Genomic DNA, 57,671 nt, shown 5'->3' on the forward strand with positions numbered 1-57,671 from the left:
GCAGCTGATTGAGTCCGATATGGACGGTGGGATTCGTCAGGCGACCGACCCGCATCTCATCCGAATGGGATGGATCTCCGGTGCCCGGCATGATGTGTCGCTCCAGCGCCACGCCATAATAAGGGAGTTGCGGGCACCCTTCTTTATCCTCGAAAATTTCGCCGGTGCGCCGGTCGCTATGATGGCCAAGGTCCGCCGCGATCACGGCGTCGCTATAGACGAGCACGCGCCCGTCCTTTTCGCCATCTCGCAGCGCATCGATCAGCCGCCGGGTCGCGACCTCGCCGAAACGGCCATAGCCCGGCGGCAAAGGCGCATTGGCGACGGCGCGGGCCTGTTCCGGGGTCAGCGCATAGGTGTCACCCAGCCATGCGCGAAAAGCGGCATCCTGCGCATCGCTTTCGACATCTCCCAGTCGCGCGATGATATCCCATTGGTCTTCGATCGACAGATGGACCCAGCGATTGTCGAAGCGCGTCTTGGCACCCATTGCCGCCGCGACCTCATCCCCTTTCAGGTCGGTGCGGTTCTCGCTTTCCTTGTTGAAGCGAGCATCGGGATCCAGTTTGAGCGTCTTGCGCAAGCTTGTGAAACTTACCTTGCCCTTGTCCTTGAGCTTCAGGAACAGCGTGTCGCGTTCCTCGCGCGTCAGCCGCTGCGCGACTTCGCCGGGCCGCACGATCATCAGGGCGTTGAGTTCCTCCAAAAGGCGGCGGCGCTGGAATAACGGATGCGCCTTGGGCAAGCGCGGATGGCCCCCGATCAGCGTGCACATGCCGATTTGCGGGGCCTTCAATGGCCGCTGGTAAAAGATGATCTCACGCAGCCGGTCATGGGCGTCATTGGTCAGCACGTCAGGGTGATGCGGCGCCTGCGCTCCCCAGATGGCGTCGAACTCTTCCTCCATCAGGTCGCGACCGGGATAGAAGTCATAGCCGCGCTCTTTTCCTGCTTCATCCTTTTCGGTGTCCAAGCGGGTACGAACGCGCGGGATTTTATTGGCATCCACGGCTCCGATGCGGCGCATGTGCATCCATTTGCCATAGGTCCAGCTGCCCGGTTCGGCACCGGCCTCCTGCTCATCCTCGGCGATCGCCTCGCGCGTACGGTCGATGCCCTCCACAATCTTGCCTGGATCGTCATCCGCCTTGCGGTCGGCCTTGCGGTTCGACTTGAAGCCGCGCCGCTGGTTGAGGTGGAAGAGCGCGCGGCCCAGTTCCGGCAGCGTCAACACCTCGTCCAGCGCGCGTGCGCGCACAGCATAGGGATCGATCGCGGCCATCGCCTTGCGCGCCGCCTCATCGGCCGGAAACAGCCCGTCGGCGATCAGATATTTGATTAGTGCCCTTTGCCGTTGCTGGAACCGGTCCCGCCTCCGCCGCATCGCTCGTGCGTCACGCCGGTCCACAGCAAGTGAAGCGCCGGACTTGGGATCACGGCCGTCACTGAAAATGCGGGAGCCGGCGGCGAGGATGCCGATCGGCTCGTATCGATCATCGATCTTCTGCAATTCGATTGCTGCCCAACCTAACGAATTTGCGCCAAGGTCGGCACCCAGGCGCCAGATTCGGCTTTTCTTTTCCACCCGCTTTCCCTCATCCGATACAAGAGTTTAAATGGGGCAGGCTCTTTCATTTTGGTCAAGTTTAATCGCGACCGAAATGAGTCACCGGTCGCAGCAGGCCTTGACCAAGTCGTTGCAATCGGTCATCGTCGTCACTCAGAGATCGCGGTCTGGCAGTTAACAAGTGTCAGTACGCACCAGATAAGGGCGACGCTCCGGCGTCGCCTTTTTTGTGTTTGCGCAATCGGACAAGTCTCCGGGCAATCTCGCAGTTCTGGCCTTCGTGTTTTGCCGATAGCCTGCCGATAGACATGGTATCGATAGTGTGACCGGTGATTGGCGCGATCACCCTGGTCTAATCCATGCAGCGGGCCGACGCCGATGAAACCCATCGCCTATTAAAGTTGTGGTCATTCATTCAGTTTTCGGGACAGTTATGACGAAAATGATTGCCATAATTCCCAAAAACACGATGTTTTATCGAAAAATGCGACAAAAAGATAATGACGTATTTACCGATTGACGCTGCTGCCAGCATGTAGTTACGTATCGATAATACGCAAAAATATACGAAGATGATGATGCGGCTAACGGAGAGGACCAGGAATGATCGCATCGGCATCGGACATTCGTCCGTTCATCCCTGACGATGTCGCGAAGATCGTGCTCTCGCCCAAGTCCTATGCCGACGATGCCGTCATTTATGGCGCGTTCAAGTGGCTGCGCGAGAATATGCCGCTGGGCGTCGCACAAGTTCCCGGTTTCGATCCGATCTGGATCGTCACCAAACATGCCGACATCAAGGAAGTCGAGCGCAACGGCAAGCTATACCATAATGCCGACCATAACCCGATCCTGAACGACCAGGCGTCCGACGCTTTCACGCGGGACATCAATGACGGGTCACTGCGTATCATCTCCTCGCTTACCTTCATGGACCCGCCTGAACATGCGGCCTATCGATCGGTGACGTCCAACTGGTTCCTTCCGGGCAAGATCGGCAAGCTGGAGGAACAGATTCGGGCGCTGGCGAAGAAGTCGGTCGAGCATCTGCTCAGCTTCGACGGTGAATGCGATTTCGTGCGCGACTTCGCGCTGCATTACCCTCTTCGCGTCATCATGACGCTGTTCGGCGTGCCGGCCGAGGATGAACCGCGCATGTTGAAGCTGACGCAGGAATTTTTCGGCGTCCACGATCCAGAGGAACAGCGGCCCGAAATGGTCGCCGACCCGGTGGCGGGCGCCAAGATGTGGGCGGCTGCATTGGAGGATTTCTATCGCTATTTCGACGATCTGAGCGCGAGGCGTAAGGACGTACCGACAGACGATCTGCTGTCACTGATCGCCAATTCGCGAGTCAACGGCCTGCCCATCCCGCGCGACGAAGCCAATGGCTATTACGTCGCGATCGCGACCGCCGGGCACGACACGACATCCTCGTCCACGGCGGGCGGCCTGCACGGCATGATGCTGTACCCGGAAAACTGGGCGAAGGTGAAGGCCGATCCGGGGCTGATTCCCGGCCTGGTGGACGAAGCGATCCGCTGGACCAGTCCGGTCAAGCATTTCATGCGCAACGCGACCGCCGATACGGTACTGCGCGGCCAGACCATCCAGGCAATGGACCGGCTGATGATGTGCTATCCGTCCGGTTGCCGGGACGAGGACGTGTTCGCCGATCCCGACCGCTTCGACATCACCCGTTCGCCCAACCCGCACATCGCCTTCGGCTTCGGGCCGCATATGTGCCTGGGTCAGCATCTCGCCAAGCTGGAGATGCGGGTGCTGTTCGAGGAGTTGCTGCCACATCTGAAGTCAGTCGAACTGGCCGGGACACCGCGCATGGTCGAAACCAATTTCGTCGGCGGCTACAAGACGCTGCCGATCCGTTTCACGCGGTGTTGACGCGGATGCCGCGCACCTCTTCCCCATCCAACCGGACCCAGTCCATGAGCCCATATCGAGCCCCCCTTTGAAGTCGCGTCTGCAATGGCGGCTGCGGCTCTGCCTTTCCCCTTTCGGAGATCCTGTATGAATGCTTCCGCTACCATTGCCGCCGCTCTCCATGGCGAGGCTGGCCACGAAGTCCGTCTGCCGCCGCAAAAGATGCTGATCGGCGGGTCGTGGGACGGGGCCGGAGACGGTCGCACCATCGATGTGGAAGACCCGGCGACGGGACAGGTGTTCGCCAGCGTTCCGGCGGGCAGCGCAGCGGATGTGGACCGGGCCGTGACCAAGGCGCGCGCCGCGTTCGAGTCCGCCGCATGGGCGCGGATGCGGCCGCTCGACCGCGGCAAGATCATTGAGGCGATCGCGCGCAAGATTGAGGATAATGCCCAGGAACTCGCGCTGCTGGAAAGCTATGACAATGGCAAGGCAGTGCATCATGCGCTGGCGGTGGATGTACCTGCTGCCGTCGATATTTTCCGCTACATGGCCGGCTGGGCGTCGAAAATCTATGGTCAGGTGAACCCGATTTCGGGGGATGGCCGCCAATATCACAGCTATTCGGTGCGCGAACCGATCGGCGTCGTCGGCCAGATCGTGCCGTGGAATTATCCGCTGGCCATGGCGGCGTGGAAGATCGCGTCGGCGCTGGCGGCGGGCTGCACCATCGTCCTCAAACCCTCGGAAGTCACGCCGTTGACTGCGCTGCGCCTCGCCGAACTGGCGCTGGAGGCGGGGTTGCCCGAAGGCGTGCTGAACATCGTCACCGGCTATGGCCATGAAGCGGGGCAGGCGCTGGTCGAACATCCCGGTATCGACAAGATCGCCTTCACTGGATCGACCCGTGTTGGAAAGCAGATCGTCCAGACCGCGGCAAAGGATCTGAAGCGCGTGACGCTGGAACTGGGTGGCAAGTCGCCCTCGCTGATCTTCGCCGACGCCGATCTCGACAAGGCGGCGATCGGTGCGGCGCTCGCCATCTTCTTCAACAGCGGGCAGGTATGCCTTGCCGCCTCACGCCTCTATGTCGAACGCTCGGTATTCGACAAGGTCGTGGATGGCGTCGCGCAGGTGGCCAAGAGCTTCAAGCTCGGCCATGGCCGCGATCCCGACACGATGCTGGGGCCGTTGGTGTCGAAGGTGCAGCAGGGCCGCGTGCTGGACTTCATCGCACAGGGCAAGGCGAGCGGCGCGGACCTTGTCACCGGCGGCGGGACGGGGGACCGGGACGGCTATTTCGTCGAACCGACCATCTTCGCCAATCCCGATGCCGACGCCAGCATCGTGCGGGAGGAGATTTTCGGCCCGGTGCTGGTGGCGACCCCGTTCGACGATGTGGACGATGTAATCCGGCAAGCCAACGATACCCGTTATGGCCTGGCCGCCAATATCTGGACCCGCGACCTGTCGCGCGCTCACCTGACCGCGCGCAAGCTGCAAGCCGGGACGGTGTGGATCAATACCCACGGCATGAACGATCCGTCCGCGCCCTTTGGCGGCGTGAAGGAATCCGGCTGGGGGCGCGAAGTCGGTGAAGAGGGTGTGTTGCACTATACCGAAACGAAGACGGTGACGGCGCTGCTGGACGATTGAGGCCAATAAAAACAAGAATCGAGGAGGGAAGATGGCAATGGAAAGGATGCGCATGACGGCACTCACCACAGCCTACATGACCGAAAATTGCGAGCGCCATATTCCCAATCCGGCCATCCCCAAATGGAACCAGAGCTACTATTTCAACTTCTATGACCGGCAGGCGAAACTGGGCGGCTTCATCCGCTTCGGTTTCATGGAGAATGTCGGCGAAACCAATGGCTTCGCGATCTTCTTCATGGACGGAAAGCCGCTGTTCACCCGCGTCAACATGAACCTTCCCTACACCCAGGATCGTCCCGACGGTGGGGTGACCGTCGCGGGTGTGCGCCTTGAGGCGGTGCGGCCGTTACAGACGTGCCGGATTACCATCGATACCGAGGATTTTGGCGTCGACCTCAGCTGGGATCAGCGCTTTGCGATGGGCGACAGCATCGTTCCGGGCAATCAGGACGATGCGATCGCGCGGGAACTGGCCTATATCCATCTGGAGGGCGCGTGCGACGTCACCGGCACGGTGCGCCTGCGCACTGGACAGACCATCGCGATCAAGGACGCGGGTTTTCGCGACGTCAGCTGCGGTCCGCGCAACTGGGCGGGGGTTCAGCATTATCGGCTGGCATGGCCGATCTTCGACAATGGCATGTCCTGCGTGGCGGTCCACGCCATCACCGAACAGGGCGAGGGCTATCAGAAAATCCTGCACGACGGGAAGCGTTGGCATCATATCGGTCGGGTCGAAGAAGTCATCGATTATGAAGCCGACGAAATGGGCTTCCGCCATGTCCATTGGAAGGTGTGGGACGAGGATGATCGCTTGTGGGAATTTACCGCCAAGCCGTTGTTCCGCTGGCAATTCCCCTTCGACAGTTTCGTGATGGTCGAACAGATGATGGAATATCGTCTGAGCGACGGGACGATTGGCTATGGCATGGGTGAAGGCGGTTTCCGCTTCCCCTGGGAAGGCAATGGCAATTGACATGAGCGATATCATCGACGCGCCACCGATTGACAGGATCGACATCTGGAATCGCGACGACATGGAGCCGCGCATTCGGGAGATATTGGACCGGACCGTGCGGGACCGGGTGAAAGGCCCCTATGCAGCGAAGACCGACGAAGAGGTCATCGCCATGCTGACCCGCTATTTTGCCGCCGAAGGACTGGCGGATGTGGCCATATCCGATGTGTCACGCATGGCCGGCGGCGCGTCGAAGGAACAGTTCGCCTTTCTGCTGCGGCACGGCGCGGATCAACGGGGCGAGCGGCTGGTGCTGCGCATGGACCCGCTGGAAGCCATTTCGCAAACCTGCCGCGGGCGTGAGGCGCAGGTGCACCGTGCCTTCGCCGACATATTGCCGGTGGCGTCGGTGCGCAGCATCGATGCAGATGGCGACATCATCGGCCAGCCAGCGATCATCCTGGGCTTCGTCCAGGGCGTCACAGAACCCAGCCAGGGCAGCGGCCATGGCGTATCGGGGATTGGCACGCGCTATGACGACTGGGCGGACAAGCTGGCCCCGCAGTTCATTGATGCACTGGCAAAGGTGCATCGGTTCGACTGGCGCACCGCAGATCTCTCCTATTTCGCGGCGCCCGATCCGGGTACGCGGCAGGCGGCGATCTGGCAGGTCAACTGGTGGTCGCAGGTCTGGTGGGACGGGGTGGTGCAACCTGTCGCGATGGTGACCTATGCCGAACGTTGGCTACGTGAAAATGCGCCGGTCTGCGACGCGCCCGTCATGTGCCACAGCGATTTGCGGCTGGGCAATTTCATGTTTGAGGAACCTAGCGGCAAATTTACCGCCGTGCTGGACTGGGAACTTGCGCATATTGGGGACTTTCACGAAGATATCGCCTGGGCGACCCAACGCCTGTTCGGGACATGGACCGATGACGGCATCTTCCTGGTCTGCGGCCTGATCCCGCGCGACGCATTCCTCAGTGGCTATGAGGCGGCATCGGGTAACCGGATCGATCCGGCCAAGCTGCGCTATTATGAGGTTCTCAACGCTTATAAATGCGCGGTGATCGACCTGGGCCAGGCGATGCGCGCTGCGACCGAGAGCAACAATCATCAGGACATCATCCTGACATGGCTTGGTTCGGCGGGGGCCGTGTTCCTCGAACAACTCGTCACGCTGATCCGGGAGACCTGAATCATGCTGCCCAATATCGATCTGCGCATCGCGAACATGGTGAAGGCGCTTGAACAGGTCATCCTGCCCGCGTTGCCGCGCGACCAGCGTCTGGCGCGCGACCAGGCCATGCTGGTGGCCGGCCATCTGCGCATGCTGGGTGATCAGTGGAAGGCGGCCTTGCGCTACGAGCAGATATCTCTGGATGCCCTGGCCGGGCTTGCCCTCGACTTGATCCCTGCTGCGCCGGCTGCGCTCGGCCACAGGCTGGCGGAGGCTCTGACGGCGGCGCAGGGATGCGACCGCGAGAGCGTCACCGCGCTGGAGCAGGCCAATATCGCGCTGGGCCATGCCGTCGATGCGGTGATCCTGGTGGGGGAGGCGCATACGCCGCTGCCGCAGTCGTCGATCGACGCGATCCTCGATTATGCGCTGCGTCATGCCCGGCGCGAACGGACATGGTTCAAAGCCAATAGCCTTGACCCCGATCAGGGTGAACTGCCCGATATCGCCGAAATGATCGATGCCGCATCGCACGCATGAAAGAGGAGATCTGAGGAATGCCCGACATGACCAAGCAGGTTGCGGACTATCCCGTGAAGAACGCCTTTCGACACAAGATGGCGGAGGATGGCCGGGAGTCCGCGACACACCAGTTCGTCCTGCCGCAATATGGCATTGCAGGCTTCTATTATCCCACGGTGCGCGCCAACGGCCATGCCAAAGGCCGGCTGCACCTGTTCGGGCCAGCGCTCGACGCGCCGATCGAGGAGGAAGTCGAGCAGGTCGTGTCCGACGACATGGACTTTGACGACTGGCGTTTTGGCCCACTGCTGATGGCGGTACGCGAGCCGTTCAAGACCATTGATCTGGGCTGGGCGGGCGACCGCGTTCAGTTCGAAGGACAGTGGACCGCGATCCATCCGCCCTATGCTTTCAGCATGCATCCTAAGGGCAACCCGCCTTATTATGGCGACGATCGCACCGAACAGCATGGCGTCATCCGCGGCAATCTGCGTGTGGATGGTAAGGATTATCCACTCAACGACTTCATGATCCGTGATCACAGTTGGGGACCGCGCGTCTGGGGTCTTAACCAGCACTATAAATGGTTTCACGCCACCACGAAGAAGGTATCGGTGCACTTTTTCGAAATGATGTCCTTCGGCCAGGTGGAGACACGGGGTTATCTGTTCAAGGACGGTGTGATGAACCATGTTGCCTCCATCGACTATGCCATCGAATATGACGAAGACATGATGCAGGACCGTTTCCAGGTCACCGTCACTGATATGCAGGGGCGATCGGTATTTATCGATTGCAAGGCCTTCGCCAAATATTCCCTCGACCTCGATCCTATCGTGCTGCTGAACGAAGCCGTAGTGACCGCCACCATTGACGGCGAAGCCGGCACCGGCTGGTGCGAATTTTGCTGGAACCGGGACTATCTCCAATTCGCCAGACCCTATGTCCGGCGCTTCGCATGGTGAAGGATTCCGTGATGGACGATAGTCCGCTTCTGGCGACCTGCGATGATGTGGACGTGTGGGACCGCTCGGAGATGGAGCCGCGCATCCGCCATGTTCTGGAACGCACGGTACGCCTGCGCGATACCGGCCCCTACAGGCCCAAGTCGGACGGTCAAGTGACGGACATGCTGACCCGTTTCTTCGTGGCGAAGGGTCTGGAAGACATAGCCATAACCGATGTGGAGCGCATGTCCGGCGGCGCTTCGAAGGAGCAGTTCGCCTTCACCCTGGTCCATCGGGCGGATGGCGGGGGCGAGCGGCTGGTGCTGCGCATGGACCCGCTGGAAGCGATCGCCCAGACATGCCGTGGGCGGGAGGGCGAGATCCAGGCGATCATGGGTGACCATATGCCTGTCGCGCCAGTGCGTTGGTTCGATGCCGATGGCGACTTGCTGGGCCAGCCCGCGGTCATATTGGGCTTCGTCAGCGGCGTTACCCAGCCGAGCGACGGAGGCGGGCAGGGCGTGTCGGGTATGGGCGGGCAGCTGGGCGCCCTGATCGACCAGCTGGCACCGCAATATATCGACGCGCTCGCCACCACCCATCGCTTCGACTGGGCGCGTGCGCATCTGGAATTTTTCGACGCGCCACGCGCGAACAGCAACCAGGCGGCGATCTGGCAGGTCAACTGGTGGTCGCAGGTGTGGTGGGACTGCCTGGTGGAACCGGTGCCGGTCGTGACGTTGGCCGAACGCTGGTTGCGGGAGAATGCGCCGGTGTGCGACCGGCCGATGCTGGTGCATGGCGACCTGCGCATGGGCAATTTCATGTTTGAGGAATCGAGCGGGCAATTTACCGCCGTCCTCGACTGGGAACTCGCCCATATCGGCGATTTCCATGAGGATATCGCCTGGACCATGCAGAAGCTGTTCGGGGCCTGGGGCGCGGACGGCGTCTTCCTGGTCAGCGGGCTGTTGCCGCGCAACGATTTCATCGCGCAATATCAGGCGGCGTCGGGCAATGCGATCGACCCGGCGAGGCTGCATTATTACGAGGTTCTCAACGCCTATAAATGCGCGGTCATGGATCTGGGCCAGGCGATGCGTGCGTCCGTCGCCAGCAACAATCACCAGGAAGTCGTTCTGACCTGGCTTGGCTCTGCCGGCGCTGTTTTCCTGAGCCATATCGTCCAACTCATTCGGAAGGGCTGACCCATGCTGCCGAGCATCGACCTGCGCATCGCGAATATCGTCAAGGCGCTGGAGCAGGTGGTCCTGCCCGCCCTGACCGGGCGCGAGCGGCTCGCCAAGGATCAGGTCAATCTGTGCATCGGTCATTTGCAGATGATCGCCCAGCAATGGCGATGGGCGGCGGCGTTCGAGGCTGGCTCTTTCCACGCCATGATCGCTCTGGCGGAACAGATGCTGCCCTCGGTTGATCCAGGCTATGCCGAAGAACTGGCGCAGGCGATCGCATCGGCCAAGGCGGTGGAAGGCCAGGGTTTGGCAGCGGTCGAACATGCCATCGTCGCGTTGGGCGGCCTGATCGACCGCATCATCCTAGGCGAAGATGGCAAGGTGGCGCTGGCGCCAGCCGTCTGGGAAGCGGTGCTGGACTATGGCGAGAAGCAGGCGTTGCGCGAACGCACATGGTTTGCGGCCACCGGTCTGGACCCCGATCGGCAGGAACTGCCGAGTATCGCGGCGATGATGACAGCATGAAGCACGAAAATCCCGTTCTGCCCGAGCATGATCCCGCCGGCGCGCTGGCGCACATGGTCGCGGATACGCGCTACGCGGACCTGCCGGCTGGCGTGATCGATCTCGCCAAGCGGGCGATCCTCGACACGCTGGCGGTGACGATCGCAGGGTCGGGCTGGGAGATCAGCCCCGCCATCGCCGATCAGGTGGCGGAATGGGGCGGGGCGCCGCAGGCGACCGTGCTGATCCATGGGCATAGGGTGCCGGCGCCCATGGCGGCTTTCGCCAACGGCGTGATGGCCCGCGCCATCGACATGGGCGACGTGCATGAGACGGGCGGCCATGTCACCGAATGGAATGTGCCAGCCATGCTATCCGTGCTTGGGATCGCCGATAGGCCGGTCAGCGGCCGCGATTTCCTGACCGCCTATGTCACCGGCGCGGAAGTGGGCGTGCGCGCCAGCGCGGCGCTCAATCTGGTGCGTTATCACACGACCTGGGGTATGCCGGGCGAATGGAACGGGCCGCTCTGCGCCGCCGCATCGGTTGCGCGCATCCTGGGCCTGAACGCCGACGAGATATGGAATGCGATGGGCATGGCCTATACGGTCCATGGTATGTCGGAATATAATAAATATTCCGAAGGCACGCAGATGGCCCGCGTGCAGCACAGCTTTGCGGGCGACACGGCGGTCAAGGCGGCGCTGCTGACGCGGCGCGGCGTGACGGCACCGCGCGGCATATTTCAGGGCGTGCCAAGCGGCATTTTGCGGCATGTCGCCTGGGACGATGTGCGCCCCGAATTGCTGACCGAGGATTTGGGCATCCGCTGGCAACTGGCCGAAGGGTTATCGATGAAGCCCTATTCCGCGTGCAAATTCACCCACAGCTTCATCGCCAGCACGGTCGCCATCATGCAGGGCGAAGGGCTGGACTGGCGCGACATCGACCGGATCGATTGCATCGGCAGCAACAGCGCGCGCATGACATTCGAGCCGGCGGCGGCGAAATGGAACCCGCGCAGCGTTCCTGAAGCGATGTTCAGTGCCCCCTATACGATCGCGACGGCGGCGATCACCGGCGGCTTTTTCCTGCAAGATTTGCATATCGACCGGATTATGGACGAGGAACGGCGCGCAGTGATGCAGCGCGTCCACATCATCGCCGACCCCGATCATGCCGACCAGTTTGAGGGGTTTTCCGTCAAGATCATGCTGACGGACGGACGGCGCTTCACCCATGTCACGCCTTATGTGAAGGGCCATAGCCGCAATCCCATGGACTGGGACGATCTGGCCGAGAAGCTGCGTCGCTGCGCGCCCTTCGCCGCCGTCGCGCTGCCGCAGGGGAAGCTGGACCAGCTGGTCGCGCTGTGCCGCGCCATGGAGGAGGTGGAGGATATGCGTGACGTCCTCACCCTCATGACCGCCTGACATTCCGACTTTTTGCAACCTTGGAGAACATCATGAAGGCCGCCATTCTCAACAGCCTCGACGGCACATTCCAGATCGAGGAGATCGACATCGACGCGCCGCGCGGCCGCGAGGTGCTGGTGGAGGTGAAGGCGTCAGGCCTCTGCCATTCCGACCTGCATTTCGCCGAGCAGGATTTCGGCGTGCCGCTGCCCGCCGTTCTGGGGCATGAACTGGCGGGCGTCGTCCTGGCGATTGGCCCGGAAGTGCGCGAATTCGTGGTGGGCGACCATGTCGTTGGATCTTTGATCCAGTTTTGCGGCCATTGTCGCGCCTGCATCGGTGGGCGAACCTATCAATGCACCCATCCTGAAGAGACGCTGCGCGACGATCCTGACCATGCGCATCGCCTGACCCGCAATGGCGAGGGGGTGGCGCAAGTGTTCGGCACGGGTGCCTTTGCGGAGCGTGCGCTGGTGCATGAAAACCAGCTTGCCAAGGTGCCCAAGGAACTGCCTTTTGCCCAGGCATCCTTGCTGGGGTGCGGGACGATTACCGGCGCCGGCGCGGCGATCAACACCGCCTCTGTGCGGCCGGGCGACACGGTTGCGGTGATCGGCATTGGCGGGGTCGGGCTGAACGTGATTTCCGGGGCGCAACTGGCGGGCGCGGCGCGGATCGTCGCGATCGACATGCAGCCGAAGAAAGAGGCGTTGGCGCGCAAGTTCGGTGCTACCGACTTCATCGACGCATCCGCAGGGGACAGCGTAGCCGCGGTGCAGGCGCTTATCGAGGGTGGCGTCGATCACGCATTCGAGGTGGTGGGTATCAAGGCGACGTCGGAACAGGCGATCAAGATGGTCCGAAAGGGCGGTGGCGCCTATCTGATCGGGGTACATGCGCCAACCAGTACGATCGACGTCAATGTCACGGTCGACCTGCTGACCAATCAGGTCGACCTGCGGGGCGTCTATATGGGGTCGTCCAATATCAAGCATGACATCCCGATGTATGCCCGGATGTATCTGGAGGGTAAGCTCAATCTGGACGACCTGATTTCGCGCGAGATCAACCTGGCCGACATCAACGACGCTTATAAGGAATTGAAGGGCGGCGCGATCGCGCGAAGCGTCATCACGTCCTTCTAGGGACGTTCGAGCGGGGCGGCGGCGTCATCCTGTTGGCCGGAGCGGGTGGCGACGCCATGTCGGGCGCGGCCCCGTTCGCTCATCCGATCGATGTCACCCGGCCAGAAGGGCGCATCGAAGCCAGCGATCAGCCGCTCGATGCGCCACACGCCATCTTCCAGCCGATAGTCGGTGCGGTAGAAGCCGGTCGTTTCCAGCTTCGCCGCCCGGCCGTCCGACGACATCAAAAGCAGATAGCTGAGCGTCGTCGCCTTTTCCCGTGTCTGCCGTTCGACGATAGTGTTGAGGATCATGTGGCGGCGCTGGTCATGCTGGTGGGGCCAGAATTCGGTCAGCCAGCGCACCACCCGATCGCGGCCGACAAAAGGCCCGATCGGAATGCGCCCCAGCACATTGCCTTCCCACACAGCATCCTGAGTGAAACAGTCGGACAGGGCTTCCGTGCGCCGCTCGTCATAGGCCCAGCAATAGCGCGCGATGCGCTCGCAAATCACTTGCCTATCCCCGGCCCCGTCCGGTCCTTCATCGCCACGCGCCTCGCCCAGTGGGAGCATCCCGGCCTTGTGCGCCCAGCCGGGCAGGACGAACGCATCGTTCGATGGATCAGTCATGACGCGCCGTTCGCAGCGGAAACGCCGAACAATTTCGGGATGAGGAGAAGTTCGTCCAGCGTGCTGCGCGGATCAAGCGCCCCGTCGAGCGAGCGGAGGGTATCGACATTGTCGCGCAAATCCTCCGGTCCATGGTCGGGATTGAAATAGCCTTCGCCCACGACGAAGCCGACACGGGCGACCTTGCCCGACGATACGCTGAAAATGTCGCCGTTCAGCATGGTGGAGCGATGGGCGAGCCATAGAACGGTCGGCGAAACGATGGCGGGCGGTCCCATCGGCACCTTGCCCGCGCGAATATCCGCCTGCCAATCGTCGCTGCCGGAATCGGCCCCGCCAAAAAAGGCGTCGCGGTTCATGCGGGTGACCGCCATGGGCGCGATAGCGTTGACGGCGATGCCGCTGTCGCCGACCTCGTTCGCCAGCGCTTTGGTGAAGCCCGCTACGCCGAGCTTCGCCGCGCCATAATGGACGAGCTGCGCATTGCCCGCGAAGCCTGCATTCGACGTGGTGTTGACGATGCGGCCGTGGCGCCGGGCGACGAAATGCGGCCAGACCGCCTTCGACATCTGGAAGGTGCCGTCCAGCGTCACGGCGATCATCCGCCGCCAGCTGTCGTCGCCGATATGCTCCAGCGTTGCGAAGTCGATGATGCCGGCATTATTGACCAATATGCTGACCGTGCCGAAGGCGTCGAGCGCAGTCTGCACCACGGCGGCCGCCCCGTCCGCCGTGGTGACGCTATGACCGTTGGCGACCGCCCGGCCGCCGGCGGCGACGATTTCGTCCACCACCGACTGCGCGACCTGTGCCGATCCGCCCAGGCCATCAGGTTCGACACCGATGTCGTTGACCACGACCGCCGCGCCGCGCGCCGCAAACGCCAACGCATGTTCGCGGCCCAGACCCCGGCCGGCGCCAGTGATGATGACGACGTCGTCGTCGAAGCGCATCTGGTTCATCTTCATACGCCTCAGCCCGGAATCTCGAACAGGCCGGCCGACCCCATGCCGCCCGCCACGCACATGGACACGACCGCCCAGCGCACCCCGCGCCGCCGCGCCTCGATCAGCGCATGGCCCGCGATGCGGCTGCCGGTCATGCCAAAGGGATGGCCGAGCGCGATGCCGCCGCCATTGACGTTGATCTTTTCGGGATCGATACCCAGAAAATCGCGGCAATAGAGATATTGACTGGCGAAGGCTTCGTTGATTTCCCACAGACCGATATCCTCGACCTTCAGGCCGGCGCGATCCAGCAGCTTGGGAATGGCGAAGATCGGGCCGATGCCCATTTCTTCGGGCGGGCAGCCGGCCGACTGGAAGCCGCGATAAAGGCCGAGTATCTCGCGCCCCTCCGCTTTCGCCGTCGCGTGATCCATCACTATCTGGGCGGAAGCGCCGTCGGACAGCTGGCTGGCGTTGCCGGCGGTCACGAACTTGCCTTCCTTGACGATCTGGCCATCGCGCCAGACCGGCTTCAGCCGGGCCAGTCCCTCCGCCGTGGTACCGGCGCGGATGCCTTCATCGACCGAGAGCGTCAGCGTCTCGGTGCCCGATATGCTGCCATCCTTTTCCACGATATTCTTGGTGACGGTGATCGGTGCGATCTCGTCCGTGAAGCGGCCGGCCGCGACAGCGGCGGCGGCGCGCTGATGGCTGATGGCGGCAATCTCGTCCTGTGCCTCGCGGCTGATGCCATAGCGCTCGGCGACGATCTCCGCCGTTTCGATCATCGCCATATAGGCGTGGGGCTTGCGGTCCAGCACGGCGGCAGGGCGGGCGCGATGGGTGGGGGCATAGTCGCGCGTGTGGCTGATCGATTCGACGCCGCCAGCGACCGCGACATCCATGTCGCCCGCGATGATGCCGCGTGCGGCGAAGGCGAGCGCGGTGAGGCCGCCAGCGCATTTGCGGTCGACCGAGGCGCCCGGAATCGTATCGGGCAGGCCGGCGGCGAAGACGGTGGTGCGGCCGATATTGAAGCCCTGATCGCCCCATTGCGATCCCGCGCCGAAAATGACGTCCTCGATCCGGGCTGGATCGATGCCGGCGCGGGCGATGGCCGCGTTGACGGCATGGCCGGCCAGCGCCGGGGCGTCGGTATCGTTAAAGGCGCCGCGCATCGCCTTGGCGACGGGAGTGCGGGCGGTGGAGACGATGGCAGCTTCGCGCATGGATATTCTCTTTTCAGCGGACGGTTTCGAAGAAATCGGTGAGCGCGGCCAGGAAGGCGGCGCGCGACTGATGGTGCAGCCAGTGGCTGGCACCCGGAAAGCGGACCAGCCGGTGGTCGGCGATGCGGGCGAGCCGGTCGGCCGCGGGTTCGGGAATCCAGCTGTCCCCGCCATAGGCCAGCAGGGTGGGGCAGGCGATGGCCGCCAATATCTCGTTCAGGTCGACGCCATGGGCATCTTCCGGCGCGCGATTGCGGCAGGCGTCGTCATATTTCCAGCGCCAGCCGCCATCGGCGGTTCGGGTGACGCCATGTTGGGCGAGATGGGCGATGGTTTCTGCGTCCACACCCGGATTATGCTGCGCCATGCGGGCTGCGGCCTCTGCGACATTGGCGTAGATACGCGGCGTGCGCTGCCGGTCGCGGCGCTGGCCGTCGATCCATTGGCGCAGGCGGACGGGGTAGGGTTTGGGCGCCTTCGCCTGATCGCGCATGATCGGCAATTCGACTCCCTCGATGCTGCACAGAGATCGCACCTGTTCGGGGAAGGTCGCCGCGAAGCGCAGGGCGATATGGCCGCCCATCGAATGGCCGACGAGATGGAGACGATCGAGGCCAAGCGTATGGACACAATCGGCCAAGTCTATCACATGGTTGGACAAGGCGTAGGAGCCGCGCCCGGTCCAGTCGCTGTCGCCATGGCCGCGCAGGTCGATGGCGACGACATGATGGCGGTCAGCCAGGGCGCTGGCGATCCAGTCCCAATTATGGGCATGATCCAGCAGGCCATGCACCATCAGCACCGGGGCCGCCGCAGGATCGCCCCATGTCAGGACATGGCGGCGCGATCCGCGGATGTCGATGAAGGCGGAATGGGGTGCGATCATGGATCAGCCGACGACCGACTGGGGACGCAGCGCGCGGCGCAGGATCTTACCAGTCGGTCCCTTGGGCAGTTCGTCCAGCACGGTGATCGTCGCGGGGATCTTGTAGGCGGCGAGGTGGGAGCGGCAATGCGCCAGCATCTGATCGGGTGTCGGGTGGCGGCCGGGTTGGAACGCCACGAAGGCGATCGGGACTTCGCCCAGCATCGCGTCCTCGCGTGCGATCACGGCCGCTTCCGCCACGCCGGACACCTGGTAGAGAATTTCTTCGATGTCGGCGGGGTAGATATTCTGGCCGCCGCGGATGATGACATCCTTCTTGCGATCGACGATATAGGCATATCCGTCCGCGTCCAGATGGCCGATGTCGCCGGTCCGCAGCCAGCCGTCGCGCAGCGCCATCGCACTGTCGAGCGGTGCGCGATAATAGCCCGCCATGAGGTTCGGCCCGCGCACGACGATCTCGCCATTGACGCCGGGGGCACAAGGCGCACCGTCATCGTCAACGATGGCCAGGTCCATGCCGTTCAGTACGCGGCCGATGGTGCGTTCTCGCTCCATCGCGCCATTATCGCCGAGGCGGACCTGCGTCAGGGTAACGAGCGCGGTGGCTTCGGTGAGGCCATAGCCGGTGAGCAACCGGACGTCCGGCGCGACGGTCAGCAGCCGTCGCAGCAGCGCGGACGGCACCGGCGCGCCGCCAGTCATGATGGTCCGCAAAGAGCCGAGCGAATCGCGGCTGGCGGACGGATGATCGAGAATCTTCTGGAGCATCGTCGGTACGGCAGGCAGGAAAGTGCAGCGATGCGCCGCGATGGCGTGGATACAGGCGGCCGCGTCGAAGCGCGCGTGCAGGACCAGCGTGCAGCCGGTCACCAGCATAGCATTGATGCACTGGTTAAGGCCGAAGGTGTTGTAGAGCGGCAGGGCGCACAGGATGACGCTATCGTCGTTCAGCCCCAGCCAGCCCGGCGTGCTGTCATAATTGGCGGCGAGATTGGCGGCCGACAGCATGACGCCCTTCGCCTTGCCCGTCGTGGCGCTGGTGAGAAGGAGCATGGCCATGTCCTCCGGCTGGAGCGGGACGGGCGCGGGCAGGGGCGCAGCGTGGTCGATCGCGCGCGGCAGCGACCGGCTGTTCGCGCCATCCGCCGGTGCGTCTAGCAGGATCAGCGGGCAGCCCATATCCGCGTCCAGCGCGTCGACGATATCGCGGGTGGTGACGATATGGCCGATCGCGCAACAAGTGACGGCATGGCGGATTTCGCCCGCCCGATAGAGTGTGTTGATGGGCGTTACGACCGCGCCGAGCGCGAACAGCGCCTGTTGCACCAGAATGAAGTCGGGCGAAGCGCGCAACAGCAAGCCGACATGGTCGCCATGGCCGATACCCAGCGCGGCGAGGCCGCCGGCCATGGCCTGCGCATCCTGCGCCAGCCGGGCGAAGCTGTGCGTTGCGCCCGCGAAGACCAGTGCCGCCCGGTCGGGCGACTCGGCGGCGAGGTGAAATAGGTGGGTGGCGCGATTAGCCATGCGTCGCCTCGGCCAAGGCGGGCAGGGAGAGGCCGTAGCTGGCGGTCGCCGTGCCGGCGAACAGGGCGTGCTTTTCCGTGTCGCTGGCGCCGACGGTCAGCCGTTTGAAGGCGTTCCAGAGCGTGCCGTAGGAATACATAGCCTTGTCGACCGGAAAATTGCTTTCGAACATACAGCGGTCCGCGCCGAACACGTCGATGCAGCGTTCGACATAGGGACGCCATGCGTCGGCCAGTTCGATCGAGGAGGGCGGCATGTCGCGCTCGTGCCATAGCGCGCCGCAGATGATCATACCGAAGCCGCCGATCTTGACCCGCACATTAGGGCAGCGGGCAAGGTCGGCCATGTCCTGCGACCAGCGCTGGAAATTCTCCTCCGCGCGCCCTTCATAGGGGCCGACGCCGATGATGCAGCCGATATGGTCGAGGATGATGGGCAGGTCGGGCATGGCACGCGCCAGCGCGGTCAGTTCGGGGATCTGCCGGTGATAAAGCATCGCGTCATAGACGAGGCCCGCCGCCTGCACCCGCGCGAGTCCGGCGCGATAGGCCGGGTCGGCCAGCATCCCGGTGGGAGCGGGGCGCAGCACGATGCCGTCGGGAAACAACTCGTCGCGGGAGACGGAATGGCGGATGCCGCGCAGCCGACCATCGGCGGCGTCCGCATGGGCGGCCAGCACGTCCTCCACTGCATCGCCCAGCATCAGGTCGGCATGGGCGACGATGCCCGCGGCGACTGCGGTGGCCGCGCCGCGTCGCGCCGCTTCTGCGGCGATCGCGGCGATCGCTTCAGTCTCGCCCACCGGCGCGAGGTGGGCCGGCCCCCCGGCGCGATAGGCATAATGCGCCTGGACGAAGACGGTCGCATCGATCCGGTGGCCTTCGCCCAGGTCGGCCAGCAATTCTTCGAGCAAATAGGGGACGCCCGCTTCCACCCACAGGTGATGATGCGGGTCGATGATCGGCAGGTGGGCATCGATAGCTTCTTCGCGGGCGCGGGCCAGCCATGCCGGATTCGGCGCCGGATAGCGATAACGGCCCGTTACGTCCAAACCCATATCCTGCCTCTCCATTCTGCTTTGCCCGATAATGTTTCGGATAAAAGCAAAAAGCAATCTCCTTATTCCACCCTCATAATCGCCAATTTCGCTGGGGAATAGGCCATTTCCAATCCCTTCATCAAAATCCGACTAATCGTCGATTTATCTTGACTAGGGCGTGGAGGGCGGCATAACCAAGGCTACAACGCCGCTCACCGCTTCAAGCATGGGAATGGTGCTGGGATGAGGAATGCACTGATGGCACTAAGCAAGGTGGGGGTCGTTGCGACCGCCCAGACAGAATTTCGACCTGCCTGGAACAATGCCCAGCATATCGATCTGATCTCTTCGGTGGTCACGTCGGTATTCAAGGGTTCAGGCCTGACGATCGATGATGTGGACTTCATCATCGATTCCGGCAGCGACGTGCTCGACGGCCGGTCCATTTCCAACTGTGGATTCCTCGGCGCGCTCGGCGCGCATCACAAAGAAGAGGCGCGCGTCGAGGAAGACGGCCTTTGGGCGGCGCTCTATGGCGTGAACAAGATCCGCGCTGGCTCGTCCTCGGTCGGCCTGATCGTTGCCTATTCCAAGCCGTCGGAATCCAATGTCGATCTTTACTGGAACGCGCAGGTGGAGCCTTTCTATCAGCGCCCGGTCGGCTTCGGCCAGCGTGCCGCCAACGGCATCATGGCGCAGCGTTATCTGGCCGACAGCGGCCTTTCGAGTCGCGACCTGGCCGATCTGGTCGCAGACCGCTGGGCCGCCGCCGCGGCGTCTGGTAAGGTGTCGATCGACGCGCTGCCCGATGCCGATGCTGTTCTGGCCGCAAAGGAAGGCGCCGCGCCGCTAACCGAACTGATGTTCGCCCGGCCGGTCGATGGTGCCGTGGCCGTGCTGATCGCGCGGGAAGACATCGCCCGGCGGGTCAGCCGCAATCCGGCCTTCATTACCGGCATGGGCACGTCGATGGACACCCACAGCGTCGCCGCGCGGGAAGCCGGCCGGCTGTCATCCGCCGCCACGGCCGCCGCCATGGCCTACCGCAATGCCGGCTGGACGTCGGCGGATGCGGACATTGCCGAAATCAGCGGGTCGTCGGTCATCGGCGAATTGCTGGCGATCGAGGCTCTGGGTCTGGCGGCAGCGGGCAAGGGCCTGTCGGCCACACGCGATGGGAAGGTCGCGATCAACCGTTCGGGCGGCGCCCTGCCGGCTGATCCGATCATGGCGACCGGCCTCGTCCGACTGGCGGAAGCCAGTCGGCAACTGAGCCAGCCTGAAACGTCCAGCGGCGGCGCTCCCAGCCGCGCCATCGTCCACGGCGCCGGCGGCGTCGGCATGCAGAACAACTGCGTCTTCACTCTCGAGGTTTGATCATGGGCCGTCATGTTGGAATAGTAGGGGTCGGACAGACCCATCATGCCCGTCGCCGGACCGATGTCAGCCAGGCGGGACTTGTGCGCGAAGCGGTGGACCGCGCGCTCGCGGACGCCAAGCTGAGCATGGAGGATATCGACACCGTCGTCGTCGCCACCGGCCCGGTCTTGTTCGCCGCGGTGAATCAGCCGGAAAAATGGGTGGTCGATGCGATTGGCGCACAGGGCAAGTCGGTGGTCCGCCTGACCAGCGGCGGCGGCGCGGGCTTCGCCGGAGCGCTGGCCGGTTATTATCAGGTCGCGGGCGGCTTTTCCGAACGCACTTTGGTCGTCGCCTATGACAAGCTGTCCGAAGGGCAGCTGCAATATTCGATCTCCACCCTCTACGATCCCTTCTGGGGCCGTGAGTTTGCGGTCGGCATCATGGGCTTTTCCGCCGCTTACTGGCGCGCGCGCATGGATGTGCTCGGCCATACAGAGGAAGCGGCGGCCATGGTCGCGGCCAAGAACCGCAAGAATGCGATCGCCAACCCCTATGCGCATGTGAAGAAGGAAGTGTCGGTCGAGGACGTCCTCAATTCCAAGCCGCTCTGCTGGCCGATCAAGCTGCTCGACGTTCCGCCCATTTCGGACGGCGCCGCCGCGATCGTTCTATCTTCGGAGAAGATGGCGCATCATTCGACCAGCCGTCCCGCCTGGATCAGGGGCATGGCCTATTGCTGCGAAGCGGACAATGCGCCCGAACGGTCGCTGATGCTGTCCGAACCGCTGGCGATCGCCAGCCGCCAGGTCTATCGCGCCGCCGGCATCACCAATCCGCGCCGCCAGTTCGACGTGGTGGAGGTGCAGGAGCCCTATAGCTGCTTCGAGCTGAACTATTATGAAAGCCTGGGGCTATGCCCACCGGGACAGGCGGCCGACCTGATCGCGTCCGGCGCGACCCAACTGGATGGCGACATTCCGGTGAACCCGTCGGGCGGCTGCATGGGGGCAAATCCCATCGGCGCGGTCGGCGTCATTCGCCTGATCGAGGCGGCGACGCAGGTCATGGGCAGGAATGAAACTCACCAGATCAAGGACGCCAAGACCGCCCTCGTCCAATCGGGCGGCGGTTGGGCCAATCTGCGCGGTTGCGCCGTTCTGAGCGCATAAGGAGAGACACGATGTTTTCCGCACCGGATAGCTATCCGATCGACCTGCCGACTTTCCACAGCGAGATCAACCTGCCCTACACGCTGACGCCCGGCCGGGCGGCGGGCATTTTCCTGGCGGAAGTCAAAAACCGTCGGATCGTCGCGTCGCGCTTCGCGTCGGGGCAGGTCGTCGCACCTGCGCAGGATTTCTCTTCCACCAATGGCGAGGAACCTGAAGCCTTTGTCGAAGCGCCACAGACTGGCGTGTTGACGGCCTTCACCCGCGTCGATGGCCACGTCATCGGCTTCATCCGCCTGGATGGTTGCGACAATGACTTCGCGCACCGCATCCTGGCCGAACTGGACGATATTGCGATCGGTCAGCGGGTTGAGGCGGAATGGGACGACAGCGTCGAACAGTCGGTGCTGGCTATCAAGGGCTTCCGGATCGCGCCCGACGCGCCGGTCGGCACGGTCAAGCCGCTGGAGACGATGGAAGAGCCGCTGGGCGTCATCCCCTATGCGATGAAGCTCGACTATGAACATGCCTATGGCCCCTATTATGGCCGCATGTTCGATGAAATCCGCGAAAATGGCCGCTTCATGGGCGTGCGATCGCCCGGCAGCGACATCGCGTTGCTGCCGCCGCGCGAGATTGATGATGTCACCCACGGCCGCACCGGTACGTGGAAGGCGTGCGCCGACACCGGGACCATCCGGGGCTGTTCCATCATCAACATGGAAGTCTATGGCCAGACCCGCAAGGTGCCCTATGTCTATGCGGAGATCGTGCTGGACGGCGCATCGACCCGCATGATCCACGTGATTGAGATCGACAGCCTGGAAGAGGCCAAGGAGAGGATCAAGCCGGGCACCCGCGTCCGCGCCGTATGGACGCAGGGCGAGCGCCAGGGCCGGGTGTCCGACATTGAACGCTTCGAGGTTATCGAAGGGTGAGCCACTATCGCATTACCTCCCTCCGGCTGGGCGAGCTGTATCTGCCGCATGGCGGGTCGGTCATGCGCGATCCGGTGCATTGCTGGCTGGTCCGGGGGGATGGCCGCAATATTCTGGTGGATAGCGGGATGGCCGACATCCCGACCATCCATAAGCGGCTGCGGGTGCAGGGCACAGGCGGCGGTCATCCGGCGCTGGTCGCGGCGCTCGCCGGGGAAGGGCTGACGCCGGCCGATATCAGCCATGTCGTCCTGACCCATATGCATTTCGACCATGCCGACAATCTCGACCTGTTTCCCGACGCTTGTGTCGTCGTACAGCGGGCCGAGTTGCTGGCGGGGGTCGATCCGGTGCCCTCGCAACGGGTCTTCTACTGGAAATCGACACTCGACAATCTGATGGCGCGCAAGCGGCCCGCACAATTGATGCTGCTGGACGGCGACCATCAGCTGTTTCCCGGTATCCGCCTGCTGTCCGTCCCCAGTCATACCGAGGGGATGCAGGTTGTTATCGTGGACACCGCGAAGGGCAAGGCGGCGATCGTGTCCGACCTGGGCGACCATTATCGCTACTGGTTCCCGGCCGACGCGCGCGCCACCAGCCACCCTCAAAGGTCGCTGACCGGTGCCTATCTGACCGGGAACATCCGCAGCGAGAGCGAGCGCGACTGGCAGCGGGCGATGCGCCGCGTGCAGGACAATAGCGACATCGTCATCCCCGCCCACGATTTCCGTATCCCACGCAACATTCCCGACGAATGGTTTGCGATCCCCGATTCCACCGACGGCGACCTGGCGCATGAACCGCCTGAGCCTGCCGCTTCCGCATGAGGATGGTCCATGGCCTATAATACATTGCTCTACGACGTCAGTGACCGGATCGCGACGATCACGCTGAACCGGCCCGACGCGATGAACGCGACGACCGATGAACTGTATCAGGAATTGCAGGATCTACTGGGCAAGGTCGCTGCCGATCGTGACGTCAGCTGCATAATCCTGACCGGTGCCGGGCGTGGTTTCTGCGCCGGCGCGGACCTTAAGGCGCGCAAGGACGATATGACGCCGCTGCAACGCCGTGCGCGGCATCGCTGGATATTGAAGGATATATTGGAGCCGTTGTTCCGCATCGAAAAGCCGGTGATCGCCGCCGTGAATGGCGCGGCCGCCGGCGCTGGGTTCAACATTGCGCTTGCCTGCGACTTCATCGTGGCGAGCGAGAATGCCAGCTTCATCCAGGCCTTCGCCCGCGTCGGACTGGTTCCGGACCTGGGCGGCCTCTATTTGCTCGGCCGGGTGATCGGCATCAACAAGGCCAAGGAGCTTTGCTACACCGCGCGCAAGGTGTCGGCGCAGGAGGCGGCGGACCTTGGCATCGTCAACCATGTGGTGCCGCATGACGCACTGCTGGAGCGCGCCCGCGCCATCGCGGCGAAGATCACCGCCGGATCGCCGACCGCGATCGGCATGACAAAGACGCTGCTAAACAAGGCCAGCAATTCCACGCTCGATCAGATGCTGGAATATGAAAGCTTTGCCCAGACCGTCGCCTATCTGACCCCGGAATATGAGGAGGGCGTGCAGGCATTCCGTGAAAAGCGCGCCCCCGATTTCGCCGCGGCCGCAGCAAGAGGGTAAAATCATGGATTTCAGCTACAGCCCGCAGGAAGAGGGGTTTCGCACAGACCTGCGCGCCTGGCTGGCCGACGCTCTGCCGCCGGGCTGGGGCGAGACGGTGTTCGAACCGGAGGATGAGGACGAACGGGCGATGTTCCGCCTCGCCTGGGAGAAAAAGCTGCATGCGGGCGGCTGGAGCGGGATCAACTGGCCGGTCGAATATGGCGGGCGGGGCGCCACGCTGGTCGAACGCGCGATCTTTGCCGAGGAGATGGCGCGGGTTGGCGCGCCTGAGGGGCTGAACATCATCGGCCATAACCTGGCCGGGTCGACCATTCTGCGCCACGGGACCGAGGCGCAGAAGCAATATTTCCTGCCCCGCATCCTGTCGTCGGAAGATGTGTGGTGCCAAGGGTTTTCGGAGCCGAACGCCGGGTCCGATCTGGCGTCGGTGCGCACGCGGGCCGAGCGGCGGGGCGACACATTCATCGTCAACGGCCAGAAGATCTGGACCAGCTTCGCGCAATATTCGCAATGGTGCTTCGCGCTAGTGCGCACGGACCCCGACGCGCCCAAGCATAAGGGCCTCAGCTTCCTGCTGATCGACATGAAGAGCCCCGGCATATCGATCCGCCCGCTGCGGCAGATATCGGGCGAGTGCGAATTTAACGAAACCTTCTTCGATGATGTCGAGGTGCCGGTGGACAATATCGTCGGCGACATCAACGATGGCTGGCGGATCGCAATGACGACGTTGGCTTATGAGCGGGGGCCGGAAGATGCGCTGGGCCGCCAGATTCGTTTCAGCCAGGAACTGGAAAAGCTGATCGACACGGTCGCGGCGACTCCGCGGGGCGACGCCATGCTGATCGAAGACCCGATCGTGCGGCAGAAGTTGGCGCGGTCCGTCACCGAAGTCGAGGTCATGCGGCTGAATGCGGTGCGGACTTTCAGCAAATATCTGAACGGCGACGACCGGGGACCGGATGCGTCTGTCATCAAGCTCTACTGGAGCCATGCGGCGCAGAATATGTATGAGGCGGCGATGGACATATTGGGGCCGACGGCGCCGATCGCCGCGCCCGATCCGCTCAGCGCAGGCGGGGGGCGGTTCCAACTGAGCTACCTCCAATCCAAGGCCTTCACCATTTATTCCGGCTCTTCGGAAATCCAGCGTAACATCATCGGCGAGCGTATGCTCGGCCTGCCGCGTTAGGGGGACGGCGCCATGAATTTCGGTTTCAATGAAGAACAGAAGAGCCTGGGGGATACGGTCGCCGCGTTGCTGGCCGACTTCCCCGCGCTGACCGGGCCGGACCCGGCGCAGGCACGCGATCCTGCGGTCTGGCAGGCGCTGGCCGACCTTGGCCTTTTCGCCTTGCTGGTGCCAGAGGCGCATGGCGGCGTGGGATTGACGCTCGTCGATGTCGCGCTGGCGATCGAGGCGCTGGGTGCCGGGCTTGCGCCGCCGATCGCCGCGTCCACCATGATAGCGACCGACATCATCGTGCGCGAAGGCACGGCGGCGCAGCAGGCATCGCTGTTACCCCGTATCGCCACGGGCGAGTTGCGCATTGCGCTGGCGATGCTGGAAAATGGCCAGGGCTATGACCCCGATGCGGTGCAAACCGTGATGGGTGGCAATGGCGTGACTGGATCGAAGATATTGGTGCCCGATGCGGATATCGCCGACCTGCTCCTGGTGCTGTCGCGCGTCGATGGCGGTGTTGGCCTAGTCCTGGTCGCCCGCGATGCGCGGGGCGTGTCGATCCGCCATCATGCCGACATCGATCCGTCGAGCGGACTGTGCGAAGTGACGCTGGACGGTGCTGCTTTGATGGACGATGCGCTTGTCGGCCATGCGGGATCGGGCGATGTCGTGCCCCGCCTGATGGATGCGGCGGCGATCGTCTATGCCGGGATGGCGATGGGCATGGCCGCGAGGATGCTCGATGCGGCGGTCGACTATGCCAAGACGCGGGTGCAGTTCGGCCAGCCGATCGGCGCGTTCCAGTCGATCAAGCATCGCTGCGCCGACATGGCCGTGGCGGTCGAGGCGGGGCGTTCGGCCGCCTATTACGCCTTTTGGACCGCGGCGGAAAATGACCCCGATCGCAGCCGCTCAGCATCCATGGCCAAGGCTTATTGCGGCGAAGTCGCGCGCGATGTCTGCAACGAAACGGTGCAGATCCATGGCGGCATGGGCTTCACCTGGGAATTGGGGCTGCACCGCTTTTTACGCCGGGCCAAGGTGCTGGAGCATGGCTTTGGCAATCATGTCTGGCATTATGAGCGGATCATGGCGGAGACGCTGGCGGCGCAGGCCGCCGGCGACAAAGCCCAGGCGGCCTGACGATCAGGCCCTTCATCATATGGTATGGACGCGATGAGCGAACAATTACTGCGTGACATCGAGATATTGGCTGACCTGTTCAAGGCCGGTGGCTGGACCGAGTTGCGGATCGAAAGCGGCGCGATCAGCCTCCTGCTGTCGAAGGACAAGGCGACATTGTCGCTGGGCGGGGCACAACAGGCGCTGGTGCCGGTTGCGGCTTTGTCACCTGTTGTCGCTGCGCCAAAGGTCGCCCCGGAACCCGTCGATGCAGGTGCCAGCGCCGGGTCGATCGATCCCGCCTGGACTGCTGTGAAAGCGCCCAATCTTGGCACCTTTTACCGTTCGCCTAAGCCCGGCTCCCCGCCCTTCGTGGAGGTCGGGCAGCGGGTTGAGCCGCGCACCGAACTTTGTCTGATCGAGGTGATGAAGCTCTTTACATCGGTCAAGGCGGGCATCGCTGGAACCGTCAGACACGTCGCCGTGGCCGACGCCGATCTGGTCGAGGGCGGACAGCCGCTCTTCTACATCGCGTGCGACTAGGTCTGCACCCAAACATCCTGAAAGACGCGCCGGACGGCCGCGGGAGAGTATAAGCGAATGGCTCATATCGAATTTCTGGACGAAACGATGCGCGACGGGCAGCAGAGCCTGTGGGGCCTGCGGATGCGCGCTGGCATGGCGCTGCCTGTATCGCCGCTGATCGACAAGACCGGGTTCAAGACGATCGATCTGACCGGCGGCGGCATGCTCGACGTGCTGACGCGCTATTGTCAGGAAAATTACTGGGAAGGGTTGGACCTGCTGGTCGCCTCCATGCCCAATACGCCGCTGCGTGCGGGGCTGCGCTCCAATGCCAACGTCACTTTCAGTGTCAGCCCGCGCGCGTTGATGGACCTGTGGGTCCGTCGCCTGTGCGCGCATGGCGTGCGGTCCTTCTGGATCTACGACGTCTTGTTCGGCTTCGACAATATGCTGCGCCTGGCCAAGGTCGCCAAGGAAAGCGACGCCTATGTGGCCGCCGCCGTCATGTTTGCCCTCTCGCCCGTCCATACCGACGCCTATTATGCGGAAAAGGTGCGGGTGCTGGCGGCCAGCCCGGACGTGGACAGCATCCTGCTCTACGACACGGCCGGCGTGCTGGAAAAGGAACGGCTGCAAACACTGATGCCCGGCATCGTCGCCGCCGCCAATGGCAAGCCGATCGAGTTCCACGCCAACAATCTCCTGGGCCAGACCGCCAAAGCCTATCTGGACGCGGTGGAACTGGGCGTGTCCGTCCTCCACACCGCCAGCAAGCCGATGGCGAACGGCCCGTCCGTGCCCGCGACCGAGACGATGGTGCGCAATATCGAGCTGAAGGGGCATAGTCATAATCTGGATACCAGCCTGTTCCAGCCGGTGGCCGATCATTTCCGCTCCGTCGGCAAGGCGGCGGGCTTCCTGGTCGATCAATATGCCGAATATGACATCTTCTCGATCGAGCATCAGATCCCCGGCGGGATGATGGGCACGTTCAAGGCGCAACTGGCCATGCACAATATGACCGACCGGATCGGCGACGTGCTGGCGGAGGTCGCGGCGGTGCGTCGGGAACTGGGCTATCCCGGCATGGCGACGCCGTTCAGCCAACTGGTCGGCATCCAGGCCGTCCTCAACATTGTCACCGGCCAGCGCTATGGCACGGTGCCGGACGAGGTCGTGCAATATGCCGCCGGTTTCTATGGCGATACGGTCGCGCCGATCGACGCCAATGTGCTGGACCGCATCATGGGCAGCGCGCGGGCGAAGGAAGTGGTGGACAATCCCCCGCCCGACCCGGACCTGGCTGAACTGATGAAGCAATATGGCACGCAGGATGAAGACGAACTGATCCTGCGCGCCACCGTGCCGCAGGCGGATATCGACAAGATGCGCGCGGCGGGACCAGTGCGCCGCGACTATCCGTTGCTATCCTCGCCCGAACTGGAACAGATGCGCAAGCTGATGCAGGTCGCCAGCATGCCAGTCGTGGAACTGAAGTCGGCGGGCCTCAACCTCAGCTTGCGGAGAGACTGAAAGCCGCCGAAACCGAAAATTCATGTGCGAACCGCCTTTGCCGGTGCCACTCATTCATCAAGGAGCGTCAGATGCATTCGGAAAAAATGGATGCGATCCGTGATAAGGATTTGGCGAGGGATGAATTTAAGGATCTGCCTAATCTGGTAAAGGATGAGCTGGAAAAGCACCGGCAACTCTATTTGTCCGATCCGGTGACGGCGCATTTTTGGGACCCCGTGGTCATCGGCACGCCGGGTGGTCCCGTGGCTTGCCTTTTGCTCCATCATCTAGGCCATAAAAGCGGCACCTGGCGCAGTACGGCGCTGCAATATTATCGGTTCAACGGCGACATCCTGATCGTCGCATCGCGTGGTGGGACGGAGGAGCCGCCGGTCTGGTATCTCAATCTCATGGCCCATGCGGAGTGCCGCATTCAGGTCGGCGCGAACGGTTCGCCCGCTATGGCCCGCGTCATTGCGGGGGATGCGCGGGCGTCCTATTGGGACCATATCACACGCGAACAGCCCGCCCAGATCGAGTATCAACAGCGCTGCCGACGGAAAATACCCATCATCGCGCTCGACCTTCCCCAGGGCGTGACCCTGTAGGATTGCCCGTCGAGGCTGGCGGTCACCGCGCCAGATAGCCGCCGTCGACGGGATAATAGGTGCCGGTCATGAAACTGGCGAGCGGGGAGACGAGGAAGCAGACGGCAGCGGCAATCTCCTCCGGTTGCGCGATGCGGCCGAGCGCGTGCAGGGCCGCAATCTCCCCCATCTTCTCGCGCGTCGCCTGCTGGAGCAGCGGCGTTTCGACGTAGCCCGGCCCCACCGCATTGACACGGATGCCCATCGGTGCGCCCTCCAGCGCGGCCGCCTTGGTCAGGCCGACAATGGCATGTTTGCAGGTGGTATAGGCAGACGCGCCGGCCGCCGCGACGGCGGACATGACCGATCCGATATTAACCACCGCGCCGCCCCCGGCATCGCGCATGGCCGGGATCTCTGCTTTCAGGCTCAGGAACACCCCGTCCATATTGACCGACGCCACGCGCCGCCATTCTGCGAAAGACAGTTCGCTGATCGGCGTGTGCGTGCTGGTGACGCCGGCATTGTTGACCGCAATATGGAGTGCACCGAACTGCGCCTTTGCAAAGTCCACCATGGCGAAGCAGGACGCCTCGTCCGCCGTGTCGGCCGCCGTGCCTGCCGCATTCGGGCCGAGCGTGGCGGCCAGCGCCCGCGCCGAATGGCCATTAAGGTCGGCGATAACGACCTTGGCTCCGGCGGAGAGCAGCGCCTCCACGCAGGCCTTGCCGATACCCGATGCCCCGCCCGTGACCAGGGCGACCTTGTCCGTCAGATCTATTGCGATCATGCTATCTGCCTTATCGTTGGATCTTCGCTTGCCAGTTCGAGGATGAAGTCCTCGATCGCCCGGTTCACCCGCCGCGGATTGCTGAGGTTTACCGCATGCGGCCCGCCCGGCACCAGCGTCACCACGCGCGGATCGGGAACCCCCTGCGCCGTCAGCAGCCCCAGTTCGTGCGACGTGGCAAGGTCGGCAAGGCCATGGATGACCGCGACGGGCATGGTGACCTCATGCAGTCGATAAAACAGCGGATCGATCGAAGCGAGCGCGCCGGTGGCGTCGCGCACCTGCGCCTTCGTCACGCGCGACCAGGCGTCGTGCCAGTGGCTGTGGTCGACCCCAGGCCCAAGAATGAAGCCGCTGAGGAAGGCCAGCTTTTCCGGGTCGGGGCCGTTGGCGATCCAATCGCCGATGTGGCGGGGGAAACTGTCATCGTCGCTCTTGGGCGCTTCGCCCGCCTGGGTCGAAAGTTGCACCAAACCATGGAAACGCTCCGGCGCGAGCAGGGCGGCGCGCATGCCGACCAGGCCCCCCTGGCTCATGCCGACATGGATCACCTTCTCCAGGCCCAGCGCGTCCATCATCGCCAGCATGTCGCGCGCCGAATCCCAATAGTCGAACGGGCCTTCCCAGATCGTGTCGCCATGCGCCCGCGCGTCCCAGGCGATGCAGCGCCAGCGGCTGGCGAAATGATCCAATTGCGGGGCGAACATCGACCGGTTCATCATATAGCCGTGGCTAAACAGGACCGCGGTGCCCCCGCTGCCCCCGTTGCCGCCGGTATCGTCCAGCGCGACGGTGGCACCTGTGGGTAGGGATAGTTTCTGCACGTCGCTTTCTCCCGATCGCATCATATCGCCGATATGCCGCCATCCACCATATGGCAGGCGCCGTTGACGTAAGTGGAGGCGTCGGACAGCAGATAGGCGGCGGCCTGCGCGACCTCCGCCATGGCACCGAAGCGGCGACTGGGGATTGCCGCCATGCGCGCCTTGGCGCGGTCGGACGGCGCGCCCGGTTTGCTGCCCATGATCGCGTCGATCATACGCCCGTCAAGCGGACCGGGGCAGAGCGCATTGACGCGCAGTCCCACCGGGCCATAATCGATCGCGGCGCAACGGGTCAGGCCGATGACGGCATGTTTGCTGGCGACATAGGCGCTCATGCCGGCCGCGCCCTTGACGCCCGCCGTGCTGGCGATGTTGACGATCGATCCGCCGGGCGTCCGCATCCGGGGCACGCCATATTTCATGCCCAGGAACACGCCCGTCACGTTGACGTCGATCACCTTGCGGAACAGCACGGTGTCGAGCGCGTCGATCGGGGTCGCTACATTCTCTATCCCCGCGCCATTGACCAAGCCGTCGAGTGGAGCCTCCAGCGTCTCGAACGCGCGGATCATCGCGGCCTCGTCCACGACGTCGGCGACGATCGTGCGCAGGCGCGGCGGGCCGGTCATGGCGTCGAGCGCGGCAGCGTCACGGTCGATCGCCAGCACATGCGCGCCGAGATCCAGCAACAGCGCGGTCATGGTAGCACCCAGTTCGCCAGCCGCGCCGACAAGGGCGATATGGCGACCGTCTAGGTCGATAAGCGGGCGGCCCATCATGACGCGAAAGTCGCGAGATAGCGTTGGGTCAGCGCCGCATCATAAGCGGTATGCTGATCCAGTTGCGCTTGCCAGTCGATGTCCGTTTCGATCGGGTCGCCGGTCGCCAGACGGCGGATCTGGTTGAAATAATAGGCTATGGTCGCCTGCGCCGCCGTCCCCGGCTGATCGTCCGGGGAGGGAAGGCGATCGATGCGACCTTCCAGCAGCGCGTCGATGAGGCTGGCGTCGAGGCAGAGCGGGCGGGCAATACCGACGGCGTCGAGCGCGGCCGTTTCCAACGCCTGCGCCATGGCGGCGCGGCTGCGAAAACCGCCGGTGACCGCGAGGGGGACGGAGACATGCGGCCGCAGGCGCGCGGCGAAATCGAGAAAATAGGCTTCGCGCGCGATGGTAGAGGCTTTTTTGAGCAGCGTGCCGTCCTGTTCGCGCCCCACCATGACCTGCGATTCATAGCTGCCGCCGGAAATCTCCAGCAGGTCGATGCCCGCCGCGCAGAGCCAGTGGACGATCTGGATCGATTCTTCCTCGGTCAGGCCGCCCTTCTGGAAATCGGCGCTGTTGAGCTTGACCGAAACCGGGAAGTCGGGGCCGGTCGCTGCGCGGATGGCGCTGACGATGTCGAGCAGCAGACGCGCCCGATTTTCCAGGCTACCCCCCCAATCGTCGTCGCGCTTGTTGGTCAGCGGGCTGAGGAACTGGGACAGGAGATAGCCATGCGCGGCATGGACCTGCACGCCGGTAAAGCCGGTGTCGCGGGCGGTGAGCGCGACATGCACGAAGCGACGCTGGATGTCGTGGATTTCCCCGACGTTCAGCGCGCGGCACATGCCCGCGCCGCCGACCAGCGGCATGGCGGAGGGCGCGACGAACGTGTCGGGCGACGTGCCCGCCTGGCGGCCGGGATGGTTGATCTGCATCCAGATATGGGCGCCATTCTCGCGCCCGGCCGCGGCATAGGCGGCAAGTTGCTCCAGGCCGCCATTGCCGTCGATCGCGACATTGCCGGGTCGCTCGACGAAGCGCCGGTCGATCTGGACGTTGCCGGTCAGCAGCAGCCCCGCGCCGCCCCGCGCCCAGCGGCCGTATAGCGCGGCATGATCGTCGGTCGCGCGATTGTCCGGCGTGCCCATGCCTTCCGTCATCGCGCCTTTGACGATGCGGTTCTTGAGCACGGTGCCGCAAGGCAGCGTCAACGGATCTGTCAGGGCGGGGGGCATGATCTTTTCTTCCTAGCGGATGTAACGGCGGACATAGTCGCGGCCCAGGCCGACTTTCTCGAAATGGGCGGCGCTTTGTTCGATGCGGGTGAAGACGTTGGACTGGCCGACGGGCCGGTCATCATCGTCCAGCTCGATCAGCGACCCGGCGATCCAGAACAGCGTTTCCGATCCGCCGGGCAGCCCGATCAGCGTATGCGTGTCACCCGCCGGTTCCAGCAGATAGTGGCCGGCGGTGGCGATCCAGTCGCGCTCGCGATACCGCCACTGGCCCGACAGGACATAGGCCTGGACCGGGCAGGCATGGGCGTGGCGGCTGATCTTGCCCTCCGCCCGGATGCGGGTGACATTGGCCCAGGCACCCGAGACGGTGTCGAACATCAACGGGCGCATCCACACGCCATCCATGGCGGCGGGCACCCATAAGCGGTCGTCCTGGCTGCTGGTTTCCAGCAGCAATTCGCTGTGCCGAAAATCTCCGGCGGGATGGTCCTGCGTCATTTTGCCTCCTGTGGCAGCGCATAGGCGTGGAAGGTGCGGCCGAGCGGGAAGGATTGCGACGTGACATGGCCGGTGGCGGCGATGACCACGAACTGCCGTCCGCTGCGGGGGCCGATATAGGTCATCGGATTGGCATTGCCGCTGGCGGGCATCCGCACCGACCACAGTTCTTCGCCCGTGTCCGTCGCAAAGGCGCGGAAGGCGCGTTCCTTTACGCCCCCGAAGAAGGTGAGGCCGCTGCGCGTCACCAGCGTTCCGCCGAAACCGGGCATCCCCATGCGGATCGGCAGGCCGACCTCCAGCCCCAACGGGCCGCTGTCGCGCACGGTGCCGACGGGGCGCTGCCAGGCGATCTTCCGGGTCGTCATGTCGATCGCGGTCATGCGACCATAGGGCGGCGCCAGACAGAGCGTGCCGAGCGGGCTGGTGAAGCCGCGCAGACGCGCGCCATAGGGGGTGCCCGCCATGGGCAGGGGCGCGGCGAAATCGGTGGCGTTATGGCTCGCCCCCGGTCCGGCACCGCCGCCTGCTGCGGCGCGCGGGACCAGCTGCATCAGCGTGGGATAATAGATGCTGTTTACCATCAGCAGCCGCCGTTCGGGATCATAGGACACTCCGCTCCAGTTCATGCCCCCGCCCAGGCTGGGGTAGAGCAGGGATTCGGTCAGCCCAGGCGGCGTGTTGGGACCGTCGTAGCGCAGTTTGCGGAAATGGATGCGGCACCACAGCTGGTCGATCGGGGTGATGCCCCACATGTCGCGCTCGCTGATCCGATCGCCCGCGATCGAAGGCATGCCGACGGAGAAGGGCTGGGTGGGGGAGAGGCGTTCTTCGGGCACTTTCCCTGCCTGTGGCGCCGGCCGTTCGCGGACTGCGGCCAAGGGCTTGCCGGTGCGACGGTCGAGCAGGAACAATTCGCCGCGTTTGGTCGGCTGGACAAGCGCAGGGATCGTGCCGCCGGGGGCGGGCAAGTCGATCAGGGTCGGTTGCGATGCGACGTCATAGTCCCACAGGTCGTGATGCGCGGTCTGGAACGACCAGCGCACCGCGCCGGTCGCCGCATCCAGCGCGACGATGGAACTGCTATATTTTTCGCTCTGCGCGGATCGATAGGCGCCGAAATGATCGGGCGTCGCATTGCCGGTTGGAACGAACACCAGGCCCAGTTTCGCGTCGGCGCTCATCGGCGCCCAGCTATTGGGCGTGGAGCGGGTATAGGCTTCGCCTGGCGCTGGCCCATGCGCATTGTTCGGATTGCCCATGTCCCAGGCCCAGCGCAGCGCGCCGGTGATGACGTCATAGCCGCGCACCACGCCCGACGGTTCGTCCGTGCTGACATTGTCCGCGACCCAACCGCCCAGTACGATAACGTCGCCGATGATCACCGGCGCCGAACTGATATAATAGAGGCCGGGCGCGGTGCGGCCCATGCCCTGGTTGAGATCGACGAAGCCACCCTCGCCAAAGCCGGGGCAGGGACGGCCGGTGGCGCTGTCGAGCGCGATCAGCTGCGCGCCATAGGTTGCGGTAATGACGCGGCGCGGGCATGGGGCGGGCACTGCTGCGCCGCCATCATGATAGGCGACGCCGCGACAGGTGCGCACCGCCGAACCGCCCTTGGGGTCGACCTTCGGGTCGAACCGCCAGAGCGGCTTGCCCGTTTCGGGGTCGAGAGCGAAGACGATATTGGTCTGGGTGCAGAACAGCAGCTTGCCGTCCACCATCAGCGGCGTGGATTGCAGCGGGCTGGGGACGGGCGCGCGCATCGGGTCGTGACCGGTGTCGAAGGTCCAGGCCAGTTGCAGCGTCTCGACATTAGTCGGCGTGATCTGCGTCAGCGGCGAAAAGCGGGTGCCGGCGTCGTCGCGGCCCCAACTGGGCCATAGACCGGGATCGCCGGGGATGGCGACTGGGGTGCCGCTCCGGCCGGACAGGGCCGCGATCTCCATGGGCGACTGGAGCGCGCAGCCCAGGATCAACAGGAAACCTACAAGGCTGGCCAGCCCCGCCGCAACCGCACCTTTGCCCACCCGGCGGCGGATGAAGGGCAACAGAAAGGGGAGGCCGAACAGCGCCGGGCCGACGATCCGGGCGGTCAGCTGCCAGCCGCCCAAACCGACTTCGCATAGCGCCCAGACGATCGTGATGGCCAGGAACAGCGCATAGAGCCAGCCCGCCCGGCGGTCGCCGCGCCATAGCCAGTAACCGCTCAGCGCCACGGCGATACCGCCCGGCAGATAATAAGGCGATCCGCCCAGCCAAATCAGATACGCCCCGCCCGCGGCCACGATCAGCCCGACGAGCAGCAGCAGCGCGGCGAGAAGGCGGGTTAGCCAGATCATGGACGGATCGATTGCCCCGAAACGGCCGTCACCGCCGTCATGCGTTGAAGCACTTCTGCAATATCTCCATGAAGGGCGCGAGGTCGGGGAAGCCGGATGTTGCGGTGATGCCGCCATCGACCGGGATCACTGTGCCGGTCATATAGGACGCCTTGTCCGACGCCAGAAAGGCGACGACTTCGGCGATTTCCTCGGCCTGGCCGATCCGCGCCATCGGGACGGCGCGGATGAAATTGTCGAATACGCTTTGCGCGGCCTTCAGCCCCGCAAACAGGGGCGTATCGACGCAACCGGGGCAGACGGCGTTCACGCGGATGCCCGATTTGGCCATGTCCATCGCCAGCGCGCGGGTATAGTTGACCACGCCGCCCTTGGCCGTGTTGTAGGCGGTCATGCCGAAATCGCCCAGCATCCCGGCGATGGAGGCATTGTTGACGATCGCCCCCGATCCGTTGCGCAACATGTGCGGCAGCGCGGCCTTGCAACCGTAGAAGACCGAAAATAGATCGACCTCTATCACCCGCCGGAACGTCGCGGCGTCCAGGTCCAGCGTGGTGCCCATGCCACCGATGCCGGCATTGTTGAACAATATGTCGATCCGCCCGAAATGCGCTGCGGCACCGTCGACAAAGGCGATGACATCATCCTGCTGCGATACGTCGGTGCGGGTGAAGCTGGCCTTGTCGGTGCCCAACTCGGCGACCAGCGCCAGCCCCATATCCTCGTTGAGATCGGCGATCGCGATCCGGCCGCCATCGCGCACGATGGTACGGGCGAAGGCGGCGCCGATGCCGGAAGCGCCGCCGGTCACAAGCGCGACTTTACCCTCGAACTGCTGGGTCAATATCCCCTCCCTTCCGAAATGCGTATTGCTGTCGCTATTATCCGAATCATTGTCGGGAAATAATGGAAAAAAGACAAGTGCCTTTTTGACCGTGCGTTCGGCGAGGTGGCGTGCGACTTTCAGGGGAAATTCAGATAAAGAGCCAGCAAGCTACATCGGCAATATGGCGCAGGCCAGTCATGGCCCGGCGCTTGGGGAAGGGAAGACCTGCTACTTATCGCTAATAATCCGAATCAAGATCGATGTTATCTCGCATGAAATGCAAGCTCTAGCTATGCTGGCCGCATAAATGGGGAGGATCCTGCCATGACCAGTACGCAGCGCATATTCGTTCGTTCGGGCGATGCCACTCTGTTCGTGACCGTCGCGGGGAGCGGGCCGCTCGTCATCCTGATCCATGGCTGGCCAGACCTGGGGCTGGGCTATCGTCACCAGATCGGTCCGCTGGCGTACGCGGGATATCGCGTCGCGGTTCCCGACATGCGCGGCTATGGCGCATCATCCGCCCCGGAAGACCCGCACGTCTACAGCATCGATCATGCCGCCGATGACATCGCCGCCATCGCCGATGCGCTGGGCGAACGGACGTGGGTCTCCGTCGGCCATGACTGGGGATCGCCGGTGGCGTGGCGCACGGCGCAGCGCTTTCCCGATCGGGTTCGCGCCGTCTTCTCCCTGGGTGTGCCGCATCGCCTGCCCAGCCCGGTGAGCGCGCATGAATGGTTCGACTCCGCCTATCCCGACCGCTTTTATTACATGCGCTATTTCGAGCCGATCGGGCCGGCCGAGCAGGAGCTGGGGCGCGACGCCAGGGATAGTCTGAAACGGATATTCCATGCCCTGTCTGGCGATGCACCCTTCGGGGAATGGTTGAAGCCCCGTCCTCTGGACGCACCGCTATTGCCCGGCCTCATGACGCCGCCGCCAGGGCCATTATCCTTCATGAGCGACGCGGAACTGGACGCCCATGCCGAACCCTTTGCGCGCAGCGGCTTTTATGGATCGCTGTGCTGGTATAGGAACTGGGACGCGAATGAAGCGCAGGCCCGCGCCTATGGCGACCAGACGATCAGGCAACCCACCGGCTTCCTGTGCGGTGACCGGGAGATCGTGCTGCTGATGTTCGACCGTGGGCTGGAAACGCAGCGCACGCTTTGTCCCGATCTGCGGATGGAGCGTATGCTGCCGGGTTGCGGGCACTGGACGCCGGCCGAACGCCCGGCCGAAGTGACGGCGGCGCTGCTGGAATTCCTGTCGGACGTCGCGGACCGGCCGGGCGACGGCCCTAATATCTGAAGGAAACGCCCATGCAAAAGATCGCGCCGCCCAGCCAGGCGAGCTTGGTGGGGGAAGGGCTGTCGCCATAGACGCTGATGCCGACAATCACCGATCCGACGATGATGGCCAGGGTGATGATCGGAATCAGCAGGCTGAGGTTAACGCCTGACACGACCAGCCGCGCCATGCAGACCAGGCCGACCGCATAGCAGGCAAAGACGGCGGCGCTAGGCCAGGGAGCCGTCATGCCGCGCGTCATTGGCAACAGTGAAGCGCCGACTAGCTGGAACAGCGTGGCGGCCAGAAACAGCCCCAGGGCCGCGCCGGTCAATTCTCCCATGAATATCCTCCCATTTGTGATGAACGCCGCCCTTAGGCGTTTTGGATCGGCCTTATGGTGATGCCCAGCCCTTCCTCCGCCGTGCGCAGGTCCAGATAGTCGCGCCAGGCGACGATCTTGCCATCGCGCACTTCCATGACGCCGGTGACCGGCAGCGGGACGACGACGGACGGGTCGGCATTGGATTGCAGATAATCCACCCGTTCGGTGAAGATGACAGAGTCGCGCGACGCGATGTTGAGCGTTTCGATCCGCACCGCAAAGGCGGAAAATACGTTATCCAGATACATGCGGATCTGGTCCTTTCCGTGGCGCGGCGGCAGGGGCATGTCGATATAGCTGGCACCTTCCGCGAAATAGCCGAGCAGAACGTCGATGTTACCGCCTTCCCAATGGTCCAGAAACTCCAGCACCATGGTTTCGTCGTCGCTATAGGCTATCGGCATGTCGCTCATCCTCTCCTGCGTGCCGTGCCGATCGTGCGGCCAGCATCTCAATTTGGTCTGCGCCGCGCCGTCGTTTAGACCGATCCGCGCTTATATTTCTCGATCATGGAGGCTTGCGCTGCGGCAGTCAGCTGCGCCCCGGCATAGCCCGTCGCCATGACCTCCTCGAAGCTTTTGCGCAGCGGATCGCCCAGGCCGTTGAAATAGGGCATGACCTCCTCGGCGAACAACTGGTGGCTGCGCACCGTCGCGGGATAACGCGCCCAATCGACGCCCATCAGCAGATAGGTGCCGAAGCCGCCGGACTTTTCGATCAGGCGGTTGATCTGCGCGCGCGCCATCTCCGGCGTGCCGATGACGGCCGCGCCGCTCTCGTTCAGCATGTCCACTATCTTGTCGATGTCCCACCAATCGATGTCGGGCGCCGGGTTGATGTGGGCGCGATAATCCTCCAGCATAGACAGGCCGTAGCGGACATCTTCCTTGGCCTGCTCCATGGTTTCAGCCAGGTGCATCGGCCCCATCAGGCGCCAATCCTTGCGCAACGGCTTGGGCTGGCCATGGCTGGCGGCTTCCTGCTCCATGATCTGCCAATGGCCTAGCAACTTTTCGATCCCGTCCGGGTCGGTGGCCGCGACCGACAGCATCCCCATGCCGTGGCGCCCGGCGAGCAGCGGGCCGGACGGGGACAGGACGCTGACCGTGGCCATGTCGAAATTGGAATAGGGCAGCATTTGCAGCCGCGCGTCCTGAAGGTCGAACCAGTCGGTCTTGCGCGTCACCCGCTCGCCCTTGAACAGCGGGATGATGACCTCCAGCGCTTCCTGCAACCGCTGTCGGTTTTGCGAGGGGTGCAGGCCCATCATCTGCGCGTCCTGCACCAGTTGGCCCGGCGCGACGCCGAACATCATCCGGCCGCGCGTCTGATAGTCGAGCTGTACGATCCGGTCGGCGACCCATAAAGGGTTGTGATAGGGCAGGGTGATCGCGCCGGTGCCCAGCTTGATGCGCTTGGTCCGCTCGGCCGCCGCAGCGATGAACAGTTCGGGGCTGCCGATCGTTTCGATGCCGCCGGAATGATGTTCGCCGATCCACGCCTCGTCAAAGCCCAGTTCATCGAGGTTGATGATCGTCTGCATGTCCTGCTGGAAGGACACGAGCGGGTTCAGGCCGGGCTTGTGATAGGGGCCCATGAAAATCCCGAACCGCATCCTGTCCTCGAAAAATTGCATATCTCTCTCCACTATTGGGACCAGCATCGGGCGTGCGCGAAAAGGCGCTGCCCACTATTGCTACCTGGTATCAGGCGATCACGGGAAGCAGGCGGCGGTCGGCTCGCCGGGGGAACGACGGCCACAGATGGGCCTTGCCATAATGGTGCATATCTGGCTGTCCTCTCCCCGCTCCGGCAGGCCGGGCGCATGTCTTCTGGGTGATTTCTTTTGACGATCAATCCACCCCTTGTCAATCCGACATATATTCGGAAAAATTTGACGGCGTCAGTAAAAATGCAATAGATAGCCTCGATAAATGGGGAGTATTCCCAACGTATATCGATAAAATTCGATAATTTATTTGCGATTCCGTCATGCAAGACGGGCGCGGAAGGCAAGGAGAGGACAGATATGCTGAAGGACAAAATTATCATCGTCACCGGCGGCGCTTCCGGGATTGGCCGTTCCGCGGCGGATCTGTTCGCGCGCGACGGCGCCCGCGTCATGATCGCAGACCGGAGCGTCGATGCGGGCGCAGCGGCGGCCGAAGCCATCTGCGCTACGGGCGGGGAAGCAGCCTTCGTCGCGTGCGACGTCGCCGACGACGATTCGGTCGCCGCCATGGTCGCAGCGACGGTGGCGCGTTTCGGCCGACTGGACGGGGCGTTCAACAATGCCGGCATCGAATTCGCCAGCAAGATCGTGCCGGACCTGAGCTTTGCTGAATGGCGCCGGGTGATCGATATCAACCTGAACGGCGTGTTCCTGTGCATGAAGCATGAGATTGCGCAGATGCGCCAGTCGGGCGGCGGCGCCATCGTCAACACCGCGTCCGGCGCTGCGGTGGCGGCATCGCCTAACATGGCGGAATATGCCACGTCCAAGGCGGGCGTGACCGGCCTGACCCGCGCGGCGTCGTGCGAATATGGCGATACGCAGGTGCGCGTCAACGCGGTGTTGCCGGGCCTGATCCTGACGCCCATGACGCAAGAGCGGCTGTTCAACGATGCGTGGTTCGCCGCGGCGCTGGAACCGCTGCTGGTGCGCCATTCGGTCGGCCGCTTCGGCCAGCCGGACGACGTGGCGCAGGCGGCACGCTGGCTGCTCTCCGACCTTTGTCCGTTCGTCAACGGGATCAGCCTGCCCGTGGATGGCGGCTTGCTCGCCCGTTAAATGCCATGCTGCCGCAGGTCAGCGTCGGCTGACCTGCGGCAGGGCATAGGCGACCAGAACATTGCGCGCGTTGCTGGCCAATGCGGCGCTACCGCCCGCCGCGATCACCAGATATTGCCGCCCGTCCTTCCCCACATAGGTCATCGGCGTCGCATTGGCGCTGGCGGGCAATCTGGTCTGCCACAATAGCCGCCCCGTCGCCGTCTCGATCGCGCGGAGCCGCTGGTCCGGCGTCGAGGCGATGAAGGTCAGGCCGCTGGCCGTGGTGATCGATCCCCCCAGCGTCGGCAGCCCGATGGTGAAGGGCAGGTGGGACGGGATACCCACCGGCCCCATGCTGTCGGCCATGCCGATCGGCCGACTCCACAACAGCGTGCGGCTGTCCAGATCGACGGCGCTCAATGTGCCGAAGGGCGGCTGGATGCACGGCACGCCCAGCGGCGAGAGGAACATATGGTTCTGCGCACCATAAGGCGCGCCGGTCTGCGGCACGCCCAGGCGGAAGCGTTCCAGCGACGGCGTCTGCCCCGGCGTCCCCATCGGCGCGAGGCCAAGCGCCCGCACTTCCTGCGCGCTGATCAAGCGATTAAGCGTGGGCATGTTGGTGCTGTTGACGATCATGATCCGCCGTTGCCGGTCGATCGATACGCTGCCCCAGTTCACCCCGCCGGCCGACCCCGGATATTGGATAGACCAATCCTGCCGCGGCGGGGTGAAAACGCCGTCATAGCGTAGCTTACGGAAGGCGATGCGGCACCAGAGCTGGTCGATCGGGGTCAAGCCCCACATCGTCGCTTCGGTGAGCGGTGGCGCGCCAAAGACTGGCATTTTGACGGAGAAGGGCTGCGTCGGTGCGGTCCAATCGCCCAGCGCCGCGCCCTGTGGCACCGGCTTTTCCACGACTGGCGACAGCGGTTGGCCGGTGGCGCGGTCGAGTATGAAGCTCTGGCCTGTCTTGCTGATGCTGACTAGCGCAGGAACCATGCGGTTGCCGACGCGAATGTCGGTCAACACCGGCTGCGACGCGACGTCATAGTCCCACAGGTCGTGATGCACCGTCTGGAATGTCCAGCGCGGCCGCCCGGTGCGGTTGTCGACGGCGACGATCGCGTTGGAAAAACGCTCCGCGCCGGGCGAACGACGTCCGCCGAAGAAATCCGGCGTGGCGACCCCAAAGGGCAGGTAGATCAGGCCCAGTTTCTCGTCGCTGCTCGCCACGCTCCACATATTGGGGGTGCCCGGCGCATAGCGCGCCTGTGGCGTCCCGCGTTCGGGGTCGGCGGGGTCGAATGCCCAGACCGACTTGCCGCTGGCGAGGTCATAGCCGCGCACGACGCCGGAGGGCTGGTCCATCTTTTGCCCGTCCAGCCCATAGGAACCGGTGACCACGACATTGCCGGACACGACCGGCGTCGAGGTCACATAATAGAGCACCGAAGAATAGTTGCCGATCCCGTCGGTCAACGACACTTCGCCGTCGCGCCCGAAATCGCGGCAACGCGCGCCGGTGCGGGCGTCGATCGCAATCAAGCGGGCGTCGATCGTCGCGCTGTAGATTCGCTCGCCGCAGGGCGCGGCGGGGTCGGAAAAGGCATGATAGGCGACGCCGCGACAGTTCGCGAAGGCATGGCCCATATCCATGGTCTGCGGATCGAACCGCCAGAGTTGGCCGCCGGTCGTCGCGTCGAGCGCGAAGATGACGTTGTGCGGCGAGCATAGGAACAGCCGATTGCCGATCTTGATCGGCGTCGCCTCGAACGCCAATGCGCCGGCGCCGCCGGGGCGCGGCTTTGCGCCCGTCTCGAACGACCATGCGGGTTCCAGCCGGGCGACATTGGCGGGTGTGATCTGCGTAGCGGTGGCGAAGCGATCCCCGCCCGCGCCATTGCCCCATTGCCGCCATCCGCTGGCCGGGGCCGCGGCAGGCCAGGCGGCGGCATTGTCGGTCGCGACCGGTTGGGACAGCCAGGCACCGCTGGTGAACAGCAGGACGATCAGCACGCCGCCGCCGATGAACCAGCCGCCATGGATCGGCGGCGCGCCATAACCCCGGCGGACGGGCGGCAACAACAGCAACAGCCCGACGGCGGCCGGGCCGATAAGGCGGGGCGCCAGCGCCCAGAGGTCACCACCGGTTTCCCAGAGCGCCCAGACCAGCGTCACCGCCAGCATTGCGCCATAGATCCCGGCACCTCGCCGGTCGCCGCGCCATAACAATATGGCCGCAGCTATGATCAGCAGGCCCGCAACCAGATAATAGGGCGAGCCGCCCAGCAGAACGAGTTGGCCGCCGCCGACCGTCAGTATAAGAGCGACCGGCGCAAGCAGGCCCGAGACAATGCGGACGGCGAGGCGGGACGGGCGAACGTCATCGCATCGGTCGCGCGTCGCCGGAACCGGGCCGGGCAAGTCCTGGGGCATGTTCGTCCTCTCTCTATCGTGCCGATTTTTCGCACATATTCTCTGCGACTCGATGATAACCGAAAATAATTCGGATTGAAGCAGCTTCTTGGTCCAGGATGCAGCCGCGGCACGGCAGCGCCTAAAAACGTCCCATCATTCGATCTCAGGATGAACGCGCGAGATCAAAAGCCTTGCGCATTGAACGGCTTGGGTGCATCCGCGCAGAAGTTCTTTAGTGTATTTTCCGATAGAAAACGGAGGATTTGCAGAGGATCGTGACGGCCAGCATCGCCTTCGTCCGTTACCGGTAGAAGGCTGCATCATCCAGGGATGGTCGTTCGGCAATGCAAGTCATTCACCGACCATGTATCGGATTTATCGCACTGGCTGTCACAAATGGCAATTTCATGCATAATCTCTCATTTAAGATATTGAAATGTATCCAATTATTATATTGGTAGGACCATATATCATTTCGGTTGACAGAATGCTGCCTAAAACCCGATACTAATTCGGCTTCGTAAAAAGCGAAGAAAATGGGAGGATGCCGAAATGAACGCTGCAAAGGCGCTTTTATTGTCGGGTGTTGCGGGGCTGGTTATGGGAACCGCTGCGCAGGCTCAAGAAGCACAGGATTCAACCGCACAACCCTCGCAATATGCGGATATCATCGTGACCGCGAACAAGCGGCAGGAAAATATCAACAAGGTCGGTTTGACCATCACCGCCATCAGCGCGGACCAGTTGCAGGAACGCAAGATCGTTTCCCTTTCCGACGTTGCGTCCGCCGTTCCGGGCCTGACCTTCACGCCGTCGGTCACCAACACGCCCATCTTCACGCTGCGTGGTGTCGGCTTCAACGAAAGCTCGCTGGGCGTCTATCCGGCCGTGTCGGTCTATATCGACCAGGCGCCGCTGCCTTTCCCGGTCATGGCGTCACATGCCGCCTTCGATCTGGAGCGGATCGAAGTGCTCAAGGGGCCACAGGGCACCTTGTTCGGCCAGAACGCGACCGGCGGCGCGATCAACTATATTGCCGCCAAGCCGACCGATACATTCGAAGCCGGCGGCGACATCACCTATGGTCGTTTCAACCAGATCGATGGCAACGCCTATATCAGCGGGCCGTTGACGGATAATCTGAACGGCCGCATCGCCATGACGGCGCATCATCTCAACGACTGGCAATATAGCCTCACGCGCCCGACCGACACCAACGGATCGCAGGATTATATCGCCGGCCGAATCCTGCTGGACTGGCAGGCGTCGGAGCGGCTGAAGCTGGCCTTCAACCTGAACGGGTCGCGCGACACGTCTGATCCGCAGGCGATCCAATATGTGGCGATGAGCCCGACCGACTTTACCAATGTAAAGCCGATCTACGCCAACCAGCCCTTCGCCTATGGCAATGCGCGCGTCGCCGACTGGACCCATTTTTCGGTCGATCCCTATGGCGGCCCGGCCGGCACGCCAACGGACGAACTGGCCGATTTCTCGCCCAAGTCGAAGCGCACCTTCATTCAGGCTTCGGTCCGTGCGGATTATGACCTGACCGACGACATGACGCTGACGTCGATCACCACTTATGACCATTTCAAGCAAAATCAGCGTACGGATGGCGAGGGCGTGGCCGCGGTCGGTTTCGACCTTCAAAAGTCGGACGGCAAGTTGACGTCGTTCAATCAGGAATTGCGAATCGCCAACGCCAGCACGTCGGCGCTGCGTTATATCATTGGCGGCAATTATGAGCGCAGTACGACAAGCGAGCTTCAGCATCTGCGCTATTATGACAACGACACCAACAATGCCGGCTTGATGTTCATCAATTTCAGCGGTGACTTGATGAAGCAGAAAATCACCAACTATGCCGCGTTCGGTAATCTCGAATTTGATATCAGCTCGCAACTGACGCTCAAGGGTGGCGTGCGCTATACCCAGTCGAAGAACCAGGCCTATAATTGTGGCTTCACCGACGCGAACGGTTACGTGAACGACCTGTTCAATTTCCTGGGCGGTTTGCTCGGCACCGCACCGTTCACGCCGATCGGGCCAGAGGGCTGCTATACGCTCAATGACAATAATGTGCCGGGCGAACCCTTCCGCAAGACTTTGAAGGAGGACAATGTGTCCTGGCGCGTCGGCGTCGACTATAAGGTGACCGACACGACGCTGCTCTATGCCAACGTCTCGCGCGGCTACAAGGCGGGCAGCTTCCCGGCGCTCGCTGCGTCGGGTTATGTCGGCCTGCAACCGGTCGTGCAGGAATCCGTGACGGCCTATGAAGCAGGCTTGAAGGCTCAGCTGTTCGATCGTGCGGTGCAGTTCAACGCAGCCGGCTTCTATTATGACTACCGGAACAAGCAGATCCGCGGCAAGCTGCTCGATCCGCTCTTCGGTGTGCTCGATATCCTGATCAATATCCCCAAGTCGCGCATCTATGGCGGCGAAGCGGATGTCACGATCCGTCCGGCTGCCGGGCTGACGCTGTCGGGGGGAATCACCTATCTGAACTCCAAGTTGCAGAAGGGGCCGGTTTCGCCGCGCGATTACAACATCATTGGCGAAGTCGATGATTTCGGCGCCTTCGGCGATGCGCTGCCCTACACGCCAGAATGGTCAGGTACGGCATCGATCGATTATCACACACCGGGCGATGGCGGTCCCTTCGTTGGGGTATCGACCAATTTCCGCAGCTCCCAGGACGCCGCGCTCGGCGGCAGCCGGATCGTATGGCCCGACAATCCTGCCGAATTCCGCAAGCAGGCGCCGATCGGGCTGGTCTACAAGATTCCGGGCTATGCGACCGTGGATGCACGGCTTGGCTATGAGGCGCCCGGTGGCGCCTGGAAGGTCATGCTGTGGGGCAAGAATGTCTTCAACAAATATTATATCGCCGCAGTCGTGCCGGCGAGCGCCTCCGCCGGCCGTCTGGCGGGCATGCCAGCCACCTATGGCGTGACCATGTCGTTCAAGATCAAATAAAGGGGGCGACTGGCGCCGTTTCCATGTTGGGAGCGGCGCCATTTTTTGCGCCCAGTCGCACCAAGCGCGCGCTTGAACAGAATTGGCGGAAGCTATAAATCCGATATTATATCGGTTATTGAAATGAACGACATGGCGGCTCACGCATCCGTCCGGCGAAAGCAAGGGAGAGGTTCATGGACATTATCTACACGCCTGTTTGGCAGAACCCCGGTAACATCCGCAGCCCGCTTCAGTTCGTACAGGACGAATTGTCGCTGATGGAAAAGGTGGAGGGGCTGGGCTTCGATATCTGCTGCTCCCCTGAACATCATTTCGATATCGACTATTCGGCCTGTCCCGACAATTTCCTGCCGCTCAGCTATCTCGCGGCGAAGACGACGACGCTCAAACTCTGTCTGGGCGCGGTGATCCTGCCATGGAACGACCCGCTGCGCGTGGTCGAAAAGCTGGCGTTCCTCGACCATCTGAGCGGCGGCCGTTGCATCGCCGGTTTCGGCCGCGGCCTCGCCAAGATGGAATATAGCCATATGGGCATCCCCATGGACGAGTCGCGCGAGCGGTTCGACGAGGCGCTTGAAATGGTGTTGAGCGCGCTGCGCAGCGGCGTGATCGAGGGTACCGGCAAATATTATCCGCAGACCCCGACCCCGGTGCATCCCGCTCCGCGCGCGTCGATGGCGGACAGTTTCTGCGCCGTCGGCATGTCGCCCGAATCCTCCCGCACCGCCGGCGAAATCGGCGGTCGCCTGCTGACCTTCGTCACCAAGCCGCTGGACGGCATGCTGCCGCTGCTGAACGAATATCGCGACGCTTTCCGCGCTCATCATCCCAATCGACAGCCGCATATCATCATGGATGACTTCTATCTGATCCGCGAGGATGCCGACGAGGCGCGCGAACTGGCCTATATCTATGCGGGCAATTATTATCAGACCGTGGTTCGCCATTACGAGATGACCGGCGACCATTTTGCCAAGTCATCCGCCTATCAATCCTATGCCGAAGGGGCCGCCGCGCTGCGCGAAATGGGTGTCGAGGCAGCAGCCAAGGCCTATGTCGATGCACAGGTGGGCGTGGGCACACCAGCGCAGGTGCTGGCCCGCGTCGAAGAACGCCTCCGCGTCCTTGGGCCGGAAATCAGCCTGGCCGGCTGCTTTTTCTACGGCGGGATGAGCCGTGATGAGGCGATGGTGTCGCTCCAGCTATTTGGAGACAAGGTCATCGCGGATGCCAAGGCGATGGCGCGGGATTACGCGACGGCCGCGGCCTGACGCGCGTCATGGTCACCCTGTCTACCAGCGCCGCACACCGGCATGCAATCGATCTGTTTCGGGCGGCGACGCCCGAACCAACGGCGCCGATCGGTGCGTGGCGCGACGGGTTCGAAGCGCTTTGCGCGACCTTCCCCGTCGCAGACGACGCCCGTATCGAGGCGATCGACCTGAACGGGGTCGCCGCGCTTAAGGTGACGGCGGTCGGCGTTGGCGATGCCGATGGCCGTGCCGTATTGCATTTCCACAGCGGCGGCTATGTCATGGGCAGCGCGAGGGCCTATCGCAATTTCGCGGAGCGGCTATCGCGCGTCTGCGCCACGCCGGTGGTCGTGCCCGATTACCGGCTGGCGCCCGACCATGTCTATCCGGCCGCCGTGGACGATGCGATGACCGCCTATCGCGCCATGCTCGACCATCACGGCGCTGATCGGCTGATCGTGAGTGGCGACTCTGCTGGTGGAGGATTGGCGATCGCGGTCCTGATGGCGGTGCGGGACGCGGGCCTGCCGCTGCCGCTGGCGGGGGTCGCGATATCGCCGCTGCTTGATCTGGCGGGGGACGGGGAGTCGTCTGTCACCCTGGATGGCATCGATCCCTTGATCAACCGCGTGATGATCGTGGAAATGGGCAAGGTCTATATCGAGGATCGCGATCCACGCAGCCATCCTCTGGCGTCTCCCGTCTGGGGCCAGCATCATGGTTTGCCGCCGCTGTTCCTGACGGCCAGCGATGCCGAAGCGCTGCGCGATGACGCCGTGCGGCTGGCTGCGGGCGTGCGGGAAGAGGGCGGCGAAGTCGAACTCGTGCTGGCGCAAGGCATGGTGCATATCTGGACGCTCTTCCCATTCCTGCCAGAAGCAGATCGATCGCTGGACCAGATCGGCCGGTTCGTGCGCGGGCATTTCGCCAAGGCCTGACCGCCAGGTTCAGCCGCCGTGGCGTCTCTCACCGGGCCGCGCGCGCCTCCATCTCCAGCACCGCGATCAGTCGTTCGGCCATCTCGGTGCCCGCCTTGGTCAGATTCCTGGGCTTGCGATAGAGGAGCCAGGTGATGATGATCTGGTTGATGCCGCCGGTCAGCAGCGCGGCGGTTTCGTGAATATTGCGATCCCGCGCGATCCAACCTTCCGCGATCGCTTCATTGACCAGGAACAGCAGGACGCGCGTAAAGTCGTTGATGCTATGGCGCAGGTCCGTGTCGGTCACGAATACGCTGGGCCAGATTTCCAGATAGAAAAGGCGCGCCCATTCGGCATGTTCGCGCGCATAGTCGGCGGACATGACGAGGTAGAGCAGCATCCGCTCGCGGGTCGTCTTGTTAGCGGCCGCCACATGATAGCCTTCGAAAAATTCGGCGAGGTGGGACAGCGGCAGGTCATAGGCCAGATCCTCCTTGCTCTTATAATATTCGTAGAGGGTCGAGGCGGAAATGCCGGCTTCCGCTGCGATGTCGGCGATGCGGGATCGCGAAATGCCGTCGCGCGCAAAGACGCGCAACGCGCCGGTCAATATCTGCTGCTCCGTCCGCTTGCTGCGGTCCTGCTTACGCTCGGTAGCGCGCTTGGGCCGGTGCGATATTTCCTGCAACAAGCTATCCCAGCCATTGTCGGACTCCGGCACCGCCGACGGCTGGGCCGTAATCACGTCTTTTGCTGGCACTATGATCTCCATGATGAAGCCGTGTGGGGCGGGAAGCAGAATAGGCCACGACCTCCTTAAGTTCCATGCAGAATATTGGCGATCTTGGGAATATTCACGAAGAAATTTCGGTTTGAATCCGTCGGCGTCGCCGCGATCAGACCGCTTTCACTTCGGCGGGATCGACAGGATAGCGGCCAAGCGCGAGCAGCCCTGCCGCGCCGACCGCCAGCAGCAACGCGGAAAGGGTGAAGGCGATATCGTAGCTGCGCAGATGGTCGTACAGCGCGCCATAGGCCAAGGGCGCCGTACCTGCAGCTGCCGCGACGAACATGTAAAGCCTGCCATAGATGCGCGCGAAATCGGCGAGGCCGAAATAGCGCGCCACCAGAAAGCCCAGCATGTCGAACTCCATGCCGGTCGCCGCGCCCAGCAGCGCGGCGGCGACCGCATAGGCGGCAAAGCCGGCATCGCTCGTCATCAGCAGGCAAGCGCCCGCAGCCGGCAGCAGAATGATCGTCGCGATGAGCGGTGCCCAGACATGGTCGATCAGCAGGCCGACGATGATCCTTCCCGCAATAATGGCGCCGCCCAATATCCCCATGATCGTCACGGCCTCCGCCAGCGGCAGGCCCCGGTCGCCGAGGGCGGGGACGAGATTGGGAATGAGGCCGCCGACCGCCAGATAGATGGCCGCCGTGCTGGCCCCGATCAGCCAGAAACGACGATCGCGCAATACAGCACCGAGCGGCATGCCGGATCGGGCGGGGAGCGGGGCAGCGGTGCCACCCGACGCATACTGGCCCTCTCGCGGCAACACCCACGCGCAGAGCGGCAGGATGATCAACAGCGCAAAGCCCGCCAGCAACAGATAGGCGGTCCGCCATCCGCCCCATTCCATGCCCAGCATCACCAGGCGCGGCATCAGCGCAGCCGACAGGCCGCTGCCCGACAGGGCGATGCCGAGCGCCAACCCGCGGCTCGCCGAGAATCGCTCTGCGATCAGGCAACTCCATGTCACCGCGCTGGTCCCGGCACCGATCAGGGCGATCAGCGCATAGGCGAGGTAGAGATGCCATAACGACCCGCTGATCGTCGCCGCCAGTGCGAGCGCGCACCCCATGCCGATCAGGCCGGACAGGATCGCCCGCTTGAGGCCAATCCGCTGCACCAGCCATCCCGCGATCGGCCCGCCGGCCAGGCCCAGGCCGGTACTGCACAATATCGCACCCTGGATCGCGCCCCGGCTCCATCCGAAATCGGCCTGTAGCGGCGTGACGAACAGGCCGATCGTATAGACCGGAAGCGTCGTCGGCACGCAGGTAATGCCGATGACGGTCAGCAGCACCAGATGCCAGTTGTGCCGCCATTCGGCCAGGGACGCGCCGCCCGTCAAAGGGCGGTCAGCCCGCCATCGATGATATATTCGGTGCCGGTGATGAAACTGGCCTCGTCCGACGCCAGGAAGACGACCAGGTTCGACACATCCTCCACTTCGCCCACGCGCTTGATTGGCACCGATCCGCTGGCGATCCTGATCTGATCGTCGTCCAGCGCCTGCGTCATCATTGGCGTGCGGATATAGCCTGGATGGACGGAGTTCACGCGGATGCCATGTTCGCCATATTCGATCGCGGCCTGTTTGGTGATGCCGCGCACCGCGAATTTGCTGGCGGCATAGGCGACATTGGGCGTGCCGTAGATGGCGACGATGCCGGAAATGGAGGAGATGTTGACGATGGCGCCGCCGCCCGCGCGAATCATCGACGGAACCACATATTTGATGCCCAGGAAGACGGACGTCTGGTTGATCGCGCACACCTTCAGGAAATCGGCTTCGGACAAGTCGGCCGCCTTGGCGACGGGGCCGATGATGCCGGCATTGTTGACGAGCGCGCTGACCGGGCCGAAATGCCGTTCGGCCGTTTCTACGACAGTCCGCCAGTCCGCTTCGCTCGTCACGTCCTGCTGCACGAACAGCGCATTGTCGCCCAGTTCCTCGGCCAGGGCTGCGCCGGCGGCTTCGTTGATATCGGTAAACAGCGTCCTGGCACCCTCGGCCACGAAGCGGCGGGCATGGGCCGCGCCCATGCCTTGCGCCGCGCCGGTGATGATCGCCACCTTGTCCCTCAATCGCATCATCGCTCTCTCCAAAACCGATTATTTATCGTAAAGTTATCCTAATAATTCTGTGATGCCAGATTTTACAGTAATATCCCATCCAAAATCCGACGAAAAATCTTTTAATTATTGGCCGTGGTGGATAAGGTGCCGGCCGATGCAGGGTGCCACAGCGCCCGCCTAAAGGAGAGAGATATGGCTTCGGACATGACCGCCACGGCGACGGTGTTGGCGCAACAGCCCGACAATGTGCCCGATGATCGCGTCTTCGACTTCGACATATATCGTGATGTTCCAGAAGGTAGCGATTTTCACGCCAGCTGGCACGCGCTGATGGGCGAAGTGCCCTATCCGCTGATGTGGACCCCGCATAATGGGGGACATTGGGTCGCGTTGCGGGCGGATATTTCCGATGTGGTGATGTCGGATTCCGATCGCTTTTCCAACCGCACGGTGCTGGTGCCCAAGGATACGGCAGGGGAGGCCTATCGCCTTATCCCGCTGTCGCTCGATCCGCCCGAACATCGGCCCTTTCGCAATCTGCTTAACGAAAATCTGGGGCCAAAGCCGCTCAAGCCAATCGAGGACAGCATCGTTGACCTGACGGTCAGCCTGATCGAGGGATTCCGGGCGAAGGGGCAATGCCATTTCGTGGAGGAATTTGCCGAGCAACTGCCCGTCCGCATCTTCATGCAGATCGTGGACCTGCCGCTGGCGGACCTGCCCAAGCTCAAGCATCTGGCCGATCAGTTCACCCGGCCCGACGGATCGCTCACCTATCCGCAAGTCTCGCAGCTGTTTCGCGACTATCTGACCCCCGTCATCACGGCGCGGCGCGGCGCGGACGGGCAGGACATGATCAGCCGCATGGTGAACGGCCAGGTCGGCGGCCGGCCGTTGACCGATCTGGAGGCGCAGAATATCTGTATCCAGGTGCTGGTCGGTGGCCTCGACACCGTCGTCAACATGCTAGGCTTCACCTTCTCCTATCTCGCCCGCGACCATGATCTGCGCCGGGCGATCGCCGCTGATTCGTCGCGGATCGACGACGCGCTCCTCGAATTTTTCCGTCGGTTCCCGGTCGTCTCCTCCTCGCGTGAGGTGAAGCGTGATGTCGCTTTCGAGGGCGTGGAGCTGAAGGCGGGCGAGATGGTGATGGCCCCGACCGTCGTCGTCGCACTGGACGATGCGATGAACGACGATCCGCTCGCATTCCGCCTCGGCCGGACCGCGCGCAAACATTCCACCTTCGGCAAGGGATCGCACACCTGCCCCGGCGCGCATCTGGCGCGGATGGAAATGAAGACCGTGCTGCGCGAATGGTTCGCCCGCATCCCCGAATTTCGGTTGGCGAAGGACGAACCGCTGCGCTTTTCCAACGGCATCGTCGGCAGCGTGAAGCCGTTCACCTTGGAATGGGATGTTTGATCCCGCTCACTAATAAGGACATTCGATACGATGACCGCACCTGTCCTGCGCCGCGCGACATTCGGTGCCTTCACTATGGACGTCATGGACGATGGCGTGGCGCTCATCCTGTTTGACCGGCCGCCGGTCAATGCGGTGTCGATCGACGTCTATGAGGCCATCGGCGCCATCACGGATCATGTCGCGGCAAGCGAGGATATCAGGGCGATTGTGCTGGCCGCGCCGCCGGGCGCGCGCGCCTGGTGCGGCGGCGCCGACCTGCATGATTTCGACGGCATCGACGTCGCGGGGCGCAAGGCGCGCTATGACTTCATCAATGCCCAGTTGCCGCGCTTCTACCAGCTCGACCGGCCGGTCATCGCCGCCATATCGGGTGCGGCGATCGGCATCGGCATGATCCTGGCGGCGCTGTGCGACATGCGCATCGCGGCCGAAGATGCCGCCTTCGCCTGCCCGGAGATCGATTATGGCTTGGTTGCAGGCGGGGCGGGCCTGTTTGCACATGTGAATATGCCCGAAGCCAAGATCCGCGAAATGCTGTTCAGCGGCGCACGCTTCACCGCGCGCGAACTCGAATCGACGGGGTTTTTCAACTATGTCCTGCCGGTCGCCGAGGTGCTGCCTCGCGCCATGGCGCTGGCCCGCAGCATTGCGGGCAAGAGCCTGCCTGCGATCCGCGCGCGCAAGGTCGCGTCCGCCCGGCTGGAGGGCATGAGCTGGACCGAAGCCTATCTGGATGCGCAAGCCTTCACCGCGCAACTGACCACCGGCAGCGATGGCGCGGAAGGCGTGCGCGCCTTTCTGGACCATCGCCCGCCGCGCTATGAGGATCGCTAGGTTATTCTTCCCTCAGCATTACCGACGGACTTCATTCTCCAGCATCGCGATCAGCCGTTCGGCCATTTCGGTGCCCGCGCGCGTCAGATTCTTGGGCTTGCGATAGAGTAGCCAGGTGATGATGAGCTGGTTCACGCCGCCGATCAGCAGCGCCACCGTTTCATAAGGATTGCGGTCCGGCGAAACCCAGCCTTCGGCGACGCCCTCCTTCACCAGGAACAGGATGACGCGGGTAAAGTCGTCGATGCTGTGGCGCAGCTCGGTATCGCTGACGAAGACGCTGGGCCAAATTTCCAGATAAAGCAGCCGCGCCCATTCGGCATGTTCGCGCGCATAATCCGCCGACATCACCAAATAGAGCAGCAGCCGCTCGCGCGCAGACGTGCGGCTGGCCGCGTTCGCATGATAGCTTTCGAAAAATTCGGCAAGGTGGGACAATGGCACATCATAGGCCAGATCCTCCTTGCTCTTATAATATTCGTAGAGCGTCGAGGTGGAAATGCCGGCCTCTGCCGCGATGTCGGCAATCCGCGATCGGGAAATGCCGTCGCGCGCGAACACCCGCAGCGCGGCATTCAATATCTGCTGCTCGGTGCGTTTGGCGCGGTCCTGCTTGCGCTCCGTCGCCCGTTTGGGGCGATGGGCGATTTCCTGCAACAGGCTGTCCCACGCGCTTACGGTGTCTGATGCGATCTGCTCCGATTCGCCCACCACCTCTTTTGTCGCCACGAAGGCCCTCCAAGTCCAGCGCCGCCCAATACACGCTTCTGTCACACTCTACTGCCTTGGCTTGGCATCACCTGCAACCCTAAAGCCTGACGGGTGCGGGAAAATTGCCATGGAGGATAGTGGACGCGCGCGGCTAAAATGGCGGAAAGCGGGCACTTGCGGAAGCTCAGTCTTCAACTGGACGAGGTTTTCCGATAAAACGTCGATTTTATAATTGACGTCGAGCGGGGCAGGATGTAGCTAGATCGGCATAAGAGAACAGATTGCTGGGCCAGACGGCGCAGAATGGAGGAGAGGAAGATGGGTCGTTGCCCCACTATTTCCCTATGCCTTTCCAGAATTACAGGCCGTTTGTCCTGTGTTTCCGCGTGCCGGGAGAATGGGTATGGTTGACGTCGCCGCCGCGGCAGAGGCGCTGATCCAGGCCTATAACGCCAAGGATTTCGACGCGATGGAGCGCATGATCGCGCTCAATCTCGATTTTGCGCATTTTAACCGGGCATTCGTGATGACCAGTCGCGATGCGTTGCTCGCGGTGCTGCGCGATTTTGCCGGCAGCTATGTGCCGGACCGTCATTTCGAAGCGCCCGAACGGGTGACGGTGGCGGGCGACATCGTAGTGCGTGAAGCCTGGTATGTCGGGACGGCCAGCGTGGACCTGCCCGGCTTCGGCGCGGCGGGAGAAGCCTTCCGCCTGAAATTTTGCAGCGTGATGCGGTTTGATGCGGCCGGCATATTGGTCGAATGGAAGGACCATGGCTGAGGCCTGCCCTCAGCCATAGGATAATATTTCGCAGAAGAGGTGAGTGATGCAGGTTGGGATGTTCCAGACGCCGTTCGTGCGCCCAGAGCGTACGCCGCGGCAGGTGTTCGAATGGGCGCTGCGTCAGGCGGTGCACGCGGACAAGATCGGCTTCAGCGAATATTGGGTCGGTGAGCATGGCACGCTGAATTGGGAGGGGATTCCCAGCCCCGAACTGGTGATCGCGGCCGCTGCGCTGCAGACCAGCCAGATCAAGTTCGGGCCGCTGGCGCATCTTCTACCCTATCATCATCCGGCCACGCTTGCGATCCAGACCGCCTGGCTCAGTCAGATACTCGAAGGACGCTATATGCTGGGCGTCGCCACCGGCGCCTATCCGACCGACGCCGCCGTGCGCGGGATCAAGGACATGTCGGGCAACCACGCGATGATGCTCGAAGCGATCGACATCATGGAGCGTGTCTGGAAGGGCGAGCCCTTCGAATTTGAAGGGCAGTTCTGGAACGCGGGTTTCCCGCAAGCCAATCCCAACAAGCCGCTGCGCGACGTCCGCCCCTGGGGCGGGACGATGCAGATGGCGATGACGGGGCTTAGCGCGCCGTCGCCCTCGATCGGCTTTGCCGGCACGCATGGCTTCCTGCCCGCGTCGGTCTATGCCGGCAATCCCTTCCTGCGCAGCCATTTCGAAACCTATCGCGACACGATGAAGGCTGCGGGACGCGAATCCGACCGGTCGGCCCACCGCGTCGTGCGCGACGTGATCGTCGCCGACACCGACGAGGAAGCGCGCAAGCTGGCTACCGAGGGCGGGATCGGCCTTGCCTGGAAGGAATATATCAAGCCGACCTATGAGCGCTTCGGCGTCCTCCAGGGCCTGCTGCATGATCCGTCGGTCGATCCGGCGGACGTGGATGCGGACTATCTGGCCGAACATGTCTGGATCGTCGGATCGGTCGAAACCGTGCGGCAGAAAATGGAAGCCTGGTTCGGCGAACTGGGCGGACCGTTCGGCACGCTGCTGGTCTACAGCCACGATTATATCGACAATCCTGAACCCTGGGAGCGGTCGATGGAACTGCTCGTCAAGGAGGTCGCGCCCAAATTGTCGGACGCCAAGCAGACGGTAACGACCTGACCCATGGGCAGGCTCGCCGGCAAGGTCGCCATCATCACGGGCGCAGCGCAGGGCATGGGCGAAGCCCATGCGCGGCTGTTCGTGCAGGAGGGCGCAAAGGTCGTCCTGACCGACGTGAACGAGACGGGTGGAACGGCGCTGGCCGCGGAACTGGGCGACGCTGCGCTCTTCCTGCGCCACGACGTAGCCCGTGCGCAGGACTGGACCGATGTCGTCGCCACGGCGGAAAGCCACTTCGGTCCGGTCACGGTGCTGGTTAACAATGCCGGTGTCATCGGCCCGGTGAAGGGCCTGCTGGATTTCGAGGAGGCCGAGTTTTTGCAGGTCTGCGCGATCAACCAGCTGGGCGTGTTCCTGGGCATGAAGGCGGTCGTTCCCGGCATGATCGGGGCGGGTGGAGGATCAATCGTCAACATCTCCTCGATCGCTGGGATGCTGGGGACAAAAGAATCCTCGAACGCGGCCTATTGCGCCAGCAAATTTGCCGTGCGCGGCATGAGCAAGCTGATCGCGACGCAGTTCGGCCATGCCGGCATCCGGGCCAATTCGGTGCATCCGGGCTATATTTTGACGCCGATGATGATCGCCGCGACTGACGAGCATGGCGGCGGCGCGGCCGCGGCCATCCCGCTCGGCCGCCTGGCCCAGCCTTCGGAAGTGTCCAACGTCGTTCTTTTCCTGGCGTCGGACGAAGCCAGTTTCGTGTCGGGGGCCGAACATGTGGTCGACGGCGCGATGATCGCCGGTTGACGGCGCAACAAGCAGAAGGCCCGGCAAGCGGCCTGCATAACGGATCTCGCATAAGCGTAGACGGGAGGTGAGGATAACATGAACAGGACGATATTCGCGACACGGGTTTCCGTGTTGGCCCTAATGGCGACTTCGGCGCCGGCTTTGGCCCAGACGGCCCCGGCCGCACCGCAGGCACCCGCGGCACCCGCCGCCAACAGTGCCGACATCATCGTGACCGCCAACAAGCGCGAGCAGTCGGTGAACAGCGTCGGCCTCACCATCACCGCCGCGTCGGCGGAGGAATTGTCCAATCGCGGCATTTCCGGGCCGGCGGACCTTGCGAAGCTCGTGCCCGGCTTCACCTTCACCCAGTCGATCTACTCGACCCCGGTCTTCACCCTGCGCGGCATCGGCCTTTATGATGCGACCTTTGGCGCGGCACCTTCGGTTTCGGTCTATACCGACCAGATTCCGCGCAACGTGCCGGTGATGTCGGACGCTCTTGACCTCGATATCGAGCGGGTCGAAGTGCTCAAGGGGCCGCAGGGCACCTTGTTCGGGCAAAGCTCCACCGGCGGTGCCATCAACTATATCGTCGGCAAACCGACCGACGATTTC

53 protein-coding genes (2 of these 53 only partly in view) are annotated in these 57,671 nt (G+C 63.2%); 31 read left to right on the plus strand and 22 right to left on the minus strand.

The window, feature by feature from the left end:
* Positions 1–1,510, minus strand: partial view of a type II CRISPR RNA-guided endonuclease Cas9 gene (gene cas9 / locus HHL08_RS17945; RefSeq protein ID WP_235955116.1) — the start only. The gene continues 1,733 nt to the left of window position 1, outside the view; 1,510 of the gene's 3,243 nt are visible here — the first part of the coding sequence; it begins with the start codon at positions 1,508–1,510; the stop codon falls past the left edge of the window.
* 660 nt (positions 1,511–2,170) lie between these two features.
* Between cas9 and HHL08_RS17950 the strand changes: the two genes are divergently transcribed.
* From HHL08_RS17950 to HHL08_RS17995, 10 genes are all read left to right on the plus strand, one after another.
* Positions 2,171–3,469: a cytochrome P450 gene (locus tag HHL08_RS17950; protein ID WP_169574409.1), complete on the plus strand. Its 1,299-nt coding sequence runs from the start codon at positions 2,171–2,173 to the stop codon at positions 3,467–3,469.
* 201 nt (positions 3,470–3,670) lie between these two features.
* Positions 3,671–5,104 carry an aldehyde dehydrogenase family protein gene (locus HHL08_RS17955; RefSeq protein ID WP_169574461.1) on the plus strand — a complete coding sequence of 478 codons (1,434 nt, stop codon included), beginning with the start codon at positions 3,671–3,673 and terminating at the stop codon, positions 5,102–5,104.
* A gap of 52 nt (positions 5,105–5,156) precedes the next feature.
* A complete protein-coding gene (locus HHL08_RS17960) occupies positions 5,157–6,083 on the plus strand; it encodes a DUF7065 domain-containing protein (RefSeq protein ID WP_169574410.1) in 927 nt (308 codons plus the stop codon).
* A gap of 1 nt (position 6,084) precedes the next feature.
* Entirely contained in the window at positions 6,085–7,263 is a 1,179-nt protein-coding gene (locus tag HHL08_RS17965; RefSeq protein WP_235955118.1) for a phosphotransferase family protein, read from the plus strand.
* Between the two features lie 3 nt (positions 7,264–7,266).
* Positions 7,267–7,785, plus strand: a complete 519-nt coding sequence (locus HHL08_RS17970) for a hypothetical protein (RefSeq protein ID WP_169574412.1) — start codon at positions 7,267–7,269, stop codon at positions 7,783–7,785.
* A gap of 26 nt (positions 7,786–7,811) precedes the next feature.
* On the plus strand, positions 7,812–8,732 hold the full coding sequence (locus tag HHL08_RS17975) for a DUF7064 domain-containing protein (protein ID WP_235955119.1): 921 nt from the start codon (positions 7,812–7,814) through the stop codon (positions 8,730–8,732).
* Positions 8,726–9,922, plus strand: a complete 1,197-nt coding sequence (locus tag HHL08_RS17980; RefSeq protein ID WP_169574414.1) for a phosphotransferase family protein — start codon at positions 8,726–8,728, stop codon at positions 9,920–9,922. Before HHL08_RS17975 ends, HHL08_RS17980 begins: the two co-directional genes overlap by 7 nt.
* A 3-nt stretch (positions 9,923–9,925) precedes the next feature.
* On the plus strand, positions 9,926–10,432 hold the full coding sequence (locus tag HHL08_RS17985) for a hypothetical protein (RefSeq protein WP_169574415.1): 507 nt from the start codon (positions 9,926–9,928) through the stop codon (positions 10,430–10,432).
* Entirely contained in the window at positions 10,429–11,844 is a 1,416-nt protein-coding gene (locus HHL08_RS17990) for an MmgE/PrpD family protein (protein WP_169574416.1), read from the plus strand. The genes HHL08_RS17985 and HHL08_RS17990 overlap by 4 nt, the downstream gene beginning before the upstream one ends.
* 32 nt (positions 11,845–11,876) lie before the next feature.
* Positions 11,877–12,971, plus strand: a complete 1,095-nt coding sequence (locus HHL08_RS17995; protein ID WP_169574417.1) for an alcohol dehydrogenase catalytic domain-containing protein — start codon at positions 11,877–11,879, stop codon at positions 12,969–12,971.
* On the opposite strand, the gene HHL08_RS18000 is transcribed toward HHL08_RS17995, so the two are convergent.
* Genes HHL08_RS18000 through HHL08_RS18025 form a run of 6 tightly spaced genes read right to left on the minus strand, consistent with a single transcriptional unit; the run spans position 12,968 to position 19,231 of the window.
* A complete protein-coding gene (locus HHL08_RS18000; RefSeq protein ID WP_169574418.1) occupies positions 12,968–13,582 on the minus strand; it encodes a nuclear transport factor 2 family protein in 615 nt (204 codons plus the stop codon). The two genes, HHL08_RS17995 and HHL08_RS18000, sit on opposite strands and share 4 nt — an antisense overlap.
* Complete coding sequence (locus HHL08_RS18005) at positions 13,579–14,544, minus strand: SDR family NAD(P)-dependent oxidoreductase (RefSeq protein WP_169574419.1); 966 nt, start codon at positions 14,542–14,544, stop codon at positions 13,579–13,581. The genes HHL08_RS18000 and HHL08_RS18005 overlap by 4 nt, the downstream gene beginning before the upstream one ends.
* A gap of 11 nt (positions 14,545–14,555) precedes the next feature.
* The gene (locus HHL08_RS18010) at positions 14,556–15,758 is read right to left on the minus strand and encodes an acetyl-CoA C-acyltransferase (protein ID WP_169574420.1); all 1,203 of its coding nucleotides are present in this window, start codon (positions 15,756–15,758) and stop codon (positions 14,556–14,558) included.
* A gap of 13 nt (positions 15,759–15,771) precedes the next feature.
* Positions 15,772–16,644, minus strand: a complete 873-nt coding sequence (locus tag HHL08_RS18015; protein ID WP_206377960.1) for an alpha/beta fold hydrolase — start codon at positions 16,642–16,644, stop codon at positions 15,772–15,774.
* Positions 16,645–16,647: 3 nt separating this feature from the next.
* A complete protein-coding gene (locus tag HHL08_RS18020) occupies positions 16,648–18,174 on the minus strand; it encodes a class I adenylate-forming enzyme family protein (RefSeq protein ID WP_169574421.1) in 1,527 nt (508 codons plus the stop codon).
* Complete coding sequence (locus HHL08_RS18025; RefSeq protein ID WP_169574422.1) at positions 18,167–19,231, minus strand: amidohydrolase family protein; 1,065 nt, start codon at positions 19,229–19,231, stop codon at positions 18,167–18,169. The genes HHL08_RS18020 and HHL08_RS18025 overlap by 8 nt, the downstream gene beginning before the upstream one ends.
* Before the next feature lie 240 nt (positions 19,232–19,471).
* On the opposite strand from HHL08_RS18025, the gene HHL08_RS18030 reads away from it, so the two are divergent.
* The 10 genes from HHL08_RS18030 (at position 19,472) to HHL08_RS18075 (ending at position 29,278) form a co-directional block, all read left to right on the plus strand.
* A complete protein-coding gene (locus HHL08_RS18030; protein ID WP_169574423.1) occupies positions 19,472–20,590 on the plus strand; it encodes a thiolase C-terminal domain-containing protein in 1,119 nt (372 codons plus the stop codon).
* 2 nt (positions 20,591–20,592) lie between these two features.
* Positions 20,593–21,744, plus strand: a complete 1,152-nt coding sequence (locus HHL08_RS18035) for a thiolase C-terminal domain-containing protein (protein WP_169574424.1) — start codon at positions 20,593–20,595, stop codon at positions 21,742–21,744.
* An 11-nt stretch (positions 21,745–21,755) separates the two neighbouring features.
* Positions 21,756–22,682, plus strand: a complete 927-nt coding sequence (locus HHL08_RS18040; RefSeq protein WP_169574425.1) for an OB-fold nucleic acid binding domain-containing protein — start codon at positions 21,756–21,758, stop codon at positions 22,680–22,682.
* Complete coding sequence (locus tag HHL08_RS18045; protein WP_169574426.1) at positions 22,679–23,512, plus strand: N-acyl homoserine lactonase family protein; 834 nt, start codon at positions 22,679–22,681, stop codon at positions 23,510–23,512. Before HHL08_RS18040 ends, HHL08_RS18045 begins: the two co-directional genes overlap by 4 nt.
* Before the next feature lie 9 nt (positions 23,513–23,521).
* Positions 23,522–24,319: an enoyl-CoA hydratase/isomerase family protein gene (locus tag HHL08_RS18050; RefSeq protein ID WP_169574427.1), complete on the plus strand. Its 798-nt coding sequence runs from the start codon at positions 23,522–23,524 to the stop codon at positions 24,317–24,319.
* A gap of 4 nt (positions 24,320–24,323) precedes the next feature.
* Positions 24,324–25,514, plus strand: coding sequence for an acyl-CoA dehydrogenase (locus HHL08_RS18055; RefSeq protein ID WP_169574428.1), 1,191 nt, complete (start codon positions 24,324–24,326; stop codon positions 25,512–25,514).
* A 12-nt stretch (positions 25,515–25,526) separates the two neighbouring features.
* Positions 25,527–26,651, plus strand: a complete 1,125-nt coding sequence (locus HHL08_RS18060) for an acyl-CoA dehydrogenase family protein (RefSeq protein ID WP_169574429.1) — start codon at positions 25,527–25,529, stop codon at positions 26,649–26,651.
* A gap of 33 nt (positions 26,652–26,684) precedes the next feature.
* Positions 26,685–27,173, plus strand: coding sequence for an acetyl-CoA carboxylase biotin carboxyl carrier protein (locus HHL08_RS18065; RefSeq protein WP_235955120.1), 489 nt, complete (start codon positions 26,685–26,687; stop codon positions 27,171–27,173).
* Positions 27,174–27,230: 57 nt separating this feature from the next.
* Positions 27,231–28,688: a pyruvate carboxylase gene (locus HHL08_RS18070; RefSeq protein ID WP_169574431.1), complete on the plus strand. Its 1,458-nt coding sequence runs from the start codon at positions 27,231–27,233 to the stop codon at positions 28,686–28,688.
* 71 nt (positions 28,689–28,759) lie between these two features.
* Positions 28,760–29,278 (plus strand): nitroreductase family deazaflavin-dependent oxidoreductase, encoded by a 519-nt coding sequence (locus HHL08_RS18075; RefSeq protein WP_169574432.1) that lies wholly within the window; start codon positions 28,760–28,762, stop codon positions 29,276–29,278.
* A 22-nt stretch (positions 29,279–29,300) separates the two neighbouring features.
* Here the strand turns inward: HHL08_RS18075 and HHL08_RS18080 are convergent, their stop codons facing one another.
* From HHL08_RS18080 to HHL08_RS18110, 7 genes are read right to left on the minus strand one after another with little or no spacing between them, the layout of a single operon-like run.
* Entirely contained in the window at positions 29,301–30,047 is a 747-nt protein-coding gene (locus HHL08_RS18080) for an SDR family NAD(P)-dependent oxidoreductase (RefSeq protein ID WP_206377961.1), read from the minus strand.
* Entirely contained in the window at positions 30,044–30,871 is an 828-nt protein-coding gene (locus HHL08_RS18085) for an alpha/beta fold hydrolase (RefSeq protein ID WP_169574433.1), read from the minus strand. Before HHL08_RS18085 ends, HHL08_RS18080 begins: the two co-directional genes overlap by 4 nt.
* 20 nt (positions 30,872–30,891) lie before the next feature.
* On the minus strand, positions 30,892–31,650 hold the full coding sequence (locus tag HHL08_RS18090) for an SDR family NAD(P)-dependent oxidoreductase (RefSeq protein WP_169574434.1): 759 nt from the start codon (positions 31,648–31,650) through the stop codon (positions 30,892–30,894).
* Positions 31,647–32,870 carry an NADH:flavin oxidoreductase/NADH oxidase family protein gene (locus HHL08_RS18095; protein ID WP_169574435.1) on the minus strand — a complete coding sequence of 408 codons (1,224 nt, stop codon included), beginning with the start codon at positions 32,868–32,870 and terminating at the stop codon, positions 31,647–31,649. Before HHL08_RS18095 ends, HHL08_RS18090 begins: the two co-directional genes overlap by 4 nt.
* A 12-nt stretch (positions 32,871–32,882) precedes the next feature.
* Positions 32,883–33,371 carry a 2,4'-dihydroxyacetophenone dioxygenase family protein gene (locus tag HHL08_RS18100; RefSeq protein WP_169574436.1) on the minus strand — a complete coding sequence of 163 codons (489 nt, stop codon included), beginning with the start codon at positions 33,369–33,371 and terminating at the stop codon, positions 32,883–32,885.
* Positions 33,368–35,713: a membrane-bound PQQ-dependent dehydrogenase, glucose/quinate/shikimate family gene (locus HHL08_RS18105; RefSeq protein ID WP_169574437.1), complete on the minus strand. Its 2,346-nt coding sequence runs from the start codon at positions 35,711–35,713 to the stop codon at positions 33,368–33,370. Before HHL08_RS18105 ends, HHL08_RS18100 begins: the two co-directional genes overlap by 4 nt.
* Before the next feature lie 37 nt (positions 35,714–35,750).
* Positions 35,751–36,557 carry an SDR family NAD(P)-dependent oxidoreductase gene (locus tag HHL08_RS18110; RefSeq protein WP_206377962.1) on the minus strand — a complete coding sequence of 269 codons (807 nt, stop codon included), beginning with the start codon at positions 36,555–36,557 and terminating at the stop codon, positions 35,751–35,753.
* A gap of 306 nt (positions 36,558–36,863) precedes the next feature.
* On the opposite strand from HHL08_RS18110, the gene HHL08_RS18115 reads away from it, so the two are divergent.
* Positions 36,864–37,853, plus strand: coding sequence for an alpha/beta fold hydrolase (locus HHL08_RS18115; RefSeq protein WP_169574438.1), 990 nt, complete (start codon positions 36,864–36,866; stop codon positions 37,851–37,853).
* Here the strand turns inward: HHL08_RS18115 and HHL08_RS18120 are convergent.
* From HHL08_RS18120 to HHL08_RS18130, 3 genes are all read right to left on the minus strand, one after another.
* Complete coding sequence (locus tag HHL08_RS18120) at positions 37,843–38,175, minus strand: hypothetical protein (RefSeq protein ID WP_169574439.1); 333 nt, start codon at positions 38,173–38,175, stop codon at positions 37,843–37,845. The genes HHL08_RS18115 and HHL08_RS18120 overlap by 11 nt on opposite strands.
* 32 nt (positions 38,176–38,207) lie before the next feature.
* A complete protein-coding gene (locus HHL08_RS18125; protein ID WP_169574440.1) occupies positions 38,208–38,630 on the minus strand; it encodes a nuclear transport factor 2 family protein in 423 nt (140 codons plus the stop codon).
* A 65-nt stretch (positions 38,631–38,695) separates the two neighbouring features.
* A complete protein-coding gene (locus HHL08_RS18130) occupies positions 38,696–39,853 on the minus strand; it encodes an LLM class flavin-dependent oxidoreductase (RefSeq protein WP_206377963.1) in 1,158 nt (385 codons plus the stop codon).
* Positions 39,854–40,246: 393 nt separating this feature from the next.
* Between HHL08_RS18130 and HHL08_RS18135 the strand changes: the two genes are divergently transcribed.
* Positions 40,247–41,008, plus strand: coding sequence for an SDR family NAD(P)-dependent oxidoreductase (locus HHL08_RS18135; RefSeq protein ID WP_169574441.1), 762 nt, complete (start codon positions 40,247–40,249; stop codon positions 41,006–41,008).
* Positions 41,009–41,026: 18 nt separating this feature from the next.
* Here the strand turns inward: HHL08_RS18135 and HHL08_RS18140 are convergent, their stop codons facing one another.
* Complete coding sequence (locus tag HHL08_RS18140; RefSeq protein ID WP_169574442.1) at positions 41,027–43,429, minus strand: membrane-bound PQQ-dependent dehydrogenase, glucose/quinate/shikimate family; 2,403 nt, start codon at positions 43,427–43,429, stop codon at positions 41,027–41,029.
* A gap of 534 nt (positions 43,430–43,963) precedes the next feature.
* Between HHL08_RS18140 and HHL08_RS18145 the strand changes: the two genes are divergently transcribed.
* The 3 genes from HHL08_RS18145 (at position 43,964) to HHL08_RS18155 (ending at position 48,587) form a co-directional block, all read left to right on the plus strand.
* A complete protein-coding gene (locus HHL08_RS18145) occupies positions 43,964–46,393 on the plus strand; it encodes a TonB-dependent receptor (RefSeq protein ID WP_169574443.1) in 2,430 nt (809 codons plus the stop codon).
* A 176-nt stretch (positions 46,394–46,569) separates the two neighbouring features.
* On the plus strand, positions 46,570–47,667 hold the full coding sequence (locus tag HHL08_RS18150; RefSeq protein WP_169574444.1) for an LLM class flavin-dependent oxidoreductase: 1,098 nt from the start codon (positions 46,570–46,572) through the stop codon (positions 47,665–47,667).
* An 8-nt stretch (positions 47,668–47,675) separates the two neighbouring features.
* A complete protein-coding gene (locus HHL08_RS18155) occupies positions 47,676–48,587 on the plus strand; it encodes an alpha/beta hydrolase (RefSeq protein WP_169574445.1) in 912 nt (303 codons plus the stop codon).
* 28 nt (positions 48,588–48,615) lie between these two features.
* On the opposite strand, the gene HHL08_RS18160 is transcribed toward HHL08_RS18155, so the two are convergent.
* From HHL08_RS18160 to HHL08_RS18170, 3 genes are all read right to left on the minus strand, one after another.
* Positions 48,616–49,329, minus strand: coding sequence for a TetR/AcrR family transcriptional regulator (locus HHL08_RS18160; protein ID WP_328804680.1), 714 nt, complete (start codon positions 49,327–49,329; stop codon positions 48,616–48,618).
* A gap of 136 nt (positions 49,330–49,465) precedes the next feature.
* Positions 49,466–50,704 (minus strand): MFS transporter, encoded by a 1,239-nt coding sequence (locus HHL08_RS18165; RefSeq protein WP_169574447.1) that lies wholly within the window; start codon positions 50,702–50,704, stop codon positions 49,466–49,468.
* Complete coding sequence (locus tag HHL08_RS18170; protein ID WP_206377964.1) at positions 50,701–51,450, minus strand: glucose 1-dehydrogenase; 750 nt, start codon at positions 51,448–51,450, stop codon at positions 50,701–50,703. Before HHL08_RS18170 ends, HHL08_RS18165 begins: the two co-directional genes overlap by 4 nt.
* A gap of 174 nt (positions 51,451–51,624) precedes the next feature.
* On the opposite strand from HHL08_RS18170, the gene HHL08_RS18175 reads away from it, so the two are divergent.
* The gene (locus tag HHL08_RS18175; protein WP_169574449.1) at positions 51,625–52,857 is read left to right on the plus strand and encodes a cytochrome P450; all 1,233 of its coding nucleotides are present in this window, start codon (positions 51,625–51,627) and stop codon (positions 52,855–52,857) included.
* A 30-nt stretch (positions 52,858–52,887) separates the two neighbouring features.
* Positions 52,888–53,694: an enoyl-CoA hydratase/isomerase family protein gene (locus tag HHL08_RS18180; RefSeq protein ID WP_169574450.1), complete on the plus strand. Its 807-nt coding sequence runs from the start codon at positions 52,888–52,890 to the stop codon at positions 53,692–53,694.
* A gap of 18 nt (positions 53,695–53,712) precedes the next feature.
* On the opposite strand, the gene HHL08_RS18185 is transcribed toward HHL08_RS18180, so the two are convergent.
* Positions 53,713–54,423 carry a TetR/AcrR family transcriptional regulator gene (locus HHL08_RS18185; RefSeq protein ID WP_169574451.1) on the minus strand — a complete coding sequence of 237 codons (711 nt, stop codon included), beginning with the start codon at positions 54,421–54,423 and terminating at the stop codon, positions 53,713–53,715.
* 385 nt (positions 54,424–54,808) lie between these two features.
* On the opposite strand from HHL08_RS18185, the gene HHL08_RS18190 reads away from it, so the two are divergent.
* The 4 genes from HHL08_RS18190 to HHL08_RS18205 all read left to right on the plus strand — a co-directional run.
* On the plus strand, positions 54,809–55,186 hold the full coding sequence (locus HHL08_RS18190; RefSeq protein WP_169574452.1) for a nuclear transport factor 2 family protein: 378 nt from the start codon (positions 54,809–54,811) through the stop codon (positions 55,184–55,186).
* 46 nt (positions 55,187–55,232) lie between these two features.
* Positions 55,233–56,321 (plus strand): LLM class flavin-dependent oxidoreductase, encoded by a 1,089-nt coding sequence (locus HHL08_RS18195; RefSeq protein ID WP_169574453.1) that lies wholly within the window; start codon positions 55,233–55,235, stop codon positions 56,319–56,321.
* Positions 56,322–56,324: 3 nt separating this feature from the next.
* Positions 56,325–57,071: a glucose 1-dehydrogenase gene (locus HHL08_RS18200; protein ID WP_169574454.1), complete on the plus strand. Its 747-nt coding sequence runs from the start codon at positions 56,325–56,327 to the stop codon at positions 57,069–57,071.
* Positions 57,072–57,194: 123 nt separating this feature from the next.
* Positions 57,195–57,671 carry the 5' end (the start) of a TonB-dependent receptor gene (locus tag HHL08_RS18205; protein ID WP_235955121.1) on the plus strand. Its footprint extends 1,986 nt past the window's final position, so the window shows 477 of its 2,463 coding nt (coding positions 1–477); the start codon lies at positions 57,195–57,197; the stop codon falls past the right edge of the window.

It is taken from the genome of Sphingobium psychrophilum, assembly GCF_012927105.1.
Lineage (GTDB): Bacteria > Pseudomonadota > Alphaproteobacteria > Sphingomonadales > Sphingomonadaceae > Sphingobium > Sphingobium psychrophilum.

Coding starts and splice junctions, on each gene's coding strand:
- HHL08_RS17955 (WP_169574461.1), top strand. CDS start 3,671: ATGCTGATCGGCGGGTCGTGGGACGGGGCCGGAGACGGTCGCACCATC.
- HHL08_RS18100 (WP_169574436.1), bottom strand. CDS start 33,371: ATGACGCAGGACCATCCCGCCGGAGATTTTCGGCACAGCGAATTGCTG.
- HHL08_RS18120 (WP_169574439.1), bottom strand. CDS start 38,175: ATGGGAGAATTGACCGGCGCGGCCCTGGGGCTGTTTCTGGCCGCCACG.
- HHL08_RS18140 (WP_169574442.1), bottom strand. CDS start 43,429: ATGCCCCAGGACTTGCCCGGCCCGGTTCCGGCGACGCGCGACCGATGC.
- HHL08_RS18055 (WP_169574428.1), top strand. CDS start 24,324: ATGGATTTCAGCTACAGCCCGCAGGAAGAGGGGTTTCGCACAGACCTG.
- HHL08_RS17970 (WP_169574412.1), top strand. CDS start 7,267: ATGCTGCCCAATATCGATCTGCGCATCGCGAACATGGTGAAGGCGCTT.
- HHL08_RS18145 (WP_169574443.1), top strand. CDS start 43,964: ATGAACGCTGCAAAGGCGCTTTTATTGTCGGGTGTTGCGGGGCTGGTT.
- HHL08_RS18060 (WP_169574429.1), top strand. CDS start 25,527: ATGAATTTCGGTTTCAATGAAGAACAGAAGAGCCTGGGGGATACGGTC.
- HHL08_RS17990 (WP_169574416.1), top strand. CDS start 10,429: ATGAAGCACGAAAATCCCGTTCTGCCCGAGCATGATCCCGCCGGCGCG.
- HHL08_RS18020 (WP_169574421.1), bottom strand. CDS start 18,174: ATGGCTAATCGCGCCACCCACCTATTTCACCTCGCCGCCGAGTCGCCC.
- HHL08_RS18180 (WP_169574450.1), top strand. CDS start 52,888: ATGACCGCACCTGTCCTGCGCCGCGCGACATTCGGTGCCTTCACTATG.
- HHL08_RS18050 (WP_169574427.1), top strand. CDS start 23,522: ATGGCCTATAATACATTGCTCTACGACGTCAGTGACCGGATCGCGACG.
- HHL08_RS18195 (WP_169574453.1), top strand. CDS start 55,233: ATGCAGGTTGGGATGTTCCAGACGCCGTTCGTGCGCCCAGAGCGTACG.
- HHL08_RS17965 (WP_235955118.1), top strand. CDS start 6,085: ATGAGCGATATCATCGACGCGCCACCGATTGACAGGATCGACATCTGG.
- HHL08_RS18030 (WP_169574423.1), top strand. CDS start 19,472: ATGGCACTAAGCAAGGTGGGGGTCGTTGCGACCGCCCAGACAGAATTT.
- HHL08_RS18135 (WP_169574441.1), top strand. CDS start 40,247: ATGCTGAAGGACAAAATTATCATCGTCACCGGCGGCGCTTCCGGGATT.
- HHL08_RS18010 (WP_169574420.1), bottom strand. CDS start 15,758: ATGCGCGAAGCTGCCATCGTCTCCACCGCCCGCACTCCCGTCGCCAAG.
- HHL08_RS18115 (WP_169574438.1), top strand. CDS start 36,864: ATGACCAGTACGCAGCGCATATTCGTTCGTTCGGGCGATGCCACTCTG.
- HHL08_RS17995 (WP_169574417.1), top strand. CDS start 11,877: ATGAAGGCCGCCATTCTCAACAGCCTCGACGGCACATTCCAGATCGAG.
- HHL08_RS18175 (WP_169574449.1), top strand. CDS start 51,625: ATGGCTTCGGACATGACCGCCACGGCGACGGTGTTGGCGCAACAGCCC.
- HHL08_RS18125 (WP_169574440.1), bottom strand. CDS start 38,630: ATGAGCGACATGCCGATAGCCTATAGCGACGACGAAACCATGGTGCTG.
- HHL08_RS18005 (WP_169574419.1), bottom strand. CDS start 14,544: ATGAACCAGATGCGCTTCGACGACGACGTCGTCATCATCACTGGCGCC.
- HHL08_RS18130 (WP_206377963.1), bottom strand. CDS start 39,853: ATGCAATTTTTCGAGGACAGGATGCGGTTCGGGATTTTCATGGGCCCC.
- HHL08_RS18015 (WP_206377960.1), bottom strand. CDS start 16,644: ATGATCGCACCCCATTCCGCCTTCATCGACATCCGCGGATCGCGCCGC.
- HHL08_RS18025 (WP_169574422.1), bottom strand. CDS start 19,231: ATGGGTTTGGACGTAACGGGCCGTTATCGCTATCCGGCGCCGAATCCG.
- HHL08_RS18200 (WP_169574454.1), top strand. CDS start 56,325: ATGGGCAGGCTCGCCGGCAAGGTCGCCATCATCACGGGCGCAGCGCAG.
- HHL08_RS18095 (WP_169574435.1), bottom strand. CDS start 32,870: ATGCCCCCCGCCCTGACAGATCCGTTGACGCTGCCTTGCGGCACCGTG.
- HHL08_RS18000 (WP_169574418.1), bottom strand. CDS start 13,582: ATGACTGATCCATCGAACGATGCGTTCGTCCTGCCCGGCTGGGCGCAC.
- HHL08_RS18070 (WP_169574431.1), top strand. CDS start 27,231: ATGGCTCATATCGAATTTCTGGACGAAACGATGCGCGACGGGCAGCAG.
- HHL08_RS18170 (WP_206377964.1), bottom strand. CDS start 51,450: ATGATGCGATTGAGGGACAAGGTGGCGATCATCACCGGCGCGGCGCAA.
- HHL08_RS18150 (WP_169574444.1), top strand. CDS start 46,570: ATGGACATTATCTACACGCCTGTTTGGCAGAACCCCGGTAACATCCGC.
- HHL08_RS17960 (WP_169574410.1), top strand. CDS start 5,157: ATGACGGCACTCACCACAGCCTACATGACCGAAAATTGCGAGCGCCAT.
- HHL08_RS18090 (WP_169574434.1), bottom strand. CDS start 31,650: ATGATGGGCCGCCCGCTTATCGACCTAGACGGTCGCCATATCGCCCTT.
- HHL08_RS17985 (WP_169574415.1), top strand. CDS start 9,926: ATGCTGCCGAGCATCGACCTGCGCATCGCGAATATCGTCAAGGCGCTG.
- HHL08_RS17980 (WP_169574414.1), top strand. CDS start 8,726: ATGGTGAAGGATTCCGTGATGGACGATAGTCCGCTTCTGGCGACCTGC.
- HHL08_RS18105 (WP_169574437.1), bottom strand. CDS start 35,713: ATGATCTGGCTAACCCGCCTTCTCGCCGCGCTGCTGCTGCTCGTCGGG.
- HHL08_RS18190 (WP_169574452.1), top strand. CDS start 54,809: ATGGTTGACGTCGCCGCCGCGGCAGAGGCGCTGATCCAGGCCTATAAC.
- HHL08_RS18075 (WP_169574432.1), top strand. CDS start 28,760: ATGCATTCGGAAAAAATGGATGCGATCCGTGATAAGGATTTGGCGAGG.
- HHL08_RS17950 (WP_169574409.1), top strand. CDS start 2,171: ATGATCGCATCGGCATCGGACATTCGTCCGTTCATCCCTGACGATGTC.
- HHL08_RS18040 (WP_169574425.1), top strand. CDS start 21,756: ATGTTTTCCGCACCGGATAGCTATCCGATCGACCTGCCGACTTTCCAC.
- HHL08_RS18080 (WP_206377961.1), bottom strand. CDS start 30,047: ATGATCGCAATAGATCTGACGGACAAGGTCGCCCTGGTCACGGGCGGG.
- HHL08_RS18035 (WP_169574424.1), top strand. CDS start 20,593: ATGGGCCGTCATGTTGGAATAGTAGGGGTCGGACAGACCCATCATGCC.
- HHL08_RS17975 (WP_235955119.1), top strand. CDS start 7,812: ATGACCAAGCAGGTTGCGGACTATCCCGTGAAGAACGCCTTTCGACAC.
- HHL08_RS18155 (WP_169574445.1), top strand. CDS start 47,676: ATGGTCACCCTGTCTACCAGCGCCGCACACCGGCATGCAATCGATCTG.
- HHL08_RS18065 (WP_235955120.1), top strand. CDS start 26,685: ATGAGCGAACAATTACTGCGTGACATCGAGATATTGGCTGACCTGTTC.